Source organism: Runella sp. MFBS21 (assembly GCF_029433105.1).
Taxonomy (GTDB): Bacteria; Bacteroidota; Bacteroidia; order Cytophagales; family Spirosomataceae; genus Runella.
In genome coordinates this window covers 57,672-114,037 of record NZ_JARNTW010000022.1, presented here as the reverse complement: position 1 = coordinate 114,037, position 56,366 = coordinate 57,672, and the positions used below count along the sequence as shown (strand labels likewise).

The window sequence follows — 56,366 nt, the reverse complement described above, 5'->3', positions numbered from 1 at the left end:
CTAAAGCCTAAATCCCCCCTTTTACGGCTATGATTCTCCAAGAAGACCTTAACCAATGTTCGCCCCAACAACTCCGTGAGATGTTGGCCGAAGCAAAACGCGCTCAAAAGGTCTTTAAAGACAACCCCAATGTGCCTTTGAAGGTCGTCGCTAGTTACCAACTCGACGGTGACGAAATCATGTCCATTGAATCGGGTTTAACCCACGATTTTGTCGTGGCTGAACTACAAATTATCTCTCAACTCATTTTAGATGTACTTCAATCCCATGAATGATTTACAACAACGCTATTTGGGGGGTTTGCCCTTGCAAGAACCCGCCAAACCCACTTCCTCCCTGCTTAAAATCATCCTCACCGTCTTGGGTATCGTCATGGCTCTATTACTGTTCTTTTACCTAATCTTCATTCGACCTTTGACCAATAAGCCCAACAACACCACGGCCAATCAAGACACCGACGGTAAATCAACCAACAAAACCCAAGAACCTTCCCAGGAAACGGAAGGATCCGAACGGAGGGGGGCAGACAAGGATGAATCGCAGCAGGAAGAAGATGATGATGATGACAATGGAGGTTCGCCCCGACGCTCTACCGAGGAGGATGATTCCAACAGTGGTTCGCCTCGACGATAAATCTTTTCTATCCTTTTATCAGCCATGAAAAGATGTTTTTTCTACGAGTATGAGGAGGCGTCGGGATTGCAAAGGGGACAGCTCTGGCAAGCCCTCACCCCTGAGGAACAATCCCGTTTGAAACAAATGGGCTATTGTCCTAAGCGATTGCTCACCAGAGGGGCATTGGATTATCTCCTTGAGGTATTTCCCCTGCCTGACTACCAAACTCAACTCGTCAGCCTGACCGCCTATGAAAAACAATGCGGGTTGAGTCAGGGCGATTTGTTTCGGTTGTTGACTCCTGAGCAAGCTCACCAGTTGCACCAATTGGGCTACCGAAAGTTTCTTCGTTTGCCTTACCGTGCCATTCTTTACCTGCGTAGCCTTGGTATTTACTAATCCCTTTTCCATGAAATCCCCCGTTTGTGCCCTCAGCCCTTTGTTTATCATCATCTACCCTCATCACAACCAGATTAAGGGAATGGCCTTGCCCGTTTGTCCTACCCGCTTACCGACTTTGAGCTTGCCCCAAGGTTTCAAGCTAGGTACGCCCACGGGACAACGACAAACCGACGGCTTGGGTAAAGTTACGAGGGTGGAAATCCAACTCCCTACCCTTTCTTTTTGGTGTATTCTTCGCTATGGAAAGGGGTGGTGCCAAGATTGGATGGTGTTGGCGGGGTGGTTCAAAAATCGACGTCAACCCTTCAAGATTTGGGTCAAGCCTAACCAACTCAAAGCATGAAGTACGAGCAGGCATTTCCTATTTTGTTGGACATGGTCGAAAGGGGGTGGGTGATTTCCAAAGCTTTGAAGAAATTGGGGCTAAACAGGTCTATTTTTTACCAAAAATGCCCGCGAAAGCTGCTTTCTGAGCTGCAACACACCAAAGCGACGCATTTGGTCAAACCTGCCCATAAAGGCCCACGATTGAATGAATTTTTTGTCTTGTATTCCTTGTCAAATGAGGCCATTGTCCAGCCCTTTGGCGAAGTGGCTCATGAGGTTTAGGGGGCGTCTTTTTTTGTTTGCTATCAAAGTAAATCTATCTTTCGTTTGAGGGATAGGTTTCTCATTCTTAGGTTTTATTTTTTGGGTGGTACAAAACCTCTCTGCCGATGGCAGGGAGGTTTGTTAAAAAAATCCTCCAATGACCCTGATTGCCCGAAAGGGGTATTTTTATATGGTTCCACTTTTAAATTTCTTTCAACATGGCTGATACTGCCAATGGGTTATCACCCCCTCCTACGACCCAAGACGACGCGGTTAACCCCAACATCATTAGAAAAGAGGATGTTATCTCCAAACTATGGAACAGTAGCATCGGGGTGGGGGCTGTAAGTGCTGTTTTACTGATTGTTTCCATTTTTCTACGCCCCCTAAGGCGATATGCCAAAACATTGTTCGTCATACTACTGGTGGCAATAGTGATGGTCATAGTGATGGTCATAGGAATTCCGATAATGGTATTTAGCCGTATCGCGGCTGCTAAAAAGAAGTAAGCCCCCCAAAAGGCTGCCCCATTTCATTGGGTGCAGCCTTCTTTTTTTTGATAGCAAATTCATGCCCGGACTTGAAAAATTTTTGTCCCTGAGCAAGGATTTTGATAGCATTTTTTCCAAACTTTCAGCTGTAGCTACATTTTTGCAACCCCAAAATGATAGCAAAATGGGCGATTTTGGGCTAAAAATGCCATGTCTGTTTAGCTGTTGCTCATTTTGAAAAAAAAATTGCATAACATCCTATGAAATTATTAGGTACATTTTATTGAAAGTGGGTATATTTGGGGTATAGGCGTAATAGTTGCGTCTATATTATGTTGGGTGCAAGTGCAAAAAAGACACCCATTTGACAATTTTACACTTTTAGGCACTTATGACAAAAAACGATAATAGCAATATTTCTTGTAATAAAGGACACCGACATTTTCTATTTGATTTTCCAAAAGAGTGCCCACATTGTCATTCTAAAATACAACCAATACCTATTTTTTTATATCACGGACGAGTCGAATTTTCTTATGCTCTATTATCGTGTCCAGATGAGAAAAATTGCAATATGCCTTTTATAGCTTTTTATAAAAATGCTCAACACGACCATAATCAATTCATATTTCAAAATCAAACATCATTTGGAAGGTTTAAAAACAAGGACTTTTCGGAAATCATAAAAAACATATCCCCAAAATTTTGCCAAATTTATAACGAGGCTTACATTGCTGAACAACATGATTTATTAGAAATTTGTGGAGTTGGCTATCGAAAAGCACTTGAATTTTTGATAAAAGATTACCTTATTTTACAGTTCACAGACAAATCAGAACAAATAGCAAACGATCACAGGCTACAAAAAGTAATCAACGACTTTATAACAAATGACAACATAAAGAATAGTGCAACAAAAGCCTTTTGGCTTGGAAATGACGAAGCTCATTATGTTAGAAAATGGCAAAATAAGGATTTAAAAGATTTAAAACAGTTTATATATTTGTCTATTTCATGGATTGAACTTGAAGAACAAACGAAATCAATGAATGCCGAAATGAATTAAATTTTAGAAATTTGACAATCTGTTAAGTTTACAATAGTTGGTCAAATTGTTTTTATTTTAAGCATTTTTGTTATTCTACTAGACACATTAAAGACGCTAATGATAACATTTATACTCGCAATTTGCTTTGTTTCTAGGGGCATTTTATCTGCAGACAAAAAAGCAGATGCGGATAACACGGGTTTGTCGCAAGTGGGCTAACGTTCAGACTTTCGAGTTTCAAATTTCCCACCTGCTACAAGCCCAGAACCGTTGGTAGTAAGTGTATAAAGACAACTAAATGCCCAGTAAACGGGTAACAGAAAAAGTAAACCTTTTTGACAGTTGAATAAAGACATAGAAACGATATTTTAAACGAACAATAATTAAGCCGATATTCATTATTGAGCTTATATTTTTTATTTTTTTCTACCCGCATTTAAAAACAATTTTATACCAATTGCAAGTAACACATTTGCCCCTCCCTAACGAACAAAGACACCCTTCCGCAAAGCTAAAAGAATAACTCCCTCATAACACTTAACTAAATTTGAGTATGAATATTGAAGAATATAGAAAACATTTATTCCATCCAAAGTATGACAATTACTTGCTACTAAGACATTTAAAACAAGAAGATGATTTATTAAAAATTAAAAAGATTTATAAAAACATTTCTAATCACCCATTCATAAAGTCAATATTTAGAAGTAACCTAGTAGCAAAAAATTATTCTGACCTAAGAAAGCAGAAAACAGCCCCATTTTCAGGAAATTTTATTGGAGAATCAGCTTTTTATTTAATTAATCTTGGGGAAAATAAACTAACTATCAAATCTTTCATTAAATTAAAAAGCGATTTTGAGTCAGCTTTTTTATTAGAAAATTACGACTTGGCTGAAAGCATGCTACAAGAAATTGAAAAACTTACAGGGAAGTCTCATTGGTTAATTGAAAACAAATTACTATTAAAAGAACATAAGGAAGGAGTCCAATCAAACTGGAATGAAGTAAGTTCGCTTTCAGAAATCGTTAAAGACCCACTGGTATTACTATTTATTGAAAATTTAAGCAAGAAAGCAGAAACCAAAATCTCATATTTCAGGTATTTAAATATCTTTAGTAATCAAATTAGTGAACTCCAACACCATCATCCCTTACTATATGAATACTTATGCTTTCGTCTAAACTACTCTGCTTTTACTGGCTACGAAAACTTAGCATTTCTGCTTTTCGTAGAAAGCTCTTCGCCTTTAGTAGACAGATATTTAATTTTAAAGGACGTATTATCAGAATTACTAACATCACACTTCAGCGAATATTCAGGCATCTTATTACTTATCACAAAAGAACTTCATGAATTATTTCCTGAGGACACTCAGCTTTGTCAAATTTTAAGTATTAAAGATTATTCTTTTATAAATAAAATACCTACTAATTATGAAATAAGCCAATATATTAATGAATATTCTATAGGCAATTATAAGTACTGCATTTCGAATGCCCAAAAACTCATTCTTTTATACCCAAGTATAATTGAGGTTTATGAGATTTACATAAAATCTATTATTGAAAGTAACTTAGAAGCGAGTTTTAGCAATTTTCCTACGCATATAAAGAATATACTAACTACATTATTTAATATTTATACAAGTCAAGATAAAATTGAACAAACAATAGATTTAGGTTTAAAAATTTGCACTTCATTTTCTGCCACAAATTGGTCAAAACAATTCTTAAGTCTGATAAAATCATCGACATCGGTTAGCAATGGTAACAAATTATTTACAATACAATATATAATACATTCAGAAATACAAAATCCAAGAATTATTTACTATTCAGACAAACAAAATATTGACGATATCATTCGTGAATTATCTAAAAATAGAGAGTTAGAAATTTCAGTTAAAATTTTATCAAACATAATAAATGGAAACTATGAAGCGATAGCTATAAACTCAAACTTAACCATCTCAAAAAGAGAATTGCATTTTGGCAGGGCATTAATGAAAGCATTAAAATTTAAAGAAGCAATGATTCATTTTGAGTCATTACTCAAAATGAATCCTATCAATTCAATGTACGAAGAAGAATTAATTGTTAATCTGTTTAGGTGCTATATCAAGTTAAAGTTAAACAAAGAAGCCTGTTGCCTTTTTGTAAAACAATTTTTAAAGAAAAAAGAAACCACCAAAAGGCTAAATAAAATTAAACTTTTAGAAGCAATTGAAAATGGGGAAATAGAAAAATTAGCAGAGCTTATTGAGTTACCAATTTTTTACAAAGTAGCATCAATTGATTCATATCAGCAATATGTAGCATATGATACTTACTTAGAAAATCAGTTCATATCACGACCTACAGATTTATTTAATAAGATTGAAACACCTGACAAAAAAATGATTTTTTTTCTTAAGGAGGTTTGTACTATAGAAGTAATGCACCATTCATATCATTTTAATGGAACTGATGATATAGAAAATGAGAGGCTTAATATTCTCAATAAATTAATTGTGATAGACAATGAGAATGAAGATTCATATATTAAAGAAATAACTGAGTTAAACCAAAATGTTAATATAAGGAAAGCAATAAGAGAGGTAAATAAGGGCAGAATAACAGTAAATGTTCAACAGCTTAGAAATAATGAAACAAACAATGTAAAAGAAGCTTTTAACCGTTATAAAGAAATCGAAACATATAGTAAAAACAATGAACTCCGGGGTATTGATACTTCAGCCCAGCTTCTTAATGAATTATCAAATGCAAATTTAGATGAGCTATTAGGCACTAAGGTAGTATACACTAACGACCCAGCATTTATCTCATTTAAAGTAATATTTTTTGAAATAAGAGACAAGTTTCTTTTAAGCAAAGAATATGGTTTGGATGGATATTTAAGTACACGAATAAGGCACGGGACTTTACTTAATCATATTAGAAGTACTTTTGAATCTGAAAATATTATTTCACAAAGAGATAAAGACAATGTCTATTTGGAAATTGACGCTTGGAATAATGCAACCCCATCTGCTTTAATGGACAAAAGGACGAAAATACAAGAGTCAATAAAAAAATTTTCAAGATCCATAGACGAGTATACTGAGTTCCTAATTAAAGAATTAATTCAGGTTAAGACAGAAAAACATTTAAAGAAATCCAAAGCACTATTTGATTATAGCATATCAAATAATGAGTTAGCATTTCTGTTTGCCACAGCAAGAGAGAACATCAAGGACCATAACATTTTTTTGAGCTTTGTTTTTGAATACTTACAGAGAAACACTGAGAAGTTACTATCAAAAATAAGAGATATAATAAACAGTGAGGTAAAAGACAATTACAACAGGATTCTTCAAGATTTTAATACTGATGTAAAAGATATAATTGGCTCATTAAGTTTCCCTGAATTGACAAATGCAATTGGACTATGTGGTACTAAAATACAAAATGAACTAAAGAATATATCTGAATGGTTTTTTCTTTCAAATACAAGCAAAGATTTAATACTAGACTTGAAGGTTTTAATTCAAACGGCTATTCAAATCACAAATACAATTTACCCAAACAGCCGACTAAACCCGAAAATTATTGAAGAAAACTCAATACCAATGGTTGGGACTATTCACATAATTTATATATGTAGAATTTTACTAGACAATATTATAAACCACTCTAAAGTTCATCCAAGTGAATTAGATATTGAGATTTCATCTAAAGTAACAGATGATGAGTTTTTAGAAATCTCATTTAGAAATAATTTATCAGACAAAGTCAACAAAGATGATTTAAGAAACAAATTACAACAAGTTAAGAACAAATGGGATATTTCATCAGATGACTTTGAAAACATTGATATTGAAGGTGGCAGTGGCTTCAATAAGATAAGAAGGATAATAGCTTTCGATTTGGGCTGTGAGTCTTATCATTTTGACTTCAGCATACAAGACAATTTTCTCACAATTAAATTATCAATTGAATTTTTAAATATCCCAAAATATGATGAAGAAAACTAAAACTATACTCATCGAGGATGATTCAAAAAAAATAGAAGATATTAAAGAATTCATCACTAAAACACTGAGTTGCGAAATTTTTATTATCCGAGAATCATATCAAAGTGGAATTAGGGAAATACTTAAAAATGAATTTGATTTATTACTCCTTGATATGAGCATTCCCACTTATGACAAATCACCATTAGAGTCGGGTGGACCTTATGAGAAATTTGGAGGCTATAAGGTATTACGGGAAATTATAAGAAAAAAACGCCCTTTAAAAACAATATTAATAACAATGTTTGATGATTTTGGTGAAAGTGATTTGTCTATTACGTTATCTCAAATAGACAACTCACTTAAAGAAGAGTTTCCCGATTTATATATGGGTTCGGTTTTCTACCACGCAAGAGAAAACAACTGGCAAGATGAGTTAAGATTATTGATAAAAGCCCTTAATAATGATTGATATTTTAATCGTTGACGACAGCAATGACAAAGTTGCAAACATCCTTAAAGTAATTAGAAAATTGTCAAATGACATTTATGTAAATATTGCTATTGATTTCATTTCAGCTCAGACACAGTTAATTTCAAAACAATATGACTTACTAATTCTTGACATTAATCTCCCAATTAGAAATGGTGAAGAACCTAGCTTAGAAACAGGCAAAAATCTCTTATCAGAGATTAATCGTAAGCCCACTATTAAATCACCATTCTTTATTATTAGTTTAAGCCAATATTCAGAAGAATGCAAAGATTTAAGTAATATTTGGCAGATAGTAAATTATAAAGCTGAAAGCAATGAATGGAACAAACCTATTATAGAAATAATAAAACACATAATTAAGTGTAATTTTAAACAGGGTGCCACAATAGAAATAAAACCAACAATTTTTGTAGAGGGAAAAACGGATGAGAGAATATTAAAAGAATCTATTGGAATTTTCAAACCAGATTTACTAGACCTGATTACTATTCGATCAGAAACAAATGCAGGAGCAAGTTGGGTGGCAAGACAAATAATTGTTTGGGCTCATTCTCTCAGAAGAACAGACAACTACATTAAGGCTGTTGGATTGTTAGATGGTGATTTAGCAGGAAAAAAAGCAACGGATGAAGTCAAGAGAGTAATTAAAGATGAGTCGGCTGAGAGTAAAACATTTAAACTTATCAAGCTTAACCCTTCGTATGCAAGACATATAATTCCTATCAAAAATAAAGGATTAGACCTGCCTATAACTTTGGAGGAAATGTTTAGCATAAGTGTTTGGGAATATGCAAAAAATCAACTTTGGTTAGAGCCAAGAAGTAATGCTGATAGCATCCTCACCAATCCTGAGCAATGGAATAAATTTGAATTATCTTTAAAAGACTATTTACAAACATTAGGTTTGACTGAAGAAGAAAGTTTATTTTTAAACTGCGTTAAGAATGACTGCAAAGAGGCGTTTGTACAATACATTTTGAGTTTGAGTAAATCTGAAAAAAATATTGCATTGAATAGTTTCAAGAAATTAATTGATGATATTTCAGATTATATTTTAAAATAGAATGATTATTCAAGCACATTACCTAAGCCCTACGAGTCAAAGTACCGACCAAATCTTTGTCAAGAGCTTGCAATGACACCTCAATAAAAATTGTAAAAAAATACCGACCCTTTTAAAAAACAAAAAACGCCTTATACAACCCGACAGGCAGATAAGAAGTAAACTGACAATGACCCTAAAATTCAACACTAACAATGGTTTACAAAGACGAGCAGACAGAACACCAGCGGCCAACAGCCGTTTTGCAGGAGCGGCGGGCCCCTTCTTCTATGACAGTAAAGTACTAAATAAAATTTTATGTTTCTAATGAAGTTTAGTGCTGAAAATCCCCGCCTTCCTTTGGATGAAAAACAAAAAAATCTTTAAAAACTATGTTTTTGTCAATAGGGGTCTGGAGGTGTTGGTAACTCAGAATATTGTTTATAAATTAAAGATAGGGTAGGGTGAACTTTCCCACCTTCTTATATTTAAGGATGCATTGGCGTATTAGTCCCTTCCATATTTTCATATGTGCCAAATGGTAAAACGTTACTTTCTATTAAAAACAACTCACTCTAACCTACAACGAAACTATTTGATAGCAAGTTTTAAGGTCGACTTGCAAAGCTTGCATTCCTGAGTAATGATTTTGCTATCAAATTAAAGTGGCCATTGAGCTGATCATCACAGGAGCCGCAAAAGCACAACTTCAAAATGATAGCAAAATGAATGATGTTACCCTGCAAGAATATTAAACCTATGAAGAATAGACTACGACATAAGTCTGAACTTTTATCATTTCCCAAAAACCAAATCTCCTAAGTCATCATTTTCTTCACGGTAAGCAGAGTCAAAGTACTGTTCTGTAATTTGAATACTACTGTGCCCCAAAGCATCCGAAACAGCATGAATATTACCTCCTGAAGCTCGAATGGCGTTATTGGCAAAAGTATGCCTTGCGGTGTGCATACTGAAACGCGGAATACTTAGTTTTTCTGCTATATCATATAGGTGTCCATTGATTTGGGCATTGATGCTTTCAATATGATCACGAAGTTCTTTGAGTGTCACTTTTTGAGGATTGAGCTTTACAAAGGGAAGAATAAAGCCTTGGGCATTAGGAGGTAGTGACTGAAAATATTCAAAAATTTGAAGTGCCTGTTTGGGAATTTTTTTTGAGCTAAACTTCCTAGTTTTAGAAGCAAAATATTCACAACGCCCATTTTTAATATTATCCCAAGTCAACAAGAGAAGGTCAGTAACCCGAATACCTTGTAAATAAAACGACAACATAAAAGCATGTCGGCTATGATAGGCGACTGTTTCGAGCTTCAAAGGGAATTGCTCCACTCTTAAAAGTTCTTGTGGTGATAGTCTTCTTCTCACTGTTTTTTCGGTGACAAGCCTGATTCTATGCCAAGGGTTTTTGTCGGCATCATAAGCATTAGATATAATTGCCTCATTGAAAGCCGCTCGCAAATTCTTTAAATCTTTATGGATTGTGTTAATGGCATTGCCTCTCTTCTTCAGATACCTTTCATAACTTTTGATAAGCTGATAATCTAGCTCAGGAAATAGCAAATCTTCTCCTTTCAAAAATTCTTTAAACTTATTGAGTGTCCCTTGCTGATTTCCTTTGGTGGTAGGATTGGGAATATCGTCGATACGCTTTTGGGCAAACTTGATAAAACTCTCCCCCACAATCTCTTTCCTCAATCGTTTGGTCAGTTGTGAGGCCGTTAGCGGTTTATTCTGAACTTGGTTCTTCAGTATTTCTTGTTGGGCTTCAATTACCTTCGCTTTAATCGCGGCGTTAATAGCCGCATAAAGTGGATTAGACTTACGTACTTCTCTTTTTTCGGCGTTCCAATCTTTTACTTGTACCGCATATTCAAGGGTAATCCTTTTCAACTTTCTATTTTGGGTGATTCTGATTTGAATCGCATAAAGCCCGTCTTTATTAGGCCGGTTGTTAAGCTCAGGGACAACAGTCATTTTACTGAAACATTTTACTGAAACATTTTTAGATTTATGGTGATGCATGGCGATGCGAAAATAAACAAAAAACCCCTTAAACTGCTCATTTAAGGGGTTTTTTGTATCACCACGGGTTGCCATAAACTTAAAAAGTGACCTCGACGGGAATCGAACCCATATCAAGCGTTTAGGAAACGCTTATTCTATCCGTTGAACTACGAGGTCTAACCTTTGGGTTATTTGCCCGCAAATTTCAGAAAACTATTCCGCAAAATCAAAGTCTGTGAAGGGCATATTCAACCAATTTGGATAAATCATGAAATGTTTGCTCTTCACAAGCTCAAATACCTTGGTTCGTAGCTCATCCAAATTCTCTTTGTTTTGGGCCGATACAAACACTACATGGTCGGCTTTTCCGGTAAGATAGCTCTTTTTGAGCTTTTCCAAACTGAGGGCTTTGGTCTGTTGGATTACGACCTCTACCCCTTCGTTTTCTACTACTTCGTCAAAAGCCTCTTCTTTGGGATGGTAGGCATCTATTTTATTGAAAACCAAAACAGTAGGCTTATCAGCGGCTTTGATTTCGGTCAGCGTTTGATTCACAATCTCGATTTGCTCCTCAAAAGAAGCATGTGAAATATCTACCACATGAAGCAGTACATCGGCTTCGCGTACCTCGTCCAAGGTAGATTTGAACGACTCAATGAGCGTGGTAGGCAGTTTTCGGATAAACCCGACGGTATCGGTCAGCAAAAAAGGGATATTGTCGAGCACCACTTTTCTGACGGTCGAATCGACGGTAGCAAACAATTTGTTTTCGGCAAATACATCCGCTTTGGCCAAACGACGCATGAGCGTAGATTTGCCCACGTTGGTATAACCCACCAAAGCGACCCGCACCAATCGACTCCGTTCTTTACGACGCGTGATGCTTTGTTTGTCGATTTTTTCCAGTTTTTCTTTCAAAAACGCAATCCTGTCTTTCACAATCCGGCGGTCGGTCTCAAGCTCTTTCTCTCCCGGACCCCGCATCCCTACGCCCCCTTTTTGGCGGCTCAAGTGAGTCCACATTCGCGTCAAACGGGGATACATATACTGATACTGAGCCAATTCCACTTGGGTTTTTGCTTGAGCAGTTTGGGCGCGCATCGCAAAAATATCAAGTATCAACAAGCTCCGATCAAGCACTTTTATGTCTTTAAACTCTGCCTCAAGGTTTCGAACTTGTGAGGGGATAAGCTCATCATCAAAAATAATCATGTCCACGGGATTGTCGGTCACAAAGATTTTGATGTCCTCCAAACGTCCCTTTCCCACAAACGTCCGATTGTCGGGATATTCGAGTTTTTGGGTGAAGGTCTTGATGGTCTGAACCCCCAAAGTAGAAGCCAAAAAAGCCAACTCTTCCAAATATTCTTGGGTTTGCTCGGCGGTTTGGCGTTGGGTAGTTACAGCTACTAATACGGCTGTTTCTTGTTTTTTTGCAGTTGATATCATATTCTATAATCACTGAACACACGCCAAATACGCGAAAATGGGTTATGAAGAGCTATTTGTGCGTTTGTCAGGCCTTTTATAACTTATTTGTTTTCCAGAAAGTTTCATCAATTAAGTAATTACGCATAATTAGTTTAGACTTTCCAAGTTTATAAAACTACTGATTATCAAACTTATAAGCATAAAACTTGGAAAGTCTATTTTTGCATCAGTACTTACCACTAAGTTAAGGGCTTATACTGACTTTCAAAAGCCTATGCCCTATTTTGTTTTCCAAAAAAATCCTACATTTAGCTTTTTCAATACCACAGCAAAGCCACTTCATCCTGCTAATGACAAAGATTTTTCGGTTTGGTGCGATAGGCTATCTTCTCCTAACTGTACTGATATGGTGGCTACATCCGCTCGTTTTGTTTCGCCCCACTACGCTCCCACCCGATTATCGTTTTCAGTTTCCGCAGTCATTTCAAGAGTTGAATTTCGCCAATCGTGAGGCAAATCTGAATGCTCTTTGGTTTCCCAAGCCTTCCGTTCCTGATTCGCTTCGACGGGGAGCGGTTTTGTTTTTTCATGGCAATCGCGACAACTTAGCCCGCTGGGGAAAAGAATATGCCCCGCGTTTTTTAGCGCGAGGCTATGAAGTGCTCATGTACGATTATCGTGGCTATGGCAAAAGCACGGGCTTACGCTCCGAAGCAGCTTTACATCAAGATGCCCAACTGATGTATGATTACCTCAAAAAACACATTTCCGAAGATTCGATTATTGTGTACGGCTATTCGTTAGGAACGGGCATGGCCGCGCATCTTGCGGCCCACAATCACCCCCGAATGCTCATTTTGGAAGCACCTTATGCGAGTATTCCTACGTTGGGTCACACGCACCTTCCCCTTTTTCCGTATGAATGGCTCACCCGCTATAAGTTTCGAACCGATAGCTGCCTAGCTCAAGTCAGTTGCCCTATTTATATTTTTCACGGAACACGCGACCGCACCGTCCCTTATCAAAATAGTCAGATTTTACAGCGGCTTTATCCTTCCAAAATTCAGCTTACGACTTTACCCAACGGTCATCATCGTCATTTGGATACATTTGCTATTTATAAAGTCAAGCTTGATCACCTATTCCTACCCTAACTATCTCTAATGGAGAACAAAGTCGCTTGCTCATCATATTCATAATGCGTTTATTAAGTTCTTCTTCGAGCGGTTGATAGAGCTGGTATTGAGCAGGGGTAAGATGCCCGACAATCGTTCCTAACAAAACACCCCTAAACTGAAAATCTTTGCGGAGGGTGTTTTCGATGTACTTTACTTTGTCTTCTTGAGCATAACGCTCCCACTCTACTTTCTTTTTTCGCAGATAGTTTTCAAACAAAAGCAATAGTAGACTATTTTGAGATTTGAGAATAGGTCTCAGGATTTCGTTTTGGATTTGTTCTGAAATAGACATATTTGTTTTTTCGTTGTTCAATCATATACATTGTTATCAGAAGAGGCGCTTGATATGGACTATGGCATAAAAACCGTACCTTTGCCCGAGACAAACTCATTCTTTATGTCTGAAAATACGACAATTTCTCCTTATACTACGTTGGCTCAGGAGGCGATTCAGCTCCTAAAGCAATTGATTTCGACGCAATCTTTCAGCCGCGAAGAAGAAGGAACCGCCGCTTTGATTGAAGCATTTCTGACTCAAAAAGGTATTCCTTTTCATCGTAAAAAAAACAACATTTGGGCTTATAATCAGCACTTTGATGCTTCCAAGCCCTCGATTTTGCTCAATTCCCACCACGACACTGTCAAGCCCAATCCCTCTTGGACGCTCAATCCTTTGGAGCCTTTGGAAGAAGAGGGCAAGCTCTATGGCTTAGGTAGCAACGACGCCGGCGGATGTCTTACGTCGCTTATCGTTACGTTTTGTCATTTTTATAATAACCCTTCTCTGAGCCACAATGTTATTTTGGCAGCTACCGCCGAAGAAGAAATCTCAGGGCGCGAAGGCCTAGAGATGATTATCGACGACTTGCCCCCTATCGAATTTGCGATTGTGGGCGAGCCTACCGAGATGCACCTCGCCGTAGCCGAAAAAGGACTTTTGGTGTTGGATTGTGTGGCTCATGGCAAATCGGGCCACGCCGCACGCGAAGAAGGCGAAAACGCTATTTATAAAGCCATCCAAGATATTGAGTGGATTAGAAACTATCGATTTGAGAAGGTATCGCCTACGCTTGGGCCTATCAAGATGTCGGTCACTATCATCAATGCCGGTAGCCAACACAACGTAGTACCCGATACCTGTAAATTTACGGTAGATGTCCGTGTGACAGAGCAATATACTTTGGAAGAAATCATCGATACGATTCGTCGGCATATTCAGTCGGAAGTGCAACCTCGGTCGATTCGTTTGCGGCCTTCGAGTATTCCGCTAGCGCACCCTATCGTACAAGCAGGTATCAAGTTAGGGCGGCATACCTACGGCTCTCCGACCACCTCCGACCAAGCCCTGATTGATTGTCCGTCTTTGAAAATGGGACCTGGGCATTCGGGCCGCTCGCACACCGCCAATGAGTTTATTTACCTTCACGAAATCGAAGAAGGTATCGCTCAGTATATCAAGATGCTCGAAGATGTGATTGTTGAAAAGTAATTTTTTCCAAAACAAGTAAAAACTATGCCCGCCGAAACTCGTTCTTCTTTGGCAGAACTCCCCGCCGAACGCATCCAACAATTGCTCGCCTTTGACCGTCTGCTCAATATCATGGACGATCTTCGTGCCCAATGCCCGTGGGATAAAAAACAGACCATTCAGAGCTTGCGTCACCTGACGATAGAAGAAACCTATGAGCTTTCGGATGCGATTTTGGAAAATGATTTGCCCGAAATCAAAAAAGAACTAGGCGATATTATGCTCCACTTAGTGTTTTATGCCAAGATTGCTTCCGAAACCAACACTTTCGATATCTCGGATGTATTGCACGGAATTTGTGAAAAGTTGATTGTAAGGCATCCGCATATTTATGGCAATGTACAGGCCGATACGGAAGAGCAGGTAAAACAAAACTGGGAACAAATCAAACTCAAAGAAGGCAATAAGTCGGTGTTGGGTGGCGTACCCACTTCGTTGCCTGCTTTGGTAAAAGCCATGCGTATTCAAGAAAAAGCGCGCGGAGCGGGTTTTGATTGGGAACAAAAACAACAAGTATGGGAGAAAGTGGAAGAAGAAATGCAAGAATTTAAAGAGCATTTCAATGCCGAAGATGATTCTCTGATTGATAAAGAAAAAGCCGAAGGCGAATTCGGGGATTTACTTTTTTCATTGGTCAACTACGCTCGTTTTATTGATATTAATCCCGAAACCGCCCTCGAACGTACCAACAAGAAATTTATCAAGCGATTTACCTATCTCGAAACTCAATCTCGCGCCGATGGCAAAAATCTAGCTGAGATGACATTGGGAGAAATGGATGAATATTGGAACAAGGCTAAATCACTGTAAGTCTGAATTAAAAAGCCATACTCTACTCATCCATTAGTGGTGACTTCTTTGTGCTTTATGCGTCATAATCATTGCCTAAAGAAACTTTCTATGGCATTAGTTGGGCATAATATATTTTTCAAAGAAGTTGAAAATGATGGGGCTTTTAGGACGTATTTTGTTTTTTTCTTTGGTTGCATTGTCGGTGCAAGCTCAAGCCCCGTTTGCGGCTTCGTGGAATTTTGACGGAAACAATGGCGGCAGCACCAACAATGCTAACGTAAGTGCCTCTTCGGCTGGCTTGACTGGAATCAACCTAGCAGGCTATCCAAGCAATGCTATCAGTATTAGACTTTGGACAACGGGCGGCCTAAACACTGGCAAATACGTCGAATTTTCGGTCACTCCCCAAAACTATCGCTTTTCTATTACTTCCGTGTCTTTTGAGTGCAACCGCTCCGCTCAAGGGCCTACCCAAGTAGCTCTACGCTCCAATCAAGACGGATTTAGCAACAACATCGGTACGGCCTCGGTGAGCGAATCTACAAGCAATCCTGATTTTTCGGTAGCCTTCACCGAATTAGAAAATACCGTTACTTTCCGACTTTATGGCTATGCCGCTGGAGATGATTTAGGTACGCTGCGCATTGATAACCTCCGCCTCAATGGTACTGTTTTGTTGGTGCCTTTGCCTGTCGAACTTATCTCTTTTAAAGCCCAACGTTTGGCCCAAAATATCGAGATTCATTGGCAAACTGCTTGGGAGAAAAACTCCGATTTTTTTGATGTACAACGAAGTCACAACCTCCACGAATTTTCGACGCTCCATACCCAAAACGCCGCTGGAGACACGCGTGCATTGAGTCGTTATCATTATATTGATGAATCACCCCTGCTAGGAGTAAACTACTATCGCCTCCGCCAAGTAGACCGTGATGGCAAATTCGTTTATTCTAAAATTATCGCTGTTTATTTTGGAGAAGGTAGCCCTCACATTAGTTTTTATCAGAATCCCACCTCTTCTTCTAATATTCGTGTGCGTCTGCTCCGCTTCGTGCCTTCCGACCTCCGATTGGTGAGTCTAAACGGACAGTCTATGGCTTTTGAATGGCAACCCTTAGGAGGGGATGATTATATTTTCAAAACAATTGCCCCCGCTGGCTGGTATTGGATAGTAGGATATTATGAAGGCCAACGAGTCAGTCAAAAAATCTGGTTGAGTGGCCTCTAGTAAGTGGTCAGATTTTACATCATCAATCAGTGCTCAATCTCATGAAAAGGCTCTTCTTCGCTTTATTGATACTTTTGGTCAATGTTTTGTCTGTCTTTGCCCAACATACCCCCCAAGACTTATTTTCAAAACAGCAGCAACTCCAAAAAGTCAGTACTTGGACTTTGGCTGGGTGGTCGGTTGCCAATTTGGCGGTGAGTGGTATCGGCATCGGAAGTGCGCAGGGAAGCACGAAGTATTTTCACGAAATGAATCTCTATTGGAATGCTGTTAATGCAGGTATTGCAGGGCTGGGGTTAGTGCATCTTTACAAAAAAAGGGATGCTCCTACTCTGTCTTCGGTCATTCGGGAGCATTATGGCTTACAAAACAGCCTCCTTCTCAACTCTGGATTGGATGTAGCATATGTGACGAGTGGACTATGGCTCATGGACAAATCCAAGGCCGAATCTGACCCCAAGCGCCATGATAGATTTCGAGGTTTTGGGCAAGCTATCGTAGCGCAAGGGGGTTTTTTACTGCTTTTTGACGTAACAAATTTATTGATTCATCGCTCCTAAAATCCAAAGTTGCATCAGCTGCTAGATAAAGTCGCTTTCAACTCAACTGGCGTAATCATCAAGTTTTAAGCTATCTTTGTGGCTCAAAAAGTTTAGGTTAGGCCTATTTGAGAGACCTAAAAATCTCCTTCACTCGACTTATGACGCTACGCTTCTTCCTATATCTATGCCTATTGGGTTTGATTATTTGTAGTTCTGCGCTGGCTCAAAACGTGCCTGATTCGCTCCAAGTGCCTACCGACACCCTTCAAGTAGCTCCCCAAGATAGTGCTGCTATTGACGAAGATACCCCTGTAGTAGCTCAAGCCGAACAAGATAGCATTCAAAAATTTTTCTACCGCTTTTCGGCAGATGGGACTGCCTCTAGTGGCAACGCAGAGCGCTTACTGCTTCAGCTCACGAGCGCTTTTGATTGGAAACCTACTTCCCAATTTAAGTTATCAAGTAGCCCTTCTTTTATTTATGGTCAACAAAGCGGAAAGCTTGCCGAAAGAGAATTTGCGGCCGACATACGAGGTTCTTTTTGGCATCAGAAATCCATTTATGGGTTGGGGTTTATCTCTTGGGAGCGGAGCAATCTACGCAATATCCGTAGTCGTTGGATACAAGCGGCTGGTGTAGGTTTCAAATTGATTCAGAAAAAAAATGCTTATTTTTCAATTACCAATCTGATATTATACGAAAATACCGATTTCATTGAGCGTACTGACATTGATGTATGGCGCAACTCAACCCGTTTATTGGGCGAATTTGCCCCTGATAAAGCCGGAAAGTTTACGGTCACTTCGGTTGTATTTTTGCAACCGGCATTCTCAATGCGCAACAATTTCCGTTGGAATGGCAACTTAGTGCTGGCTTATAAGATGAGCAATGCGATTAGTTTTCGTACCAAGTTTGAAAATACCTATGAAAGTTTTGTAGTGCCAGGGCGCAAAACCAATGATTTTCGGTGGACTATCGGTTTAGCTATCCAAAAATAACCCCTAACCGTGAATACAGCGTTATCCTCCAATCCTAACTTGCTTTTTGTGTATGGCACCCTGATGCAGGGGTTTGACAATCCCTTTTCGCGCAAGCTACAAAAAAACGCTCGCTGGCATGGAAAAGCTTTACTGAAGGGCAAATTGTATGATTTGGGGCATTATCCAGGGGCTATTTATCTACCCGACAGCCCACTGTGCATACACGGCGAAATCTGGGAATTGGATGATTTTCAGAAAAATATAGCAGCCTTGGATCGCTACGAAGGTATTTATTCTCGAAATCCTGAGTATATTCGCCAACAAGTCCCCGTTATACTCCCTTCTGGTCAGCAAATTGAATGCTGGACATATTTATTTTGCCGTCCTGTTCAAGCTTTTACCCTTATCACAGAAGGTGATTATCGAAAATGGATTGTGAAGAAGTAGCAACATTTCACCATTTCATACGTTTTTGTCTGACATACCCCCTTCGCTAACCTGTGAATACCTTACCTAGATATATCTTTATTATTGTTTGTTTGTGGTCTTTGAGTACACATTCCCAAAACAAATACGTCATAGGGCACGTATTGGATGTAGACTCAAAAAAAGGGATTGAACTAGCAACTGTCACTAATTTGACCAATAAAAAAATGACTCGTACCAACAAAAACGGGGTGTTTTTTATTGATGCTTCAAAAGGCGATTCCATTGAAATCAGTACTCTGACTCACCACCGTGGGGCCTTTAGCTGGGACGGTAGCGACGCAGAAGTGGAGCTTTTTCTCAAAAAACTCGATAAAGCCATAGAATTACCAGAAGTGAAAGTAACTTCAAAACGAGAACAACAACTCAAAAAAGAAATAGAAAAAGTTCTAGCTGAGCCTGAAGCCCGCAAAAACCTTTCTTTTGGAGATGCCCTTTCTATGGCTCAATCTCCCATTTCTCTCCTATACGAATTGTTTAGCAAATCGGCCAAAGAAGACCGCAAAGTAGCCATGTTGATGCAAGAAAAAAGGCGGCGCGATTTGGCTCATTATCGATTTGGGGCTATTGCAGGCCAAGCTACGAGCCTAAGCGGTACGCAACTTGAACGGTTCCGCTATTTTTGTGATTTTTCGGAAGAGTTTTTATTACTTTCAACCGACTATGACCTCACTTATGAGGTTTTGCAGTGTTGGAATATATATAAAAAAATCAAAAAATAATCTAGAAAACTTGCAGAATTAATAGCTTTTTTCGATTATTCGATTCATTTTTTTTATTTAATCAATTTTTCACCTTAAAAAAAAACCCAATGAGCGCATTTACTGAAGTGATAGAAAAATCCATCGAACAATTAAGCAACGTGGGAATAGGTGCAGATGAAGCCCTTTTAACCGCCGTAGCAAAAGGCTTAGGCCCTTCTATTTACAATCAGGACTCATCGCTTGTGGCCTCTTCTGACCCAGAAGAACTTGCCCGCGTCAAAAACAATTTTTTGATTGGGAAATTAGGTTTAGAAGATGGTCCCGATTTGGACGCCGCTATTGCTGAAACTGTGGCGACTTTAAAAGGAATAAATCGTAAATTACGCGTTGTATTTTACTATTTGCTCGTCAAAAAGTTCGGAAAAGAAGCTATTTATTCATAAGATTATGGGCTATCAAATAAAAAGGACGAGCTTGTGGCTCGTCCTTTTTATTTGATAATTTTTACTTCTTTTGTTCTAATTCATTGAGAAGATTGTCCTCATGATCCGCTTCGGTTTCATCTTCTGTCAGGATATTAAAGCTAAAATCTAGTGGGTCAAAATGAGTGAATAGTTTTTGAAAGAAAGTACTATCATTCAAATAGAAATTCAGAAAATTATCACTTCTTTCTTGCAAAGCACCATTTGGAAATAGCTTTGCCTTCAATCCTAGCAATTGATTCACTTCTGTTTCATAGTTGCGCTCTTCGGCTTTCTGTAAACGTTTCTCCAAGTTATCTAAAGAATTCAGAATCTTCGTTTTTTCGGCGCTTACTGCTCCTTCTAAAGTTTTATCAATGACCAACGCTTTGGATAAAATTTCCACAAAGACCTTTTCAATAGCCTTTTTTTCATCGGTTAGTTCTAAAGAAGCAGTAGAGGTCTTTTCTACAAAAGTCTTGCGAAGCTTTACATCATCCCAAAACATCTGTTCAACGCTTACTCCTAGTTTTTCGGCCCGTTTGCGGTTAGCTGCATTGATGTAAAGGGCAAAATTGCGCGGCAATAACATCGGAAAAGGCACTTCAAAATGCTCAAAAATACCTTTAAGTTGTAACCAATAAGGCACTTCAGAAGGCCCTCCAATGTAGGCCAAATTAGGCAAGATAATCTCCTGATACAAGGGTCTTAGTACTACATTGGGACTAAAACGCTTAGGATGCTCTTCGGCGATTGCCAATATTTCTGCCTCCGAAAATACCAAATCGGTATTGAGTACTCGATACGCTTCGCCTTCTTTGACAATCCTCTCCCTCAGCCCCTCTTCCAGATAAAACAAATTAATCTCCCTCGGCGAAATTTGCGTATGATACCCCAAATCTTCGATTTGCTGAGTAGTGCGAGTAGCTAAAGTATAGGCATGAGAAGAGGTAAGCTCGTCTTTGATGACAGGTAAAAACAATCTTTTTAGGGCATCGTCATCGCCATCAATACACACTAGCCCTTCGGCTCCAAACAAATCATTCATGTAGCATCTTACAGCATCGGCGAGATTGTGGCACTGCAAGTAGGCTTTCTCAAATACAGGTACTCGCTCAGGCAAAATCTTAAGCGCTTCTCCTAGTTCACGCGGAATCATCCGACCTACAGCGCCCTTTTGCTGAGTTTGCCAAGTATATTTTTTACCAAAAAGACTAAAATAACTAATTTCCTCAAAATCATGGTCTTCGGTAGCCATCCAATACACCGGCACAAATCGATACTCGGGATAAGCCGCTTGAAGGGCTCGGGCTAGATTGATGGTAGTGATGATTTTATAAATCACATACAGAGGTCCCGTAAATATATTGAGTTGGTGCCCCGTGGTTACCACAAAAGTCTTAGAGTCATTCAATACCGAAAAGTCGGGTTTGGAGCTCAGCTGACTATACTGCCTTTCCAAAACTTCTACCAACACCTCTCTATGGCGTGCCTCAAAAGAACTTTTTAGGGCTATTTGTTTTTCAAAATTGGCAAGCGTAGGAAAATGACCATAAAATGGCTGAAGCTGAGCTTTTTGCGAAATATAATCTAAAAAAAGCGGTGGAAACGCGCCCGTTGATGCGAGTGGTAAAGCTTGACAGTGCATGTTTTTGAGAAAAGTTGGAGATAGGCTAGTTGATGTTAGAATACTAAAAAAGTAGGATATTTTCCATCAAACGTCCTGTGTCTAAATCCCTAAACCAAACACTTAGCGGTAAAGTTTCCCTATCTTTGCATTCTCCTAATTGAAAATTGTAAACAGGACTCAATTTGAATATTATCGTCATTATTCCGGCCTATAACGAAGAGTCGGCTATTGGACAAGTGATTGCTGAAATACCCAAAAATTGGGTCCGCGAAATTGTGGTGGTAGACAATCGTTCAACCGACAATACGGCTATCAATGCCACTAAAGCTGGAGCTACCGTAGTATATGAGCCTCTTCCTGCCTATGGGCGGGCTTGTCTTCGAGGTATGGCATATGTTGCGTCTTTGTCGGTACCACCCGATATTATTGTTTTTGTAGATGGTGATCATTCAGATTATCCCGAAGAACTTCCTCATCTTGTAAAACCTATTTTGGAACAAAATTACGATATGGTCATTGGGTCGAGGGCGTTGGGGAAGCGTGAACGCGGCTCTATGACCCCACAGCAAGTATTTGGCAACTGGCTGGCTACCTTACTTTTACGTATTTTGTACGGAGTTCGTTATACTGATTTGGGTCCTTTTCGGGCTATTAAATGGGATAAACTATTAGCCCTTGACATGGAAGACAAAACCTACGGCTGGACCGTCGAAATGCAACTTAAAGCGGCCAAACAGGGTCTTAAAAGCACAGAGGTACCAGTAAGGTATCGTAAACGAATTGGTTTTTCTAAAATATCAGGTACCATAAAGGGCGTTGTCTTAGCAGGTTATAAGATTATTACGACAATTTTCAAGTATTGGTAAATGGGATGAGATTGTACGGATTTATCGTGTAATTTTGCGGAAAATTTTAAAAAATGACAGAGCGTCTTATCATAGATATTCTTGGTTGGGTGGGTTCAGTATTGGTAGTAGGAGCCTATGCTCTCAATATCAGTGGTCGATTACATCCTAATTCACAGGGGTATTTGTGGGCTAATTTGTTGGGAAGTGCTTTTCTCATTGTGAATACTCTTACTTATGGCGCCATTCCTTCCGCCGTGGTCAATATCATCTGGGTAGGGATTGCTCTTTGGGGAATGCTCAAACGAGGAAAAGAAAAATCTGTTTCCTAAAGCCATGAAAAAGGTTTTTCTGATAGGAGGGTTAGGGGCTGATGAGCGAGTTTTCCAACATATAGCTCTCTCTTGTTTTGAACACGTTTTTGTGCAGTGGCTCTCACCTTTTCAAAACGAACATCTAGCAGCATATGCCAAGCGACTACTATCCCAATTTATAGTTGAAAATGAGCCAATTATTGTAGGGGTTTCATTTGGGGGAATGCTAGCCACCGAAATAGCAAAGTTGAAACCTAAAGCAAAAGTATTTATTGTCTCAAGTGCAAAAACCTTCAAAGAAATCCCTGTTTATTTTCGTATTCTTGGTTATTTGAATATTCTAAAACTTATCCCTATTCAATTTTTTAAGCATCATACAAAAATTACGGATTGGTTTTTTGGAGTTAAACACAAAGAAGAAAGCCTTCTTTTAGCATCTATATTAAAAAAGACAGACGGGCGATTTTTGAAATGGGCTTTAACTCAAATTGTGCACTGGAAAAATACGGTTGTTCCCTCAAATGTGGTTCACATTCACGGAGACAAAGACCGAATTCTTCCCATTAAATACCTCCATCCAACCCTATTAATAGCAGGTGGAGGGCACTTGATGATTTTAAACAAAGCATCAGAAATCAGTAATATCATAGAACATCAGATTTGATTCAATCACCACTCACCAATAATAATTCAGTAACAAAATGCAAGTTTGGAAATTTGGCGGTACGTCGGTAGGAAAACCCGAACGGATGCACTCAATCAGAAATCTAGTAACGGCAGATAGCGGCCGCAAAATCGTAGTATTATCGGCACTTTCGGGAACCACCAACGCTTTGATTTCGATGGGCGAGTCGGCCAAGGCAAACAATGAAGCCGAAGTACAACAGAAAGTAGATGCTCTCAAAGCACACTACGACGCGTTTATCAAAGAATTATATAGTACCGAAGAAGGACTCCAGAAAGGACAAGCCGTTGTTGACAATGAGTTTAACTTCATTCGTTCAGTACTGAAAAGCCGTCCTTTTGGCCTTAAACAAGACAAAGAATTAGTAGCTCAAGGCGAAATCATGAGTACGCAGATGTTCCAAGCGTATTTGGAAGAAGTAGGCGAAAGCTCAGTACTATTGCCTGCCTTGGATTTTATGCGTATTGACCACGATGGTGAGCCTGAATTGGAAAAAATTGAAGAGTTGTTGAGCGATATGCTGGGACATCACCCAGAGAAGCAAATCATCGTGACTCAAGGCTTTATATGCCGCAATCCTCGTGGCGAAGTAGACAACCTCAAACGCGGTGGCTCTGACTACACCGCCTCGTTGATTGGGGGCGCAATTCGTGCCGAAGAAATCCAAATCTGGACCGACATCGACGGAATGCACAACAACGACCCACGCATCGTAAAACGTACCTTCCCGATTCGAGAATTGACGTTTGAAGAAGCCGCAGAACTGGCTTATTTTGGAGCAAAAATCTTACACCCAAGTACCATCACTCCTGCCAAACTACGCGGAGTGCCCGTCCGTTTGAAAAATACCATGGAGCCCAAAGCCTTTGGCACATTGATTGCCACCACTACTACCGACCGCGAAATCAAGGCGATTGCGGCCAAAGACGGCCTTACCGCTATTTATATCCACTCGACTCGTATGCTGAATGCTTTCGGGTTTTTGAAAAAGGTATTTGATATTTTCGAAAAATACAAAACGCCCGTAGATATGATTACAACCTCAGAAGTTTCGGTGGCTGTAACAATCGACAATGATACGCATTTGAACGAAATCACGGCGGACTTGAGCGAAATCGCTGATTTGGAAGAACACGATCGCGATTTGTCGATTATCTGTATCGTAGGTGACTTCAAAGCCGATAAAGAAGGAATCGCTCTGAAAGTATTCGAAGCCATGAAAAACATTCCAATCCGAATGATTTCTTACGGGGCGTCAGAACACAATCTTTCGATTTTGGTATGGACAAAAGACAAAGCCGAAGCTCTTAATGTCCTCAACGAGCGTCTCTTCTATTATGAAGATGCAATGAAGACTATCTTCAATGCACAGTAGAGGCTAACAAAGTCAGGGCTAAAGCCCTTAGAAGTGGCAACATAGTTCATACCCCAGCCTAAAGGCATGGGGTTAGAGGAAAAAATAATTCTTTTAACCCCATGCTTTTAGGCTGGGGAAAGCGTAGGATTAAAGGAGAAATAACTCTTTTAACCCCACGACTTCAGGCTGGGGAAACGCAATAAGGCTTACAGAACAAGGGCTTTAGCCCTGATTAGACACCGTAGAAATGGCATTTGTAAAAATCTGGGTTCACGCAGTTTGGGGCACAAAAAACCGAGAAAGTATTCTCGAAAAAGGCAAAAGAGAGACTCTTTTTTCTCATATTCGTGCCAATGCCCATAAAAAAGGATTTTACATAGATTTTATCAACGGGGTCGAAGACCATATTCATTGTTTGATAACTTTGAATGCGGATTTAGCATTATCAAATACGATACAGCTTATCAAAGGAGAAGCTGCTTTTTGGAGTAATCAGCAGCAACTGTTTCGTAAGAAACTATACTGGGCTGATGAATATTATGCTGTTTCGGTGAGTGAATCGCAAGTGGAAGCTGTAAGGAATTACCTCAGAAATCAAGAGGAACATCACCGAAAAAAAACGTATTTGGAGGAATGTCAGGAATTTATGGCCAAATTTGGATTCCAAGTACGTGAGGGCTAAAGCCCTTTGAAGTAACGACACAGCCCTTACCCCCAGCCTAAAGGCGGTGCGCCGTTGCGACGTGGGGTTATAGGATAAAAACTCTTTTAACCCCATGCCTTCAGGCTGGGGCTCGTGATAGAAGTTCAACGAACTAGGGCTTTAGCCCTGACTAGACACCATAGCAATGGCTAGAGGATAAAATCAGGGCTAAAGCCCTTTTGGATAGTTATTTTCCCATTGCCCCCAGCCTAAAGGCGTGGGGTTACAGGATAAAAACTCTTTTAACCCCATGCCTTCAGGCTGGGGCTCGTGATAGAAGTTCAACGAACTAGGGCTTTAGCCCTGACTAGACACCATAGCAATGGCTAGAGGATAAAATAGCTCTTTTAACCCCACGACTTCAGGCAGTGGAAACGCGAAGTAAACAATAACACAAGGGCGTTAGCCCTGAAAACTTTATATCGAATTTGTAATGCTACAGATTAACTTCATCCGCGAAAACCGCGAGCTAACCATCGAAGGGTTGGAACGCAAGTATTTTAAAGGGGCTACCGAAGCCGTAGATACCATTTTGGGATTGGACAAACAACGTCGCGACACTCAAAGTGAATTGGACGCTACATTAGCCCAATCCAATGCCTTGGCCAAACAAATCGGGCAATTGATGAAAGAGGGTAAGAAAGAAGATGCCGAAGCGGCCAAAGCTCAAACCTCCACCCTCAAAGTTCGCGCAAAATCGCTGGAAGAAAGTCTGAAAGAAGTCGAAGAACAACTTCAAGCGACATTGGTGTTGCTCCCCAACCTTCCGCACGAAAGCGTTCCTCCAGGTCGTACGCCCGAAGAAAACGTAGAAGTGTATCTGTGGGGCGAAAAACCTACGCTTCCCGAAACGGCCAAGCCTCACTGGGACTTGATTGAGCAGTACGACATCATCGACTTCAAGTTGGGTACTAAAATCACGGGAGCAGGTTTCCCTGTTTACAAAGGAAAAGGAGCGCGTATTCAACGGGCTATGATTCAGTTTTTCTTGGACAAAGCCGTTGAAGCAGGTTACATGGAAGTGCAACCTCCTATTCTTATCAATGCCGAATCGGGCTTTGGTACGGGACAATTGCCCGACAAAGAAGGTCAAATGTACCACGCTACTGCTGATGATTTATATCTTATTCCAACGGCGGAGGTACCTATCACCAACCTTTACCGCGATGTGATTGTAAACGAAAATGAGCTACCCATCAAAAACGTAGGCTACACACCTTGTTTCCGTCGCGAAGCAGGAAGCTGGGGTGCGCATGTACGGGGCCTTAATCGCCTTCATCAATTTGACAAAGTGGAGATTGTACAAGTACGCAAACCCGAGGAATCGTACCAAGCCCTCGACGAAATGGCAGAGCATGTCAAAGGATTGCTTCAGGCATTGGAGTTGCCATTCCGCATCATTCGATTGTGTGGTGGCGATATGGGCTTTACTTCGGCGCTTACGTACGATTTTGAAGTATGGTCGGGAGCACAAGGCCGTTGGTTGGAATGTAGTTCGGTTTCTAATTTTGAAACCTACCAAGCCAATCGTCTCAAGTTGCGTTATAAAGTTGACGGTAAAACGCAATTATTACATACCCTCAATGGTTCGGCGTTGGCGTTGCCACGTATTTTGGCCGCACTCCTAGAAAACAATCAAACGCCCGAAGGAATCCGTATTCCAAAAGCATTGGTTCCTTACTGTGGATTTGAGCTGATTAAGTAGAGATTTGTGTGAGGAGGTTGCTTACAAACTCCTCTTTTTGTAGGCAGACCTGCCAAGTTTCAAAAACTTGGCAGGTCTTTTTCAGTTTTTTTTCCTATTTCTGTAAAGCTTCCAGCAGCGTCATCGGCACTTTGAAGGCTGTTCCGTGGCGAATACCTTCAGGAAACGTTACCTGCTCCGACACGTCTTCCCATGTTTTCAGGTCTTTTGAACGTACTGCTCCGTACTTGTGTTGGGTATATTTATCAAAATACACGTACACATACTCTCCCACCTCAATCGCGGTAGGTCCTTCGGCCCAGTATTTCCCCGTGATAGGTTCAGACACTTTTGTAGGAAATGGCCCCAGCGCGCTTTTCGCTTCTGTGATACGGATGTTTTTTTCGGGCGGATTGGGGTTCTCGTTTTTCAGAAACATCACGTAGTTTTTGCCCCGCTTCAAAATCGTTGCATCAATCACACTGAAATCGGGATTAAAAAATAGCTTTGTTTCGCTGAATGTCTTAAAGTCTTTGGTCGTAACGTAGTACATACGGTGGTTCAACCCTTTTTCTTTTTCTGAGTCGGCCACATCTGTATGTCTTCCAGGAATGGTAGTTGCCCAAAAAATCAGAAATTGTTTCGTTTTATCATCGTACGCAATTTCGGGAGCCCAACTATTTTTGGCGGTTGGCTCGTGTTCCATTACAGGAATAGTCCGCTGCTCTGACCAATTGACCAAATCGTTGGAAGAAGCATAACCGATGATTTTGTCCCACCATCCACTCGTCCAAACCATGTGATAAGTCCCGTTTTTGTCTTGGTAAATACATGGGTCACGCATCAGTTTATCCTTTCCTACGGTGGGTTTCAAAAAGGAGTTTCCGCCCTTCAACGCTTTCCAGTGAAGCCCGTCGGTACTGTAGGCAAAATGAAGGCCATCTTCTCCATTTTTTATAAAATATGAAAACAAATAGGCGTTTTGTTGAGCCACCGACATAAAGGGGAGCAATAAACAAAGACTTAAAATTTTCAATTTCATGAGATAGTTTTTACAATAAATCAATTTTTAAGAACTAAATATACCCCTCCTACAATCAAACCCACGCCTACTATACGCCAAGTATTGATAGCATGCACAGGAAAGCCCATCAAGCCATAATGATCTATCAATACGCCTGCTACAAGCTGCCCTGCGATAATTAAGCAGAGCATATTTGCGGGGCCAATGTCGCGCACTGTGATAATCACGGTAACGATATAAAAAGCTCCAAGTAAGCCCCCCATCCATTTCCACCAAGAAATATTTTTGAAATTTTCCAAAGAAGGGATTGGCTCTTTATTAAAAAAAAGATAGCATACGACAAGTGCCAGAAAGCCCGTACCAAAAGAAATAACAGAAGACAAAAGAGCGTTTTTGGTATCGATTCTAAGTTGCGAGTTAACTCCCGACTGAATAGAGTTGGCAACTCCAATCAAAAAAGCAAGAAATAAATAGAAGTAATTCATGGGAAGTAGTTGGCAGATGCTAGCTACAAACTTCCCAAAATTTTGGCGGAATAAAAAAACATTTATTTAGAGCGAATAGCCTCCACAGGATCCATGCGAGCAGCACCAAAAGCCGGGATAATCCCCGCAAGAACGCCAATAATACTTGATACACTCAAACCTAGCATGATATTTTTGGGAGAAAGCACAATCTCTAAGCTCCCCAAGGGAATAAAGGATAAAAAATAAACCAGCAAAATTCCTACAAGTCCTCCAATCAAACTTAGAAACATTGCTTCAAACAAAAACTGGAACAAAATGACGTAATTTTTAGCACCTAAAGATTTTTGAATTCCAATCAGGTTTGTACGTTCTTTTACTGATACAAACATAATATTGGCGATTCCAAAACCTCCTACTAAAATAGAAAAACTACCAATTACCCACCCTGCCATCGTAATTACTCCAAACAACCCTGACACGGCTTTGGTGGCGGCTTCGGGACGATTGATTGAAAAATTGGTTTCTTGGGTAGGCTTAAGCCCACGTTTAGAACGAAGGATTCCGATTACCTCTGACTCCAACTCAATCAGGCCTTCATCTTCAGGACGTCCCTTCACCACTATATCGACACTGTTGCCGATACGACTTTGGAAAGATTTGGCAAAGGTCAAATACGGTAGCAGCACTTTTTCATCTGGATTGCCCGCAATATCAAAAAGAGATTTCCCTTTTTTCTTCTGTATCCCGATGATAACGTAGTTGAGGCCTTTTATTTTAAATGATTTTCCTACAGGATCGGGATTGTTTGGAAACAATGCCTCGGCTATGTCGGCGCCAATCACTGCTACACTTCGACCAGCATCTATTTCTTGAGGAGTGAAATAACGACCTTTTTCAACTTCAACTTCCGATATCTTGTTATAATCATACGATATACCTTGCAGGAGTGCGTCCATGCTGTTGTTGCCGTTTTTGACACTCAACCCACCCATAAAATCCATCACTACCACGGCCTCGGCGCCTTCTATCCGCTCCGCCAAAAATTTATAATCACTGTAGGTAGTTTCAGGCCATTGAAAATATTTCCACCATTGATACTCTCCACCAAACCCCCAGGGCCATTTTTGTACATACAATACGTCGGTTCCGATTTCGGCCAAACTATTCCTAATGCTCCGCTCTAGTGAGTCTACAATGGTAAAAACTCCAATAATAGCAAAAATTCCTACGGTCACTCCTAGCAACGAGAGCGTAGTTCTTAGGATATTAGACCGTAAAGCTTGCCAAGCAAAGCGCAGACTCTCGTAAGTTTGACGAAAAAACATCATGACTGTAGGAAGATTAACAGTAAACACTACTTAATGAAGTGTAGACAAAATTCTGTTTCTCAAATTTGATTTGATAGATATTTTACATGAATGGCAATCAGGCAGTTTGATTGGCTTTCTGAGGCTTCCCCCAATTCATCTATTTGCCGTGTTTTTTTTCTTTAAGCTGAACCAAGGACATAAAACACCTAAGAAATTACAAAATCAAAGCTATTTTACTACCATTTCAGAAATTTAGATTTTCTTTGCATGAAACTCATTAATAGCGGGTAAGAGTCGTTTGTTTATTCAGAACTTTGTTTTTAAGCGCTTTATTCTACCAATAAACTTTGTATGAAAATTAGTACCAATTCGCGCGCAGACCTTTTTGTTCATATTAGTCTCGTTGTTGCCTTAGTTGTGGCATTATTTTTGGGGTTCTTCTTTCTGTATTTACCATTCACTACAAATCATGGGCAAAGTATCACTGTCCCAGACCTGAGTGGTATGAGTGTAGAGCAGCTTGAAGACTATTTGGATGAGCGCAATTTACGCTACGAAGTAGCAGATTGTACTTTTGTGGTAGGAGCCAAGCCACTGAGTGTCATCAGACAACACCCTAAATCAGGCATGCGGGTAAAAGAAGGTCGTAAAATATATATTTATATTACTTCACTCAATGCCCCAGATGTCAAAATGCCTCAGTTGGAAGACCGCACTTTGAGCAGTGCCGAAGGCGAATTAGCTAGATTAGGTTTGCAACGTGGTAAAATCATCTACGTACCCGATTTGGCACACAACTCGGTAAGACGCCAATTGTATAATGGTAACCCGATACAGCCCGGAACATTGGTTCCACAAGGCTCAAAAATAGATTTGGAAGTAGGAAACGGAATCGGAAATACTGAATTTGACGTTCCAAACGTTGTAGGTAGTACATTAGAAGATGCTCTTTTTGTCATCAAAGGCTCTAATCTTGCCAAACCTTTAATTCAGTATGTAGATGATGCTAGTCAGCCACCCGGAACTGTTGTGAGACAAAATCCTGAAGCAGGGGCTGGTAACAAAATTCGAGTAGGTGAAACCATAGACTTGTGGGTAGTGGGGACAAATGACCCTCAACCAGAACAACAACAAAATGAATAATTTTAGAGAAGTGAGAAAATACAATTTACTTTACTGGATTAGTGACGTAGCGAGTAGCAAAATTTTAGCATTTTCTCACTTCATTTGTATTTTTGTTTGTATTTCTTTTTTGGGATTTCCTCTTAAAGCCCAATTAGTCGGCTTTCCGACGGGGCCAGTGCAGTCCAAACCCCTCCCTAGCCAGGCGCGCGTTCAGGCGGTGGAGCTTCCTTTTTTTGATGATTTTTCGTTGGTTACCAATGGCAATCTCGACCCCTCTCTTTGGACATCCGGAGGGACTTATGTTAGTAATACAGCTACCATCAATCACCCCAGCCTAAATGTAGTTACTTTTGACGGAGCAGATGCCAACGGAAAACCCTACAATTTCACAAACCAGAATGCCTCAGGGCCAGGTGACACCCTTACTTCCACCGCGATTGATTTATCAAATTTAAGCCCAAAGGACTCTATTTTTTTAAGTTTTTATTGGCAATTAAAAGGGCTTAATGAACTACCCGATGCCAATGATTCACTAATCGTGCAATTTTTAGACAATACATTGCAATGGCGTACTGTATGGACAAAAACAGGTGGTACACCTGACAATAATTTTAATTTCACCAATTTAGCTATTAAGAACACTGTCTTTTTTCACGCTAAATTTCAGTTTCGGTTTCAGGCTTTTGCCCGCCTCTCTGGGCAATTTGACGCATGGCATATTGATTATATATATCTCAACAAAAATCGCCATAGTTCAGATAGATTCATAGCAGATGTAGCATGTAGACTCCCTGTAAGTTCTTTTTTGAAAAGATACACTTCTATACCTATAAAGCAGTATATGGCCAACCCTGCCGCCGAAACGGCTGATTCTATTAGTACTGATATCACTAATTTATTTAATTTCCCTAATTCGATTTCTTTTTCTTATACATTGAAAGAAGAAAATAGTGGTCAGATTTTTCAAAATTTTCAAGAAACTTCTCCTAATCCACTTCCAGGGGCAAGTTCTCAACTCAAACGCCTTAAACTTACTCCGCTCTCTATTTTTGCAACTAAACCATTAACGCTAGTAAGTAAGTTTTTGATGGCTACCTCTGATACTTTAATTGGAAGCATTAATCTGAAACGAAACGATACTATCTCTGGCAAGACTATTCTAAATAATTACTATGCTTATGATGATGGTACTGCCGAATCAGCAGTATATATGAATCAACCCCTCCAACGGGCTGCTGTAAGGTATTTCCTAAATACGCCAGACACACTGTCGGCTGTAAGAATGAATATCGTACCTACCTTAAAAGATTTGACGGGTCAGCCTATTACGATTCAAGTTTGGGACAATAGAAACGGTGCCCCACAGAGACTTTTATATCAGCAAAGCTTTAAGGTCGAATATTCTGCTTTACGTAATGGCTTTATAGAGTTTAATTTTGATTTTGGGGTAGCAGTAAAAGATACTTTTTATGTAGGCTGGTTGCAAATTGGACAAGATGGGATTCCAATTGGGCTGGATCGCAATCATAACCATGAGGATCAGATATTTGTAAATCTGAGTCGTGAATGGGTGCCTTATACCTCTTTTGCAAACGACCCCAATTTAGCCTATTTTAGAGGTAGTTTGATGATTAGACCTGTGATGGGCAACAAACCCCTACCACCGCCCATTACCTCAGTTCCTGAACCAACTCCTTTGGACTGGGACGTATACCCCAATCCTACCTCTGGTTTGATTCGTTGGAAAACCAATGAAATCCAGAATATTAGTGTTTATAATATTAGTGGCACGTTGCTCAAACAGCAATCTTTTCAAGCCTCCGAACAGTCGATGGATTTATCGAATTTGCCTACGGGTATTTATTTGCTACAATTATCAAATCAGCATAAAACTGTTGTGAAGAAAATTTTGTTGCAACGATAAATTGCCACAAATAAGTAGTAAGCTTGTGGTAATTTTACACCTTTGACGTTCTAGATTATCTCATTTTAATTAAACTCAAGACAATGGATATTACAGTAGAAGAATTAAAACAGCGTATCGAAAGTGGTGATCCTATCAACCTTATCGATGTACGCGAAGACTACGAATACGAAGCCGACAATATCGGCGGCTATTTGATTCCTTTGGGGGATTTGCCTCATCGCCTCAACGAAATCGAGCATCTAAAAAATGAAGAAATACTAGTTCATTGCCGCTCAGGAAAACGCAGTGAAACGGCTCAGAAATACATGGAAAGTCAAGGTTTCACGAATGTTCGGAACGTTATTGGCGGTATTTTGGCCTATAATGAACTTGACTAAGGTAATATTAAAAGTATTGAGTATTAAATTCAACAGACTAATACTCAATACTTTTTAAGGTTTATTATACCGACATGATGTCTTGTTCTTTCACAAGATATACTTGGTCTACTTTGGTAATAAAGCTATCGGTAAGTTTTTGTACTCGCTCCTCCCCTTTTTTTACATCATCTTCTGAAGCACCTTCTTTGGTCAATTTACGAATATCTCCGTTGGTACTTTGACGAATGTTGCGAATGTTGACCTTTGCCGTTTCTATCTCTTGTTTTACTCTTTTCAATAAATCACGACGACGTTCTTCGGTAAGCATTGGAATGTTGAGGCGGATATTCTCTCCGTCGTTGTTAGGTGAAAGACCTACATTGCTATTACGAATCGCCTTTTCGATTTCGCCTATAATCTTTTTTTCAAAAGGCTTAATAGCAATCGTACGAGCATCGGGAGTAGTAATCGACGCCACATTATTTAATGGCGACATGACGCCATAATATTCTATTTGGATTCCATCTAACATTTGCGGAGAAGCTTTTCCCGCACGAATTTTCGAAAGTTCAATAGAGAGGTGCTTCATGGCACGCTCCATTGTTTCTTTAGCATCTTCTAGATAAAACTCAATTTCTTCCATTGTTAATGTGTTAATTGTTATTCGTAGATTTCGTTCGGATAAGCCTTGTTTTTTATCCGTCCCTATTGTCAAAAAACAAATTTTTAGAATTTACAAATTAGTTACTAAAGTACCTACCGACTCCCCCATGATTAGTTTAAGCAAATTGCCTTCTTTGTTCATATCAAATACCACGATAGGCAAGCTATTTTCTTTGCAAAGCGCGAAAGCTGTCAAATCCATGATTTTGAGATTTTTTGCGAGTGCTTCATCAAAAGACAATTTCTCATAACGAGTCGCGGTCGGGTCTTTTTCAGGGTCGGCTGTGTATACGCCATCTACGCGTGTACCTTTCAAGACCGCATCAGCGTTGATTTCAATAGCGCGTAGCGCACCCGCCGAGTCGGTAGTAAAATAGGGGTTTCCAGTACCTGCTCCAAAAATCACAACACGGCCCTTTTCGAGATGCCGTACTGCTCTACGCCGAATCATCGGCTCTGCCACTTGCTCCATCTTAATAGCCGATAGCAAGCGTGTATACATTCCTTGTTTTTCGAGAGAACTCTGAATCGCCATGCTATTGATGACTGTTGCAAGCATTCCCATATAATCACCTTGTACCCGATCGATTCCTGATTTTTCGACCGAAGCACCTCGGAAGATATTGCCTCCGCCAATTACGACAGCCACTTGTACTCCCACATCTACGACACTTTTTACTTCTTTGGCAAATTGCTCAAGAATATCAAAATCTATTACTTGTTTCTTGTCAGAGCCGCTTAGTGCTTCACCACTAAGTTTAAGAAGAATACGTTTATATTTGGGTTGAGACATAGTTTTTATATTTTGTTCCATTAATAATTCAGTGGCTTTTTGTGCAGGCAAACCTAAACGGTTTTAGTCGAATTCTATTAAAATTTGATTTTTCTCAACGCTATCTCCTTTGGCTACTTTGATACTTTTTACGGTACCTTCTCCTTGAGATTTGAGCGCATTTTCCATTTTCATGGCCACCAATACTAGTACCACATCTCCCGCCTTGACAGTATCTCCTACTTGAACTTTGATATCCCAAATTAGGCCAGGCATCGGAGCTTTGATGTTATTCACTTTATTTTTGGCAGCACTCGACATTCCCATTTGTTCCAATAGCAAATCAAAACGGTCTTTGGCAGCTACGTTGTATATATTTTGGTTGATCTTCACCTTAAAGCTCTTCTCCGTATAGTCAGCTTCCAACACTTCTACATTATACGAATGATTGTTTTGTATAATATGAAAATGACCCTTGTTGAGAGCTACCAAATCCCACTCAAAAGGCTTTCCATTGAGCAGGGTTTGCTTTGGCTGGGTTTCTACCTCAAATGTTTGTTGTTCGTTGATGGTTACCTTGAGCATGATACTTTGTTGATAAGATGAAAAAAGTACTAATTGCGGGCTACATTTGAGCGAGAAGCTTCACGGCGATTGACCAAGTAAATCCCCATTAAGATAATTCCCATTCCTAGATATTGTTGAAAACTAATCCGCTCTCCGTCTGCAAGGCCCCAGCCTATTGCTACAATTGGAATCAAATAAGTCACTGATATAGCAAACAAACCCGAGGCAATCTGAACGATACGATTGAAAAGTACCGCTGCTACCCCCGAACTCAACATTCCTAAACTTGCCAGACAAAAACTTGATTGGGCGTGGTTAGAATCCACAATCTTTGGGAAAAAATCGGTAGACAACAGCACTATAAGGGCCAAAGGGCCAATAAACATAAATGTAACGGCGGTCATTGCCAACGAGGGTAGCTTGCTCAAATGTCGCGCAATGGTGTTGACGTTGATTCCGTATACAAGGGTAGCCATTAGCACCAAAAACGCGTAAGGATTGGCGATATTGAGTGAACCTGTGCTTTTGCTAAAAATCAAAAAAGAAGAACCCAATAATCCCAATAATACGCCAGCGATTTTTAGTAAGTACCGCGGCTGCGCAAAAAAAACAATGCCTATCACAAGGGTAAATAGGGGGCTGAGGGAATTGAGCATTCCAGCCAAAGAACTATTAAGCTTAGTGCCAGCTTTGGCCAACAAAAACGCAGGGAGTATATAACCCGTCACGGCAGAAAGCAGTATATAGCGGTACTTAGCCGAGGGGATTTTTTGCCAAGAACGATACATGAACGGCAGGAAAAACAAGGACGCTAAAAATAACCGGCCTGCTGCTACTTCTATCACACTAAAGGTATTTAAGCTTTTCTTTATTAAAATGAACGAAGTCCCCCAAGTAAGTGCTACTAGAAGCAATAGTACCCATGCCTGAATAGGACTTTTTTCAGAATCGTTCACGACAGACGCAGCTTTTTTAGTGATTTACTTTGCAAAAATAGTGGGTTTATTTGATTTTAAAGTGCTTATCGGCAAAGTTCATGTATTGTTCCCAGTCATATATAAGAATATCATGTTTTCCCTCCCGAATATGATACCCTATGGTTTGGCCTATGGAAGTATTAGGAAGAGGCATTTTTTCGGTTCCTAAACCCGTTTTTTTGTACAAACTATACACATTTTGGGCTTCCAATGCACTCATAAACTCACCTTTGGGGTCGGCCCAAGTATCTTCGGTAGCACTTGCTACATAAAGCGGACGCGGAGCCATCAATCCCAATAAGGCGTGTTGATCAACAGGTAGGTCGCTTACGGCTTTATTATACTTTTTGTAGTTGGCACAAAACCAGTGGGGAAATTGAGTATTGAGATGCTCGACGGTTTCGCCAATCCACCTTCTGGCCAAAGCCGCCCCACCTTCGCCTGAGTCGTTAGAGACCACAATCGCAAAGCGCGGGTCTTCTGCCCCTGCCCACAAGGTAGCCTTTCCAATACGCGAATGCCCTACGCCAATAATTTTGTTTTTATCAATTTGGGTTTCGTTTTGAATCAAATAATCTACCATGCGGCTCATACTCCATGCCCATACCCCCAATGCCCCCCATTTGTCGCGCTGCTCTGGCGTCAGTACCGAACGCAGGCCTGTTTTCCAGCCTTCGGCATGGTCGGGTTCGAGGTCACCATAATAGGCAGTAGCCACGGCATAACCTCTCGCCACTATGGCTTCCATAGGCCATCGGCGCTCGGCTATCCCGCGCGACGCTTCGGTAGCGCGATTATTTGTGTAAGATTTATCAAAGCCAGCATTTACCCAATTTTCGGTCACAAAGATGTCTTGTTCTTTGGTAGTGGTATGATTGCCCGTAAAATTGAGACTAACAAAAGCCGGCACTTTCTGCGCGTTTTTGGGTAAATACAGCAATACGTGAAGGGCCAAATTGGGAGAAATTTCGGGAAAACGTAGCGTAACTTGTTTGGAAATGGCCTTTCCTCCAAGGGCATTTTCGTTAATGCCCCTTACCTCAGTGGCTATTTTTATGGAAGGCGGAAAGGGATTGATACCATATACCTCTTCTGCAAACATTTTCAAAACTGCCGGACGTCCTTCCTTTTCCCAAGCCGTTTTGGTCGAAATGCGTTTTCCTTTTACCAACAAAGGGTCGGGTAAGGTATAGGCGGGTATTTTTGTTTCGTCATAATTGACTGGAATTTTTTGAGCATTAGCAGTTAAAGTAACTGCCACTGCTAGAAATACACCAACGAAGACTCTCATTGTGGATAAGTTGTGCATAAGTATATTATTTTTTCCCTTTTACGTGACTAAACATCCATGGTAAAAATTCAGATTCGGCAAAAGCATTATCCCAACTGTTGTGATTCACGCCAGGATATTCGGTGTATTTCACATTAGCTGCATTGGATCGCAATGCAGCATAAATATCTCGTGAGTTTTGAACTTTTACTACGCCATCTTCGGCACCGTGAAAAATCCAAAGTGGCACTTTGTTCGCATATTTTTTAGTCATTTCTAGATTTCCACCTCCACAGATAGGTGCCGCAGCAGCAAAAAGCTTGGGATAACGCGCCAAGGCTTCGAAAGTTCCCATGCCTCCCATCGAAAGCCCCGTGATATAGATTCGTTTTTTATCTACTGCTTCTTTTTTCGAAAGCTTTTTTACAAGCTCTACTGCTGCTTTCAAAGGCCAATTGGGAGCTTTAGGGTAATCAAAGCTGAGTTCAATAGGCTGTTTACTACGATCTATTTTTCCTGACATCCAATAACTATCCACGGGACATTGTGGAAAAATTACAATCGCTGGAAATTGGCGGCGGTTATTGTCCGATAAGAATAATTTTGAGCCATGAACCAATTGTTTTTGATTGTCGGCACCTCGTTCACCTGCGCCATGTAGTACCAATACAAGGGGGTATTTATGGTGACGATTGTAGTTTTCTGGATACAAAATCTGATATGGTAATTTTTGTCCTTTTTTTGTTTCGTAAATACGAGCCTGAAAACCATCTTGGGCCAACGCTAGAAGGCTGTGTAGTAGCAGCAAGTTAAATATTGTTATTTTTTTCATCAACTAGTATTTCTTTTTCAAGTCTAAAAGGCGGTGCTTGTAGGTTTCTATTGTTTTTAGATAACTTTGGGAGAGTTTCGCACTTCATTTATTCATGCTAAATCCCAATCATCATTGTGAAAATTACTCTTAAAATTCTTGGCGCTGTCCTTTTGACAGTTACTTCTTTTGCCCAATCATCCCCCAAATGGCTTCGATATCCAAGTATCTCACCTGATGGTAAAACCATTGTATTCACTTACAAAGGGGACCTTTGGAAAGTGCCTACCACGGGAGGCAGCGCTATTCCGCTGACTTTTCACGAAGCGCACGATTTTATGCCCGTGTGGTCGCGAGATAGCAAAACTATTGCATTTGCCTCCGACCGTTTTGGCAATTTTGATGTCTTTACGATTCCCGCTGAAGGAGGCGAAGCCAAACGCCTCACCTTCCACTCGGCCAACGAATACCCTTACGATTTTTCTCCTGACAATCAGCGCGTTGTTTTTGGAGGCGTACGAATGGATTTAGCTACTAATCGTCAATATCCTACTGGTTCGCAACCTGAGCTTTATAGCGTTGCGCTCAAAGGCGGCCGTGTACAGCAAGTATGGAGTACGCCTGCCGAGGATGTGAAATTCAGCAAAGACGGCAGTAAAATGGTATACCATGACAAAAAAGGCGGTGAAAACCCTTGGCGTAAGCATCATACATCCTCTATTGCACGAGATATTTGGACATATGATACCAAAACCCAAAAACATACAAAACTCACCACTTTTGCAGGCGAAGACCGAAATCCTATTTTTGCGGAAGAAGACAAAAGCATTTATTATCTGAGCGAAAGCAATGGTTCTTTCAACGTTCACAAGCTTTCGTTGGCTTCACCTAATCAGCCACAAGCGCTCACTTCTTTCAAAAAACATCCCGTTCGGTTTTTGAGCATGGCAACTGACGGTACACTCTGCTTTAGTTTCGACGGCGAAATTTATACTTTAAAATCAGGTACTCAGCCCCAAAAAGTAACTATTAACATCGCCGCCGACACTCGTGTCAACAACGAGCGCGTTGTGAATGTCAGTGGTAGCGTACGCGATATGGCTGTTTCGCCCAATGGCAAAGAAATCGCTTATGTTTTCAGAGGAGAAGTATTTGTAAGCTCGGTAGAAGGAAATTTCACCAAACGTATCACCAATACTCCCGAACAGGAGCGTAGCGTAAGTTTTTCGCCGGATGGCAAAGCTTTGTTGTATTCATCAGAACGAGGCAATACTTGGAAAATTTTTGAGACACGAATCAGCCGAAAAGAAGAGCCCTACTTTTATGCTTCTACGGTTTTGAAAGAAACGCCGCTGATTGTGAATGACAACGAAAACTATCAACCCTCTTATGCTCCCGATGGCAAAGAAATAGCCTTTATCGAAAACCGTGCTACCCTCAAAATTTTTAATCTTTCTACCAAACAAACGCGCACTATCCTAACCGACCAAGAATTGTTTTCTTGGGGCGACAACGACCAATACTTTCAATGGAGTCCCGACGGCAAGTGGTTTTTGTTTGATTACAATCTTCCCAATGTCAGGGAAGGCGAAATCGGGCTTATCTCAACCGATGGTAAAGGCAAAGTTACGAATCTTACTCAAAGTGGCTTTGAAGACCACCGCGCTAAATGGGTACTGAGCGGTAAGGCAATGCTGTGGTTTAGCAATCGTGAAGGACTCAAAAGCTTGTCTCAAAGTGGCAACAGCCAATCCGATGTATATGCTTTGTTTTTTACGCAAGCGGCTTACGACAAATTCAAACTCACCAAAGATGAAGCAGCCTTAGCCAAAGAACTTGACGAAAAAACAAGCAAAGCCGATACCACCAATAAAAAAGATACAACTGTGGTGATTGAAATGGATGGGTTAGAATTGCGCAAGGCCAAATTGACCATTCACTCTTCCAACCTTTCGGATGCTCTTATCAATAAAGACGGTGATATGCTATATTATCTGACGCGCTTTGAAAAAGGCTATAACCTCTGGAGTACCAACCTACGCACCAAAGAAACCAAACAACTCACCACCCTAAATGCCAATGGTGGCGGTAGTATGGTATGGGACAAAGACCAGAAAAACATCTTTTTGAATGCTGACGGCAAAATTTCTAAAATAGATGCTGCAACAGGAAAACAAGAAAGCATTAGCACAAGCGGCGACATGAATCTCGACATAGCCGCCGAGCGTGCCTTTATGTTTGAACATGTATGGCGTCGCACAAAAAAAACATTTTACACCGCTACTTTTCACGGGGTAAATTGGGATAGTTATAAACCTGATTATCTACAACAGTTGCCTCATATTAGCAACAATTATGAGTTTGCTGAGATGCTAAGTGAGCTACTCGGTGAACTGAATGTATCGCATAGTGGCGCGTCGTACAGCCCGCCTTCTACCAATGCCGATGTCACAGCTTCGCTCGGAATATTTTTTGACTGGAATTTTGCAGGCCCTGGAATTCGGATAGAGGAAGTAATCAAAGACGGCCCCGCCGACAAAGCAGGCTTGAATCTCAAGTCAGGCACGATCATCGAAGCTATCGATGGCGAAACTATCTCCAACGACCGTGATTTGGCTCAATACCTCAATCGTAAGGCAGGCAAAAATGTGCTTCTTTCGCTTCTGGAAGGTACTAATCGGCGAGAGGTAGTGCTCAAGCCTATCAGTATCGGAGAAGAAAATCAATTACTTTACAAGCGTTGGGTTCGTCGTAATCAAGACGAAGTAGAAAAACTCAGCAAGGGAGCCTTGGGTTATATTCATATTCCGGGTATGGCTGATGGCCCTTTCCGAGTAACTTACGACGAAGTGATGGGAAAATTTGCCACCAAAAAAGGAATCGTAGTAGATACGCGTTTCAACAGCGGAGGCGATTTGGTATCCGACCTAGCAACCTTCTTTTCGGGTAAAACTTACATGTACAATGCCACCGACAAACGAGTCATTTACTCTGAGCCTAGCTACCGCTGGAGCAGACCGAGTATCTCGCTCGCCAATGAGGCCAATTACTCTGATGGCCATTGCTATGCACACATGACGCAGGCTGTCAGTCTTAACAAGCTCGTGGGGCAGCCAGTGCCAGGGACTTGTACTTTTGCGGGATGGGAAATGCTCCAAGACCCTAGTATTCGTTGGGGAGTGCCTCCAGTAGGCGTAAAAACAATGGCAGGCACCTATCTTGAAAATGCCCAAACAGAACCTAACATCAAAGTATGGAATGATTATGAAGTAGTGATTAAAGGCAAAGACCAGCAACTCGAACGCGCAGTAGAGGAACTGATGAAGGAAATAAAATAATACACAACTCTGCCAAGGTTTAGCAAGATTTTGGCAGGGTTGTTCTCAATAGAATTGGTAACTTTACGCTCCCCTTTTGCGTTACCAATTCATGGACAATCATAAACCTACTCTAACAGACATCGATCTCACTGGCCATGACCAAATAGAAGTCATGGGAGCACGTGAACACAACCTTAAAAATATTGACGTCACTATCCCCCGCAATAAGCTCGTAGTAGTGACTGGTATCAGCGGCAGTGGTAAATCTTCCCTTGCTTTTGATACCATTTATGCCGAGGGCCAACGCCGATACATGGAAAGCTTTTCGGCTTATGCACGCGGTTTTTTGGGCAATATGGAGCGCCCCGATGTGGACAAAATCGAGGGCTTGAGTCCTGTGATTAGTATTGAACAAAAAACTACCTCTCGTAACCCTCGCTCTACTGTGGGCACCGTTACCGAGATTTATGATTTTTTACGACTGTTGTATGCTAGGGCAGGCGATGCTTTTAGCTATGCTACGGGCCGCCCGATGGTAAAACAATCACAAGATCAAATCATTGACCAAATTCTAGCCCAATTTGAAAATCAAAAAGCTACTCTCCTTGCCCCGGTTGTCAAAGGTCGGAAAGGGCACTATCGTGATTTGTTTGTCCAAATTTCAAAATTAGGTTATACTAAAGTGCGGGTTGACGGCGAAGTTCAAGACATAACGCCCAAAATGCAGCTTGACCGCTATAAAATCCACGACATTGAGATTGTAATAGACCGCCTTATTCCTAAAAAAGATGACCGCTTTCGCCTGAGTCAATCAGTGGGGACTACTCTTAAACAAGGGAAAGGCGTAATGATGATGCTCGACTCCAAAAACGAGGTACATTATTTTTCACAAAACTTAATGGATCCCGAATCGGGTATCAGCTATGACGACCCTGCTCCCAATAGTTTTTCTTTCAACTCGCCTTACGGTTGGTGTCCTACTTGTCAGGGCCTAGGAGTGGTAGAAGAAATTACGGAAGAAAGCGTCATTCCTGATAAAAGCCTGAGTCTGAGCCGAGGAGCCATTGCTCCTATTGGCGAATACCGCGACTTATGGATTTTCAAACAACTTGAAATTCTACTTAAACCTTTCAAAGTCACTCTCAGCACTCCTATTGAGAAATTTCCCGCAGAAGCCATCGACATCATGCTTAATGGTACCGACGAGCCTGTACCCGTCCCCTCCAAAAAATACGAAGGTACCGAGTGGAATACCAAGTATGAAGGAATCATTACTTTTTTGAGACGCCAACAAGAAAATGGTTCGGAAAAAATTCAGGATTGGCTCAAAGATTTTATGACTATCAATACTTGCCCCGATTGCCAAGGAGCAAGGCTCAAAAAAGAAGCACTTTGGTTTAAAATCGACGGTCGCAACATCGCCGAATTGGCCGAAATGGACATCAGAGAATTGTCAAATTGGTTGAACGGCCTAGAAGACCGGGCCACAGAGCGCCAACAATTGATTGGGAAAGAAGTATTGAAGGAAATCCGAAAGCGTGTTGGTTTTTTGCTAGATGTTGGCTTGGATTACTTGACCCTAAATCGCCCTTTAAAAACTCTTTCTGGGGGTGAAGCTCAGCGTATCCGTTTGGCTACCCAAATCGGAACTCAGCTCACGGGTGTGCTTTATATTATGGATGAACCAAGTATTGGTTTACATCAGCGCGACAATGTTCGCCTGATTGATTCCCTAAAAAAACTACGAGACTTAGGAAATACCGTTTTGGTAGTGGAGCATGACAAAGATATGATGCTTGAATCTGACTATATCCTCGACATCGGCCCTGGTGCGGGGCGGCATGGTGGGCAGGTTGTAGGCAAAGGTACTCCTGATGAATTTTTAAAAAATGGCTCACTTACAGCGGATTTTTTAAGTGGAAGAAAAGCCATTGAGGTTCCTAAAAAACGTCGCGAAGGAAACGGAAAGAGTATCACATTGAAGGGAACGACGGGGCATAATCTCAAGAATGTAACGTTAAGCCTGCCCTTAGGCAAAATGGTGTGCGTTACGGGCGTAAGTGGCAGCGGAAAATCTTCCTTGATTCACGAAACGCTATTTCCGATTCTGAATCGCCATTTTTATAACTCCAAAAGAGAACCTCTTGCTTATAAAAGTGTAGAAGGGCTAGAACATATTGACAAAGTAATCGAAGTAGACCAGTCGCCTATTGGTCGTACTCCGCGCTCCAACCCCGCTACTTATACCAATCTTTTTTCAGAAATCCGTACCCTTTTTGCCGAACTGCCCGAAGCTAAAATTAGGGGTTATAAGCCTGGACGTTTCTCGTTTAATGTCAAAGGAGGACGGTGTGAAGATTGCGAAGGAGCAGGAATGAAGAAAATCGAAATGGAGTTTTTGCCTGATGTGTATGTAGACTGCGATACTTGTAAAGGCAAACGCTTCAACCGCGAAACCCTCGAAGTCCGCTACAAAGGCAAGTCTATCGCCGATGTGTTGGATATGACGGTAGAACAAGCTCTTGATTTTTTTGAGAGCATCCCAAAAATATACCGAAAGGTATCTACTCTCAATGACGTGGGTCTGGGCTATATTACTTTGGGTCAGCATGCCACTACACTTTCGGGAGGAGAAGCCCAACGTGTAAAACTCGCCGAAGAACTTTCAAAAAAAGACACAGGCCAAACGCTTTACATTTTAGATGAACCCACGACTGGACTTCATTTTCAGGATATTCAGCATTTGCTTGATGTACTCAACAAACTCGCCGACAAAGGCAATACAGTTTTAATCATTGAGCACAATCTTGATGTCATCAAAGTATCAGATTATGTAATAGACTTAGGACCAGAAGGAGGCAATGCTGGCGGACGTATCGTGGCAGAAGGCTCGCCCGAAAAAGTCGCCAAAGCAAAGGATAGTTTTACTGGTAAATTTTTGAAATTGGAATTATCATCGTAGGGGCAGGGCTTGCCCCTGCCCCATTTATCGTTTACCCCTGCCCCATTTATCGTTTACCCCTGCCCCATTTATCGGTTACCCCCTGCCCCATTTGCCGGTTACCCCTGCCCCATTTGCCGGTTACCCCTGCCCCATTTATCTCCAACCCAAAAGTTTTTTGTACAATACATATCGGGTCCATCATTCATTCGCGCAATAGTGGGTAGACGCAAGAACTAGCACTCATTCATGCAATAGTGGGTAGACGCAATGACCATCACTCATTCGTGTAATGGGGGTAGACGTAAGAACTAGCACTCATTCATGCAATGGGGTAGACGCAAGAACTAGCACTCATTCGCGCAATGGGGGTAGACGCAAGGCCTACCCCTACGGATACACATTTTTTCTTTTTCGCACGATACAGGATTGGCCTGTTTTCTACTGTATTCTCCTACTATGTGACATTTATGTGCTACTTCAGTCCAATCTCTAAAAATCCTTTTTGAGATTAACGAAACCCATATGAAGTTCAATCCGAAGTTGCACCATCGCCAGTCTATTCGCTTGAAAGGTTACGATTATAGTCAATCAGGCTCTTATTTTATCACAATCTGCGCTAGAGAAAAAGAGTGTATTTTTGGAGAGATTAAAGAAGGTAAAACTATTTTGAGTCATTTGGGGCAATTGGTTGAACAGGAATGGCTAGCGCTATCTCACCGCTTTCCACAAATACACCTAGATGAGTATGTGGTTATGCCTAATCATTTTCACGGCATTATTCATATTGCAGTAGGGGCAGGCCTTGCGTCTGCCCAACTTGCCTCCGCCCAACTTGAAACGATCCAATTTAAAACTGAACAACTTAACCCTGCCCCTCCCATTTCTACGTTAGGAAATATCGTATGTGCCTTTAAATCATTGGTATTCAAAAGACATTATGATTTTATAAGAAACAATCATTTAGATGAAGTTGCCAAATGTTGGCAGAGAAATTACTGGGAGAGGGTTATCAGGAATCATCAAGAATACAATAATATTCAAAATTACATTATCACCAATCCCGAAAGGTGGTCACAAGATTCCGACAATTTAGAACGGTTATTATCCCGCATGACCGAAAAACAATCCCCGTAAGGGCGGAGGCAAGCCCCGCCCCTACTTGCCTCCGCCTTACCTCCGTCCCTATTATCTTGCCTCCACCCCCTCATTTTGCCTCCGCCCCCATTATCTTGCCTCATCCTATTATTTATCAACTCTTACTGACAGCCTGACTCAGTATCTATATTTCTCCGCCACTCGCTCCATATGGGAAAAACCCAACGGCTGAGACCCAACAGTATTAAAACACAAAGGGCCGAAAAATTCGGCCCTTTGTTGCTAATCACCATCCTCTATTCCGTCCATAACGACCATAATCGTCGTAGGCTGAACGTTCTCTATCTCTTTTTTCTTTCGTAATCTCACGATTCAAAGCGTATAAGTCATCCATCAATTCACGACGCTCACGAGGGTCAAGCACGCGGTCACGCCAAAAAATCTGCTCCTTACGCTCAATTCGCTCCGCATCTCTCATCAAACCTTTTGCCTCTCTTGAAGTTAGTGACCCTTGTGCAATGCCATCTGCAATACGGCGACGTGCTTCACGTTGAAAATCATCAATTCTATCTCCTAAGTTTCCTCTACCATAACGAGGGTCATAATTGCCTCGGTTATCATAACGGTCGTCATACCTACGGTCGCGGTTGTTGTTACCCCATTGGGCATTGGCACTGCTGAATGAGACAAGAATCATGGCTGCGGCAAAAACTAAATTTTTCATGGCTATTTATTTGTTTTGGTTTAAAACTTATTTCCTGATTTTTACTCTTAGAACGCTAAAAACTGGAAAGGTTTATAATGGCTTGGTTAATGATTGTTAACAACATTTTAAAAGATTTTATTAAATTGCTACACCAACCTAAACTATCCTTCAAAACTTGTTTCTGAGCCCATATTCAGGCTTTTTATTCATTTATATCGGTACAAAACCATAATCATCAACCAACACCTCAATGAAAATTTCTTTATTTACAGTAGGCCTTTTAGGGCTCGTCATGGGTGCGCAAGCCCAGCAAAACCTCAGTGGATTTGCACCTTCCAATCAGGCCAAGCAGCAAAAAACAGAACAAGAATATCGCACTAAACAATCAGCAGAGCGTTATAAGCTTCATCTTCATAAACTCACTAGTGAACCTCATTTGGCCGGAACGCCCGAAAACGAGAAAGTGAGAGACTATATCGCCGATGTGATGCGCAAGGCTGGCCTACAAGTAGAGATATTTCCCCATGATATTTATATGTCCAAATCTCCCGGAGAAAGTATAGTGGAGTTGGTAGAACCCATCAGAATGCCACTCAACAATCGAGAGTTTATCTTACCTGAAGATAAATACTCAAGCGACCCACGCCTCACACCTGGCTGGAATGCTTACTCAGGTTCGGGAGATGTAACCGCAGAGGTGGTCTATGCCAACTATGGTCGTAAAGAAGACTTCGAACAGTTAAAAGCCTTAGGTATTTCGGTAAAAGGAAAAATCGTTTTGGCTCGTTATGGGGGCAACTTTAGAGGATACAAAGCCAAACACGCCGAAGCGGCGGGCGCGGCGGGCGTAATCATCTACACCGACCCTTCGGATAGTGGATATATGAAAGGAATTACTTTTCCTGAAGGTACCCAGCCCAGCGACAATACCATTCAGCGAGGATCATTGCTCACAGTCGATTTCACGGGCGACCCTCTTACTCCCTTTGAGCCGGCATTGCCCCTCGACGGCCCCAAAAAAATTAAACGAATTGACCCTAAAGATGCTGCATTCCACAAAATTCCAGTAACGCCTCTACCATGGGGGTCTGCCGTAGAAATATTCAAAAAAATGACTGGTACCAAAGCCGTTCCGGCAGGTTGGCAGGGTGGTTTACCTTTGGCTTATCGATTGGAAGGAGGGTCTACTCTCAAAGTCCGTTTGAAAGTAAAACAAGATAAAGAGTTTGTAAGAGTATATCAGGTAGTGGGTACGCTGACAGGCAGTGAGCTTCCTGATGAGTGGATACTAGCAGGCTGTCATTATGACGCTTGGGGGTACGGCTCAACCGACCCAAATAGTGGCACTGCAATGCTATTGACTTTGGCCGAATCTTTGGGAAAATTACCCCAAAAACCCAAACGTACCATTAAAATTTGTCATTGGGATGCAGAAGAGCATGGCGTATTAGGCTCTACAGAATGGGTAGAACAAATGCGCGATGAGCTATCTACCAAAGCCATTGCCTACATGAATTTTGACGCGGCTGTATCAGGAAAGATGTTTGGAGGTAGTGCATCGCCTTCTCTCAAAAAATTAATCATTGAAGCCGCCCAATCTGTAGAATACCCAGATTCTAACAAAACTGTTTATGAACATTGGCTAGCACAAAAAGGAGCCAAAAAATCTAGCACTGTCGGAGTTGGTGGCTCGGCACCTGTTGCCAACGAAAATGAACCTACCATTGGCAATCTCGGCGGCGGCTCTGACCATATTGCCTTCTATATGCACGTGGGTATTCCCTCTCTAAGTGCTGGTGTAGGTGGCCCTACGCTCTATCATTCTCTTTATGATGATTTGTTTTTCTATCATAAGTTTGTGGATTCGACCTACAAAATGGGTCCAATGGTAGAACAAGTAGTAGGCACGATGTCACTGCGGCTCGCCAATGCAGATATCTTGCCCTATGATGTAAGCCGCTATGCCACCGACCTCACTACACACCTCAAAACAGCCGAAAAAGCGATTAAAGCATATTCACCTTCGTATTCTATTGGAAAACTGCTTGCTCAAGTCGAAACGCTAAAACAAAACGCCGAACAATTTGAAGCCAAAGCAAAAGCCCTTCTGAGTGAAGATAAATTGGATAAAAACAAACTAAGAGCTATCAACCAAGAATTACGAAACCTAGAAAAAGCCTTCATTGATCCTAAAGGCATGGCGTATGGCTCCTGGTATCGGTCTCTATATGCCTCATCTGATCCTTACAGCGGCTATGCTTCTTGGATGCTGCCCGCGTTTCAGTATGAAGCTTCACTTAAATCCACGGCAAATTTGGCCGATATTGAAGCTCGTCATGCCAAGGCAATCGAAAATCTAAATAATAAAATCGTAAGCTTAAACCAACAGCTTGGCGGGACTGCGTCGTCGCTCGGAGGGGGCAAAAACTAACTCTTTCTCACAAAAAAAACCTTGACAAGGCTCTACATCCTTGTCAAGGTTGAGATAAAGACAAGCTTTTGGTATAATTACTAATCTTCAAACAAATTACCTAAGCCTCCTAGTACTGAGCCACTTTCTTTGCGAGCTTGTGGGCTATGTACCGAAAGTCTATCTACGAGTTTGGAGATGGGCATAGATTGTATCCAGCATCTACCTGTCCCCTGAAGGGTAGCTAAGAAAATACCTTCTCCCCCAAAAATCATTGATTTAAGACTTCCAGAGCGTTGGACACTGAAATTAATGCTAGGTTCAAACGCTACCACGCAACCCGTATCTACTCGAAGCGTTTCATTGTTTAATTGGCGCTCAATCACTACTCCACCGGCATGAACAAAAGCCAAACCATCTCCTTGAAGTTTTTGTAAAATAAAACCTTCTCCCCCAAACAAACCACTGCCAAGACGTTGGTTGAAGTGTATATTAAGCTTAGTACCCATAGCAGCACACAAAAAACCGTCTTTTTGGACAATCAACGAATTGCCGTAGATATTGGCCAAATTGATAGGCATTACCGTACCGGGATAAGGCGCCGCAAATGCCACCTTACGCTTACCATAACCACGATTGGTAAAATGAGTCATAAACAAAGACTCTCCAGTAAGCAAGCGGCTACCAGCTTGAAAAATCTTACCCATGATACTCTGATTGGCAGTGGAGCCGTCACCCATTTTGGTTTCAAACTGTATGCCCTCTTCCATAAAAAGCATAGAACCCGCTTCGGCGATTACGGTTTCGTTGGGGTCAAGTTCGATTTCGACGATTTGAATATCTTCGCCGATGATTTTGTAGTCAATTTCGTGAGAGTTCATAACTTGATTATTCTTCAGGATTTTCGTTAAGATCATCACGTGAGCGCAATTTCTTGTCGTCAACGTGTTTGTTCAAAAATTGATTGATTTTATCGATATCGATAGTGGAAGTGATTTCACCAAATGAATTGATACGAATATCAAAACCGTCCAAGTCTTTATGAACGCGCGGCTTTTCGGCGCTCTCCGGAGGGGTTGTTTTTTTCTTTGTCATATCGTTCAAATTTTTTTACGAAAATATACAGCTCTAGCTCCATTCGCAACCCCGTTTCATCAAATGGTGACTTTCTTTTATTTTCTGGTCAAAAAAAGGGGCAAATGGCACTACAAATTTTGTTAACTTTTGAAAATTACGATAAAACGCACTTGGTGGGGACAGCTTGCTGTCATAGGGCTTATTGTAACAGCGGTCTGGATTTCGTTGGTGTCTGACTCTATTTTCAATACCTCTCCTACTCCTTTTATTTTACTTCTGCCTTTTGTGTGGGGATGTTTCAAGGGCAACTTCCATATTTTAGATAGCGACCCAGCCCTCATTACACCCAAAAATATCATGCTTTTGATATGGTTTCATAAATTTATTGTTATTCCGATTGAGCTATTGTTGGTGGGTAATAAGATATTGCCCACCTATTATGATAATCAAACTATTTTGACCGAAGTTAGTATTTATATCGTTTCTTTTGTGAGTTTTCTTTGGGGCTGGGAATTTAAGAGCAAAGGCATCAAAATCCCTACATTTCATTCTCCAAACTTAACTAATACCCTCATTTTCATTTATTTGACAATTTCAATAACCTCACTTATTATTCTCTATGGCTCTCTTCAAAAATACATAGAAGGGTCTTTTTTTTCGTACGTTACGCAAGAAATTTTAGAACACCATTCAGGTTCTCCACTGGGTTTAATTGCCAATCTTGGCCAAAAATTCTGGCCTTTCGGAATTATGCTTTTATGGTATAAAACTACCCCTACCTCCCGCCCCCAACCCTCTCTTTTCACTTTTGTCTTTTGGCTACCGCTATGTATGATGGGTATTCTAAGCAGCAATCGCTCCAATATGCTTTACCCTTTATTAGCTTTTATGAGTATTCTGGGGGCACAGTGGAAGGTTCGTTATAAATGGAAAATCTTGTTAGTGATTGAATTAGGAATTTTAATATTGTTTTTCTTTGGATATATACGGGTACAGCCTTTCTTAGATTTCCAATCTATAGAAACGCTTTTCAAGCATTATGTTGAAGATACTGATTATGTATGGTTTGCCCATCAACTTTATTTGGGCAGTCCTTATCAAATCACCCCACTATTACATATCCCCCCCCCTTCTTCTACTTTATTAGCTTCTTTACTGGATCCCGTTCCGGTCATGGGCAAAGACTTCAGAGAACAAAGTGGTCCTTACATTTACAATTTATCTTTCCATAATTACACCTATGTTTCTCAGGATAAGGTAATTCCAGTGGCAGGAGAGCTTTTCTTCAATGGAGGCTATCTATTGGTCTTTGTGGGCCATTTTATATTTGGTAGAGGGTGTAGGTGGCTCAACCACGCCTTCCAGCAAACGCTCTCTATCAATCCCATCGTCTCTGCTTGTTTTTTTTATTTGATGTTACTTTTTAGTGCCACTTTACTACTTAGTTTATCGGTATTGGTACAATTTTTCTTGTACAACGCTTTACCCGCTTTATTGATTATTGCTGTAAATTGGTTGCAAATACGTAAGGCTTCCTAAACATAGTTGGTTATATTTGCATCCTTAATTTAGTCTTCACTATCCCAATTTTATGTCGTTAACATGGAAAAAATCAAAGTTGCAAACCCCGTAGTCGAACTAGACGGCGACGAAATGACGCGTATCATCTGGCGTTTTATCAAAGATAAACTCATCCTTCCTTACTTAGACGTTGATATTAAATATTATGACCTTGGTATTGAGTATCGTGACGAAACCAACGACCAAGTAACCATAGATGCTGCCAACGCCATCAAAGAATACGGTGTAGGTATCAAATGTGCAACTATCACGCCTGACGAAGACCGCGTGAAAGAGTTTAATCTCAAACAAATGTGGAAATCTCCCAACGGAACGATTCGTAACATTTTGGACGGTACGGTTTTTCGCGAGCCTATCGTGTGCCAAAATGTACCTCGTCTTGTGACCAACTGGGATTCTCCTATCATCGTTGGCCGTCATGCGTTTGGAGACCAATACCGCGCTACGGATTTCGTAACCAAGGGCAAAGGAAAACTTACCATTAAGTTTGAAGGTGAAGATGGCACCGTAACCGAGTATGAAGTATATAACTTCAAAGGTGATGGTGTAGCATTGGCCATGTACAACACCGATGAATCAATCCGTGGATTTGCACGTTCTTGCTTCCAAGTAGGTTTGCAAAAAGGATGGCCTGTTTATCTTTCCACAAAAAATACCATCTTGAAAAAATACGACGGCCGTTTCAAAGATATTTTCCAAGAAATTTACGAAGCCGAATTTAAGTCGCAAGGCGTTCATTATGAGCACCGCCTCATCGACGACATGGTGGCATCGGCCTTGAAATGGAACGGAAACTTCGTATGGGCTTGTAAAAACTATGACGGCGACGTACAATCTGATACTGTAGCCCAAGGATTTGGCTCATTAGGGTTGATGACATCCGTACTTCTTACTCCTAGCGGACAAGTAATGGAAGCAGAAGCCGCCCACGGAACCGTGACTCGCCACTACCGTGAGCATCAAAAAGGCAGACCTACTTCTACAAACCCTATCGCTTCTATCTTTGCTTGGACACGCGGCCTCGCTTTCCGTGGCAAACTAGACGGCAATCAGCCTTTGGTTGATTTTTGCGAAGCTTTGGAACAAGTCTGTGTCGAAACAGTAGAAAGTGGCAAAATGACCAAAGACTTGGCCGTATGTATCCACGGCAACAAAGTAAACCACGGTGAGCATTACCTCTACACCGAAGAGTTTTTGGATGTACTTGACGCTAATTTGCAAGCAAAATTGGCTAAATAAATCTCCTCACCCCCTTCTCTCTTTTAGGAAAAGAAGGGGGTTATTTTTTTTCAATGTGCGGCGCTTACTTTCTTTTTTACTTTTTACTTTTTTTTGCTGCTTTTTAGAAGCTGCTGCCCAACAGCCTCAAGGTCGCTTTTTGACCGATAGCATTGAGGTAGGTAAGCCTTTTCAATACGCCCTAAGTTTTCGTCATTCTTCACAAGTCGATGTGTTTTTCCCTGATACAAGTGCTGATTTTCGGCCATTTCAGGTTATTAAATTAGAGTATTTCCCTACCGAAACTACTTCTAGGGGCAGTTTGGATAGTGCGGTCTATACGTTGGTGACTTTTGAACTCAATAAGATTCAAACTTTAGAAGTTCCTGTATGGACATTGACAGGGAGAGATTGTACGGCCGTTTATTCCCAAATGGACTCTATCAGGCTTCGCGAATTGATTAGCCCTGATGCCATAGATACCCTTCGTCTTCAAACAGATACCCAGATTGTGCCGTTGCGTCGTCAGCCCAATTTTCCTTTTATGTTGCTAGTGTCGCTGTTGATTTTGATGATTGGGACAGGCGTGTATTTGCTTTTTGGAGAATCTATTACCAAGCAATGGGAACTGTTTTTGATGTTTCGCCGCAATCAAGAATTTGTGAAGAATTTTACCCGTTTTACGCGAGATGTCAATGGGGTTAAGGGAATTGACAATGTCGAAAAAGCCGTAATTCTTTGGAAAAAGTATTTACAAAGATTGGAACGAAAACCCTATGCTACCTATACTACAAAAGAAATCACCGACAATCTATCTAACGCCCAATTGGCCGAAGCCCTAAAATCCATTGATAGTTTAATATATGGAGGACTAGCCTCTTTCAATACTGCCGATTCGCTCAATATTTTAAGAGAAGTTGCCCTTCAAAGTTATCGCCACCGCCGTATCGAAATTGCCCAAGCTACTCCCGCTTCTTCTCGTACTTATCAAAAATCAAGTCAAAACGATCGTTAAGAATATCTTCAATGTGTTTATGATATTCTGCAAAATCGGGGAGGTTGTTGTGGCCTCCTCCATAAATTGGAATCAAACGTGCTGACTGCGGTACCAAATTGGCCAGCCTCACACTTGACCTAAAAGGAATCAATAAGTCTTTGGTTCCATGAATGATATAAATTGGACATTTGACATACTTAATCCATACGTCTGTCCGAATCGAAAACTTGAGGATATATGATACGGGTAAAAAAGGCAAAAACCTTGTAGTAAGACGGGTAAAGCTATAATAGGGTGCGTCTAAAATCAACATTTTGGGGTGATTGACCGAGGCTAGCTTAGTCGCAAAACCCGAGCCTAAAGACCGCCCATACACTACCATTTTATCTTCTTGATAACCATATTTAGACCGCATTTTGTTGTAAATGTACTGCGCGTCATTTTTGATTCCTTCTTCCGTCTGTTTCCCTACGCTTTTGCCAAAACCCCGATAATCAATCATCAACACGTCGTAGCCATATTGGGTAAAATCTTTAGCATATTTGGACCATCCCTTGATACTACGGGTATTTCCGTGAAAATAAATCACCAGCCCCCGCGAATCCTCTTCTTGATAAAAACGCAAAGCATTGATACGGACATTAGGCTCTGGCTCAAAAAACAACTCCTCAAACAAGTCATCATATCTATATTCAAAATCTTGTGGTAATTTCTCTGGTTTAAAAATAAACTTCCCCTGAATCAAATAAGCAACTATACACAGTAGTATATAAATACCACCTATCCAGATAAGCCGTTCTGTTGTAAAAAACTCCAACATTTGTTTAAAACTATTTTTTCTACGAAAATAACAAGAATGATAGAAGATAGAAATCAGATGCTCATTTTAAATCCGTCTTAAGCCCGCTTAAGAGAGCTATAAAGATGATTGTCTTTATTTAAAATAAAATATCTTATTTTTACCCTTATTTTGAAGTACATTAACCACCAATCTCAACTCCACCTGTGAAATATCTGTTAGGCTATGACGTAGGCAGCTCGTCCATCAAAGTTGCTTTATTAGACATCGAAACTGGCAAGGCACTCGCAACTGCCACCTCTCCCGACCAAGAAATGGGGATGATTGCTCACGAAGCTGGCTGGGCCGAGCAGCACCCTGATAGCTGGTGGCAAGAGGCGATCACCGCCACTCATAAATTACGTACAAAGTATTCTTTTGATGCCTCTCTTGTAGCAGGCATTGGGATTTCCTACCAAATGCACGGACTTGTGGTGGTTGACAAAAATCTGCAACCTCTCCGTCCGTCGATTATTTGGTGCGATAGCCGTGCCGTCGAAATCGGCAACAAAGCATTTGCTGAGCTTGGGGCAGATTACAGCTTACAACATTTGCTCAATTCGCCCGGTAATTTCACCGCCTCCAAACTCAAATGGGTCAAAGACAACGAGCCGCAGATATTTGAACAAATTAAGTATTTTATGCTCCCTGGCGACTACCTTGCTTTACGTATGACAGGCACTCCTCAAACCACCGTTTCGGGTTTGTCTGAGGGAATATTTTGGGATTTTGCCGAACAGAAAATTTCGCAAAAACTCCTAAATCTTTACGGGCTCGATTCCTCAATGATTCCACAAGTGGTGGATACATTTTCTCCACAAAGCCAGCTTTCTGCTTCGGCAGCCGCCGATTTAGGCCTTAAAGCGGGTACACCCATAGCCTACCGCGCTGGAGACCAACCCAACAACGCCTTCTCACTCAATGTACTTAACCCTGGCGAAGTAGCTACTACTGCGGGTACTTCGGGGGTGGTATATGGTATCAATGCACAAGCCACCTCCGACCCTCTTTCGAGAGTCAATACTTTTGCTCATGTCAACAGTACCACTGAAGCCCCGCGCAATGGGGTATTACTTTGTATCAATGGGACGGGTATTCTTAATAGCTGGGTACGAAAACTGGCTGGCGGCATCAGTTACGACGAAATGAATCAGCTCGCTGCCCAAACTCCTATTGGAGCCGACGGACTTATCTTTTTGCCATTTGGAAATGGAGCAGAACGCGTATTAGAAAATCAATTGGTAGGTGGCCAACTTCAAGGACTCAATTTCAATATCCACTCAGCTTCGCATGTATTCAGAGCGGCACAAGAAGGGATTGTATTTGCCCTCCAATATGGCTTACAAGTAATGCAAGAAATGGGCGTTCAGACCCAAACTGTAAGAGCAGGACATGCCAATTTGTTTTTAAGTCCACTTTTCCGCGAAGCATTTGCCAATACCACTGGTGCTACCATTGAGCTATACGATACCGATGGCGCACAAGGAGCCGCCCGCGCGGCAGGAGTAGGCGTAGGAGTCTATGATTTTAAGTCGGCATTTGAAGGTCTTTCCCAAATCGCCACATTTGAGCCTGATGCTAGCCTGCAACCACAATATGCCGAAAACTATGCCAAGTGGGAAGCAAACTTGAAAAAATCAATGCCTAAGCCCTTTG

53 protein-coding genes and 1 tRNA gene (1 of these 54 only partly in view) are annotated in these 56,366 nt (G+C 41.0%); 36 read left to right on the top strand and 18 right to left on the bottom strand.

Annotated features, from left to right (window positions below; translation table 11 throughout):
- The first annotated feature begins 29 nt into the window (after positions 1–29).
- The 10 genes from P1X15_RS27455 to P1X15_RS27410 all read left to right on the top strand — a co-directional run bounded on the left by P1X15_RS27455 (position 30) and on the right by P1X15_RS27410 (position 8,700).
- Positions 30–275 carry a hypothetical protein gene (locus P1X15_RS27455; protein ID WP_277341337.1) on the top strand — a complete coding sequence of 82 codons (246 nt, stop codon included), beginning with the start codon at positions 30–32 and terminating at the stop codon, positions 273–275.
- Positions 268–633 (top strand): hypothetical protein, encoded by a 366-nt coding sequence (locus P1X15_RS27450; protein ID WP_277341336.1) that lies wholly within the window; start codon positions 268–270, stop codon positions 631–633. Before P1X15_RS27455 ends, P1X15_RS27450 begins: the two co-directional genes overlap by 8 nt.
- A gap of 24 nt (positions 634–657) precedes the next feature.
- Positions 658–1,014, top strand: a complete 357-nt coding sequence (locus tag P1X15_RS27445; protein WP_028668840.1) for a hypothetical protein — start codon at positions 658–660, stop codon at positions 1,012–1,014.
- A 10-nt stretch (positions 1,015–1,024) separates the two neighbouring features.
- Positions 1,025–1,360 carry a hypothetical protein gene (locus P1X15_RS27440; RefSeq protein WP_277341335.1) on the top strand — a complete coding sequence of 112 codons (336 nt, stop codon included), beginning with the start codon at positions 1,025–1,027 and terminating at the stop codon, positions 1,358–1,360.
- Entirely contained in the window at positions 1,357–1,626 is a 270-nt protein-coding gene (locus P1X15_RS27435; protein WP_277341334.1) for a hypothetical protein, read from the top strand. Before P1X15_RS27440 ends, P1X15_RS27435 begins: the two co-directional genes overlap by 4 nt.
- Before the next feature lie 200 nt (positions 1,627–1,826).
- Positions 1,827–2,117, top strand: a complete 291-nt coding sequence (locus tag P1X15_RS27430; protein WP_277341333.1) for a hypothetical protein — start codon at positions 1,827–1,829, stop codon at positions 2,115–2,117.
- A gap of 373 nt (positions 2,118–2,490) precedes the next feature.
- The gene (locus P1X15_RS27425; protein WP_277341332.1) at positions 2,491–3,165 is read left to right on the top strand and encodes a DUF4145 domain-containing protein; all 675 of its coding nucleotides are present in this window, start codon (positions 2,491–2,493) and stop codon (positions 3,163–3,165) included.
- A 535-nt stretch (positions 3,166–3,700) separates the two neighbouring features.
- The gene (locus tag P1X15_RS27420; RefSeq protein WP_277341331.1) at positions 3,701–7,162 is read left to right on the top strand and encodes a hypothetical protein; all 3,462 of its coding nucleotides are present in this window, start codon (positions 3,701–3,703) and stop codon (positions 7,160–7,162) included.
- Entirely contained in the window at positions 7,146–7,613 is a 468-nt protein-coding gene (locus P1X15_RS27415; protein WP_277341330.1) for a hypothetical protein, read from the top strand. Before P1X15_RS27420 ends, P1X15_RS27415 begins: the two co-directional genes overlap by 17 nt.
- Positions 7,606–8,700, top strand: a complete 1,095-nt coding sequence (locus tag P1X15_RS27410; protein WP_277341329.1) for a hypothetical protein — start codon at positions 7,606–7,608, stop codon at positions 8,698–8,700. Before P1X15_RS27415 ends, P1X15_RS27410 begins: the two co-directional genes overlap by 8 nt.
- Before the next feature lie 774 nt (positions 8,701–9,474).
- On the opposite strand, the gene P1X15_RS27405 is transcribed toward P1X15_RS27410, so the two are convergent.
- The 3 genes from P1X15_RS27405 to hflX form a co-directional block, all read right to left on the bottom strand.
- Complete coding sequence (locus P1X15_RS27405) at positions 9,475–10,674, bottom strand: site-specific integrase (RefSeq protein WP_277341328.1); 1,200 nt, start codon at positions 10,672–10,674, stop codon at positions 9,475–9,477.
- A 135-nt stretch (positions 10,675–10,809) separates the two neighbouring features.
- A tRNA-Arg gene (locus P1X15_RS27400) sits at positions 10,810–10,881 on the bottom strand.
- A 36-nt stretch (positions 10,882–10,917) separates the two neighbouring features.
- Positions 10,918–12,153 carry a GTPase HflX gene (gene hflX / locus P1X15_RS27395; protein ID WP_277341327.1) on the bottom strand — a complete coding sequence of 412 codons (1,236 nt, stop codon included), beginning with the start codon at positions 12,151–12,153 and terminating at the stop codon, positions 10,918–10,920.
- Positions 12,154–12,485: 332 nt separating this feature from the next.
- On the opposite strand from hflX, the gene P1X15_RS27390 reads away from it, so the two are divergent.
- The gene (locus tag P1X15_RS27390) at positions 12,486–13,289 is read left to right on the top strand and encodes an alpha/beta hydrolase (RefSeq protein ID WP_277341326.1); all 804 of its coding nucleotides are present in this window, start codon (positions 12,486–12,488) and stop codon (positions 13,287–13,289) included.
- Here P1X15_RS27390 and P1X15_RS27385 read toward each other — a convergent pair.
- On the bottom strand, positions 13,261–13,605 hold the full coding sequence (locus P1X15_RS27385; protein ID WP_277341325.1) for a glyoxalase: 345 nt from the start codon (positions 13,603–13,605) through the stop codon (positions 13,261–13,263). The genes P1X15_RS27390 and P1X15_RS27385 overlap by 29 nt on opposite strands.
- 105 nt (positions 13,606–13,710) lie before the next feature.
- Between P1X15_RS27385 and P1X15_RS27380 the strand changes: the two genes are divergently transcribed.
- From P1X15_RS27380 to P1X15_RS27345, 8 genes are all read left to right on the top strand, one after another.
- Positions 13,711–14,802 (top strand): M20 family metallo-hydrolase, encoded by a 1,092-nt coding sequence (locus P1X15_RS27380; protein ID WP_277341324.1) that lies wholly within the window; start codon positions 13,711–13,713, stop codon positions 14,800–14,802.
- 24 nt (positions 14,803–14,826) lie between these two features.
- Entirely contained in the window at positions 14,827–15,651 is an 825-nt protein-coding gene (gene mazG / locus P1X15_RS27375; protein WP_277341323.1) for a nucleoside triphosphate pyrophosphohydrolase, read from the top strand.
- A gap of 133 nt (positions 15,652–15,784) precedes the next feature.
- Positions 15,785–16,861, top strand: a complete 1,077-nt coding sequence (locus P1X15_RS27370) for a hypothetical protein (RefSeq protein ID WP_277341322.1) — start codon at positions 15,785–15,787, stop codon at positions 16,859–16,861.
- A 41-nt stretch (positions 16,862–16,902) separates the two neighbouring features.
- Complete coding sequence (locus tag P1X15_RS27365; protein WP_277341321.1) at positions 16,903–17,421, top strand: DUF6992 family protein; 519 nt, start codon at positions 16,903–16,905, stop codon at positions 17,419–17,421.
- Positions 17,422–17,633: 212 nt separating this feature from the next.
- Positions 17,634–18,401: a DUF481 domain-containing protein gene (locus P1X15_RS27360; RefSeq protein WP_277341320.1), complete on the top strand. Its 768-nt coding sequence runs from the start codon at positions 17,634–17,636 to the stop codon at positions 18,399–18,401.
- 9 nt (positions 18,402–18,410) lie between these two features.
- Positions 18,411–18,830, top strand: a complete 420-nt coding sequence (locus P1X15_RS27355) for a gamma-glutamylcyclotransferase (RefSeq protein ID WP_277341319.1) — start codon at positions 18,411–18,413, stop codon at positions 18,828–18,830.
- Positions 18,831–18,883: 53 nt separating this feature from the next.
- Entirely contained in the window at positions 18,884–19,591 is a 708-nt protein-coding gene (locus P1X15_RS27350; RefSeq protein ID WP_277341318.1) for a hypothetical protein, read from the top strand.
- Between the two features lie 89 nt (positions 19,592–19,680).
- Complete coding sequence (locus P1X15_RS27345) at positions 19,681–20,016, top strand: DUF2853 family protein (RefSeq protein WP_277341317.1); 336 nt, start codon at positions 19,681–19,683, stop codon at positions 20,014–20,016.
- 61 nt (positions 20,017–20,077) lie between these two features.
- On the opposite strand, the gene bshC is transcribed toward P1X15_RS27345, so the two are convergent.
- A complete protein-coding gene (gene bshC / locus P1X15_RS27340) occupies positions 20,078–21,682 on the bottom strand; it encodes a bacillithiol biosynthesis cysteine-adding enzyme BshC (RefSeq protein ID WP_277341316.1) in 1,605 nt (534 codons plus the stop codon).
- 164 nt (positions 21,683–21,846) lie between these two features.
- On the opposite strand from bshC, the gene P1X15_RS27335 reads away from it, so the two are divergent.
- The 6 genes from P1X15_RS27335 to serS all read left to right on the top strand — a co-directional run bounded on the left by P1X15_RS27335 (position 21,847) and on the right by serS (position 27,273).
- Positions 21,847–22,530 (top strand): glycosyltransferase family 2 protein, encoded by a 684-nt coding sequence (locus P1X15_RS27335; RefSeq protein ID WP_277341315.1) that lies wholly within the window; start codon positions 21,847–21,849, stop codon positions 22,528–22,530.
- Between the two features lie 53 nt (positions 22,531–22,583).
- Positions 22,584–22,841 (top strand): CBU_0592 family membrane protein, encoded by a 258-nt coding sequence (locus P1X15_RS27330; protein ID WP_277341314.1) that lies wholly within the window; start codon positions 22,584–22,586, stop codon positions 22,839–22,841.
- A gap of 4 nt (positions 22,842–22,845) precedes the next feature.
- Positions 22,846–23,487 (top strand): alpha/beta hydrolase, encoded by a 642-nt coding sequence (locus tag P1X15_RS27325; RefSeq protein ID WP_277341313.1) that lies wholly within the window; start codon positions 22,846–22,848, stop codon positions 23,485–23,487.
- A gap of 37 nt (positions 23,488–23,524) precedes the next feature.
- Positions 23,525–24,883 (top strand): aspartate kinase, encoded by a 1,359-nt coding sequence (locus P1X15_RS27320; protein ID WP_277341312.1) that lies wholly within the window; start codon positions 23,525–23,527, stop codon positions 24,881–24,883.
- A gap of 229 nt (positions 24,884–25,112) precedes the next feature.
- The gene (gene tnpA, locus P1X15_RS27315; RefSeq protein WP_277341311.1) at positions 25,113–25,547 is read left to right on the top strand and encodes an IS200/IS605 family transposase; all 435 of its coding nucleotides are present in this window, start codon (positions 25,113–25,115) and stop codon (positions 25,545–25,547) included.
- Positions 25,548–26,001: 454 nt separating this feature from the next.
- Entirely contained in the window at positions 26,002–27,273 is a 1,272-nt protein-coding gene (serS, locus tag P1X15_RS27310) for a serine--tRNA ligase (RefSeq protein ID WP_277341310.1), read from the top strand.
- A gap of 94 nt (positions 27,274–27,367) precedes the next feature.
- Here the strand turns inward: serS and P1X15_RS27305 are convergent, their stop codons facing one another.
- The 3 genes from P1X15_RS27305 to P1X15_RS27295 form a co-directional block, all read right to left on the bottom strand.
- Positions 27,368–28,294 carry a glycoside hydrolase family 43 protein gene (locus P1X15_RS27305; protein ID WP_277341309.1) on the bottom strand — a complete coding sequence of 309 codons (927 nt, stop codon included), beginning with the start codon at positions 28,292–28,294 and terminating at the stop codon, positions 27,368–27,370.
- A 20-nt stretch (positions 28,295–28,314) separates the two neighbouring features.
- Positions 28,315–28,761 carry a DMT family transporter gene (locus P1X15_RS27300; RefSeq protein ID WP_277341308.1) on the bottom strand — a complete coding sequence of 149 codons (447 nt, stop codon included), beginning with the start codon at positions 28,759–28,761 and terminating at the stop codon, positions 28,315–28,317.
- Positions 28,762–28,823: 62 nt separating this feature from the next.
- Positions 28,824–30,071 (bottom strand): ABC transporter permease, encoded by a 1,248-nt coding sequence (locus tag P1X15_RS27295; protein WP_277341307.1) that lies wholly within the window; start codon positions 30,069–30,071, stop codon positions 28,824–28,826.
- 333 nt (positions 30,072–30,404) lie between these two features.
- Here P1X15_RS27295 and P1X15_RS27290 point away from each other — a divergent pair, with 333 nt between their 5' ends.
- The 3 genes from P1X15_RS27290 to P1X15_RS27280 all read left to right on the top strand — a co-directional run bounded on the left by P1X15_RS27290 (position 30,405) and on the right by P1X15_RS27280 (position 33,482).
- On the top strand, positions 30,405–31,196 hold the full coding sequence (locus P1X15_RS27290; RefSeq protein ID WP_277341306.1) for a PASTA domain-containing protein: 792 nt from the start codon (positions 30,405–30,407) through the stop codon (positions 31,194–31,196).
- Positions 31,189–33,102, top strand: a complete 1,914-nt coding sequence (locus tag P1X15_RS27285; protein WP_277341305.1) for a T9SS type A sorting domain-containing protein — start codon at positions 31,189–31,191, stop codon at positions 33,100–33,102. The genes P1X15_RS27290 and P1X15_RS27285 overlap by 8 nt, the downstream gene beginning before the upstream one ends.
- 83 nt (positions 33,103–33,185) lie before the next feature.
- Positions 33,186–33,482 (top strand): rhodanese-like domain-containing protein, encoded by a 297-nt coding sequence (locus P1X15_RS27280; RefSeq protein ID WP_028664048.1) that lies wholly within the window; start codon positions 33,186–33,188, stop codon positions 33,480–33,482.
- Positions 33,483–33,546: 64 nt separating this feature from the next.
- Here the strand turns inward: P1X15_RS27280 and frr are convergent, their stop codons facing one another.
- From frr to P1X15_RS27250, 6 genes are all read right to left on the bottom strand, one after another.
- Positions 33,547–34,107 carry a ribosome recycling factor gene (frr, locus tag P1X15_RS27275; RefSeq protein WP_277341304.1) on the bottom strand — a complete coding sequence of 187 codons (561 nt, stop codon included), beginning with the start codon at positions 34,105–34,107 and terminating at the stop codon, positions 33,547–33,549.
- Between the two features lie 90 nt (positions 34,108–34,197).
- Positions 34,198–34,920 carry a UMP kinase gene (gene pyrH, locus P1X15_RS27270; RefSeq protein WP_277341303.1) on the bottom strand — a complete coding sequence of 241 codons (723 nt, stop codon included), beginning with the start codon at positions 34,918–34,920 and terminating at the stop codon, positions 34,198–34,200.
- A gap of 63 nt (positions 34,921–34,983) precedes the next feature.
- A complete protein-coding gene (locus tag P1X15_RS27265; RefSeq protein ID WP_277341302.1) occupies positions 34,984–35,484 on the bottom strand; it encodes a biotin/lipoyl-containing protein in 501 nt (166 codons plus the stop codon).
- Between the two features lie 29 nt (positions 35,485–35,513).
- Complete coding sequence (locus P1X15_RS27260; protein WP_277341301.1) at positions 35,514–36,422, bottom strand: DMT family transporter; 909 nt, start codon at positions 36,420–36,422, stop codon at positions 35,514–35,516.
- A gap of 46 nt (positions 36,423–36,468) precedes the next feature.
- On the bottom strand, positions 36,469–37,734 hold the full coding sequence (locus P1X15_RS27255) for an acetylxylan esterase (protein WP_277341300.1): 1,266 nt from the start codon (positions 37,732–37,734) through the stop codon (positions 36,469–36,471).
- A 25-nt stretch (positions 37,735–37,759) separates the two neighbouring features.
- A complete protein-coding gene (locus P1X15_RS27250) occupies positions 37,760–38,545 on the bottom strand; it encodes a prolyl oligopeptidase family serine peptidase (protein WP_277341299.1) in 786 nt (261 codons plus the stop codon).
- Between the two features lie 116 nt (positions 38,546–38,661).
- Here P1X15_RS27250 and P1X15_RS27245 point away from each other — a divergent pair, with 116 nt between their 5' ends.
- From P1X15_RS27245 to P1X15_RS27235, 3 genes are all read left to right on the top strand, one after another.
- A complete protein-coding gene (locus tag P1X15_RS27245; RefSeq protein ID WP_277341298.1) occupies positions 38,662–41,862 on the top strand; it encodes a S41 family peptidase in 3,201 nt (1,066 codons plus the stop codon).
- Positions 41,863–41,953: 91 nt separating this feature from the next.
- Complete coding sequence (gene uvrA, locus P1X15_RS27240) at positions 41,954–44,806, top strand: excinuclease ABC subunit UvrA (RefSeq protein WP_277341297.1); 2,853 nt, start codon at positions 41,954–41,956, stop codon at positions 44,804–44,806.
- Positions 44,807–45,310: 504 nt separating this feature from the next.
- Positions 45,311–45,922 (top strand): transposase, encoded by a 612-nt coding sequence (locus P1X15_RS27235; protein WP_277341296.1) that lies wholly within the window; start codon positions 45,311–45,313, stop codon positions 45,920–45,922.
- A 247-nt stretch (positions 45,923–46,169) separates the two neighbouring features.
- On the opposite strand, the gene P1X15_RS27230 is transcribed toward P1X15_RS27235, so the two are convergent.
- Positions 46,170–46,607: a hypothetical protein gene (locus tag P1X15_RS27230; RefSeq protein WP_277341295.1), complete on the bottom strand. Its 438-nt coding sequence runs from the start codon at positions 46,605–46,607 to the stop codon at positions 46,170–46,172.
- Between the two features lie 232 nt (positions 46,608–46,839).
- Between P1X15_RS27230 and P1X15_RS27225 the strand changes: the two genes are divergently transcribed.
- Positions 46,840–49,020 (top strand): M28 family peptidase, encoded by a 2,181-nt coding sequence (locus P1X15_RS27225; protein WP_277341294.1) that lies wholly within the window; start codon positions 46,840–46,842, stop codon positions 49,018–49,020.
- A gap of 80 nt (positions 49,021–49,100) precedes the next feature.
- Here P1X15_RS27225 and P1X15_RS27220 read toward each other — a convergent pair whose 3' ends face one another.
- Both P1X15_RS27220 and P1X15_RS27215 read right to left on the bottom strand, forming a co-directional pair.
- Positions 49,101–49,880, bottom strand: a complete 780-nt coding sequence (locus tag P1X15_RS27220) for a TIGR00266 family protein (protein ID WP_277341293.1) — start codon at positions 49,878–49,880, stop codon at positions 49,101–49,103.
- Positions 49,881–49,887: 7 nt separating this feature from the next.
- Complete coding sequence (locus tag P1X15_RS27215) at positions 49,888–50,094, bottom strand: hypothetical protein (protein ID WP_037325831.1); 207 nt, start codon at positions 50,092–50,094, stop codon at positions 49,888–49,890.
- A gap of 129 nt (positions 50,095–50,223) precedes the next feature.
- Here P1X15_RS27215 and P1X15_RS27210 point away from each other — a divergent pair, with 129 nt between their 5' ends.
- The 3 genes from P1X15_RS27210 to P1X15_RS27200 all read left to right on the top strand — a co-directional run bounded on the left by P1X15_RS27210 (position 50,224) and on the right by P1X15_RS27200 (position 53,890).
- On the top strand, positions 50,224–51,615 hold the full coding sequence (locus P1X15_RS27210) for a hypothetical protein (protein ID WP_277341292.1): 1,392 nt from the start codon (positions 50,224–50,226) through the stop codon (positions 51,613–51,615).
- A gap of 63 nt (positions 51,616–51,678) precedes the next feature.
- Positions 51,679–52,896, top strand: coding sequence for an NADP-dependent isocitrate dehydrogenase (locus P1X15_RS27205; protein ID WP_277341291.1), 1,218 nt, complete (start codon positions 51,679–51,681; stop codon positions 52,894–52,896).
- Positions 52,897–52,951: 55 nt separating this feature from the next.
- Positions 52,952–53,890: a hypothetical protein gene (locus P1X15_RS27200; RefSeq protein ID WP_277341290.1), complete on the top strand. Its 939-nt coding sequence runs from the start codon at positions 52,952–52,954 to the stop codon at positions 53,888–53,890.
- Here the strand turns inward: P1X15_RS27200 and P1X15_RS27195 are convergent.
- Positions 53,838–54,692 (bottom strand): alpha/beta hydrolase, encoded by an 855-nt coding sequence (locus P1X15_RS27195; RefSeq protein ID WP_277341289.1) that lies wholly within the window; start codon positions 54,690–54,692, stop codon positions 53,838–53,840. The two genes, P1X15_RS27200 and P1X15_RS27195, sit on opposite strands and share 53 nt — an antisense overlap.
- A gap of 185 nt (positions 54,693–54,877) precedes the next feature.
- Here P1X15_RS27195 and P1X15_RS27190 point away from each other — a divergent pair, with 185 nt between their 5' ends.
- Positions 54,878–56,366: the 5' portion of a xylulokinase gene (locus tag P1X15_RS27190; RefSeq protein WP_277341288.1), read on the top strand. Its footprint extends 11 nt past the window's final position; the window shows 1,489 of its 1,500 coding nt (coding positions 1–1,489); its start codon is at positions 54,878–54,880; its stop codon lies off the right edge, out of view.

Bases quoted from the DNA above. Each gene is read 5' to 3' on its own strand.
- P1X15_RS27455 (WP_277341337.1), top strand. From the start codon at position 30: ATGATTCTCCAAGAAGACCTTAACCAATGTTCGCCCCAACAACTCCGT.
- P1X15_RS27450 (WP_277341336.1), top strand. From the start codon at position 268: ATGAATGATTTACAACAACGCTATTTGGGGGGTTTGCCCTTGCAAGAA.
- P1X15_RS27445 (WP_028668840.1), top strand. From the start codon at position 658: ATGAAAAGATGTTTTTTCTACGAGTATGAGGAGGCGTCGGGATTGCAA.
- P1X15_RS27440 (WP_277341335.1), top strand. From the start codon at position 1,025: ATGAAATCCCCCGTTTGTGCCCTCAGCCCTTTGTTTATCATCATCTAC.
- P1X15_RS27435 (WP_277341334.1), top strand. From the start codon at position 1,357: ATGAAGTACGAGCAGGCATTTCCTATTTTGTTGGACATGGTCGAAAGG.
- P1X15_RS27430 (WP_277341333.1), top strand. From the start codon at position 1,827: ATGGCTGATACTGCCAATGGGTTATCACCCCCTCCTACGACCCAAGAC.
- P1X15_RS27425 (WP_277341332.1), top strand. From the start codon at position 2,491: ATGACAAAAAACGATAATAGCAATATTTCTTGTAATAAAGGACACCGA.
- P1X15_RS27420 (WP_277341331.1), top strand. From the start codon at position 3,701: ATGAATATTGAAGAATATAGAAAACATTTATTCCATCCAAAGTATGAC.
- P1X15_RS27415 (WP_277341330.1), top strand. From the start codon at position 7,146: ATGATGAAGAAAACTAAAACTATACTCATCGAGGATGATTCAAAAAAA.
- P1X15_RS27410 (WP_277341329.1), top strand. From the start codon at position 7,606: ATGATTGATATTTTAATCGTTGACGACAGCAATGACAAAGTTGCAAAC.
- P1X15_RS27405 (WP_277341328.1), bottom strand. From the start codon at position 10,674: ATGACTGTTGTCCCTGAGCTTAACAACCGGCCTAATAAAGACGGGCTT.
- hflX (WP_277341327.1), bottom strand. From the start codon at position 12,153: ATGATATCAACTGCAAAAAAACAAGAAACAGCCGTATTAGTAGCTGTA.
- P1X15_RS27390 (WP_277341326.1), top strand. From the start codon at position 12,486: ATGACAAAGATTTTTCGGTTTGGTGCGATAGGCTATCTTCTCCTAACT.
- P1X15_RS27385 (WP_277341325.1), bottom strand. From the start codon at position 13,605: ATGTCTATTTCAGAACAAATCCAAAACGAAATCCTGAGACCTATTCTC.
- P1X15_RS27380 (WP_277341324.1), top strand. From the start codon at position 13,711: ATGTCTGAAAATACGACAATTTCTCCTTATACTACGTTGGCTCAGGAG.
- mazG (WP_277341323.1), top strand. From the start codon at position 14,827: ATGCCCGCCGAAACTCGTTCTTCTTTGGCAGAACTCCCCGCCGAACGC.
- P1X15_RS27370 (WP_277341322.1), top strand. From the start codon at position 15,785: ATGATGGGGCTTTTAGGACGTATTTTGTTTTTTTCTTTGGTTGCATTG.
- P1X15_RS27365 (WP_277341321.1), top strand. From the start codon at position 16,903: ATGAAAAGGCTCTTCTTCGCTTTATTGATACTTTTGGTCAATGTTTTG.
- P1X15_RS27345 (WP_277341317.1), top strand. From the start codon at position 19,681: ATGAGCGCATTTACTGAAGTGATAGAAAAATCCATCGAACAATTAAGC.
- bshC (WP_277341316.1), bottom strand. From the start codon at position 21,682: ATGCACTGTCAAGCTTTACCACTCGCATCAACGGGCGCGTTTCCACCG.
- P1X15_RS27330 (WP_277341314.1), top strand. From the start codon at position 22,584: ATGACAGAGCGTCTTATCATAGATATTCTTGGTTGGGTGGGTTCAGTA.
- P1X15_RS27325 (WP_277341313.1), top strand. From the start codon at position 22,846: ATGAAAAAGGTTTTTCTGATAGGAGGGTTAGGGGCTGATGAGCGAGTT.
- P1X15_RS27320 (WP_277341312.1), top strand. From the start codon at position 23,525: ATGCAAGTTTGGAAATTTGGCGGTACGTCGGTAGGAAAACCCGAACGG.
- tnpA (WP_277341311.1), top strand. From the start codon at position 25,113: ATGGCATTTGTAAAAATCTGGGTTCACGCAGTTTGGGGCACAAAAAAC.
- serS (WP_277341310.1), top strand. From the start codon at position 26,002: ATGCTACAGATTAACTTCATCCGCGAAAACCGCGAGCTAACCATCGAA.
- P1X15_RS27305 (WP_277341309.1), bottom strand. From the start codon at position 28,294: ATGAAATTGAAAATTTTAAGTCTTTGTTTATTGCTCCCCTTTATGTCG.
- P1X15_RS27300 (WP_277341308.1), bottom strand. From the start codon at position 28,761: ATGAATTACTTCTATTTATTTCTTGCTTTTTTGATTGGAGTTGCCAAC.
- P1X15_RS27295 (WP_277341307.1), bottom strand. From the start codon at position 30,071: ATGATGTTTTTTCGTCAAACTTACGAGAGTCTGCGCTTTGCTTGGCAA.
- P1X15_RS27290 (WP_277341306.1), top strand. From the start codon at position 30,405: ATGAAAATTAGTACCAATTCGCGCGCAGACCTTTTTGTTCATATTAGT.
- P1X15_RS27285 (WP_277341305.1), top strand. From the start codon at position 31,189: ATGAATAATTTTAGAGAAGTGAGAAAATACAATTTACTTTACTGGATT.
- P1X15_RS27280 (WP_028664048.1), top strand. From the start codon at position 33,186: ATGGATATTACAGTAGAAGAATTAAAACAGCGTATCGAAAGTGGTGAT.
- frr (WP_277341304.1), bottom strand. From the start codon at position 34,107: ATGGAAGAAATTGAGTTTTATCTAGAAGATGCTAAAGAAACAATGGAG.
- pyrH (WP_277341303.1), bottom strand. From the start codon at position 34,920: ATGTCTCAACCCAAATATAAACGTATTCTTCTTAAACTTAGTGGTGAA.
- P1X15_RS27265 (WP_277341302.1), bottom strand. From the start codon at position 35,484: ATGCTCAAGGTAACCATCAACGAACAACAAACATTTGAGGTAGAAACC.
- P1X15_RS27255 (WP_277341300.1), bottom strand. From the start codon at position 37,734: ATGAGAGTCTTCGTTGGTGTATTTCTAGCAGTGGCAGTTACTTTAACT.
- P1X15_RS27250 (WP_277341299.1), bottom strand. From the start codon at position 38,545: ATGAAAAAAATAACAATATTTAACTTGCTGCTACTACACAGCCTTCTA.
- uvrA (WP_277341297.1), top strand. From the start codon at position 41,954: ATGGACAATCATAAACCTACTCTAACAGACATCGATCTCACTGGCCAT.
- P1X15_RS27235 (WP_277341296.1), top strand. From the start codon at position 45,311: ATGAAGTTCAATCCGAAGTTGCACCATCGCCAGTCTATTCGCTTGAAA.
- P1X15_RS27230 (WP_277341295.1), bottom strand. From the start codon at position 46,607: ATGAAAAATTTAGTTTTTGCCGCAGCCATGATTCTTGTCTCATTCAGC.
- P1X15_RS27225 (WP_277341294.1), top strand. From the start codon at position 46,840: ATGAAAATTTCTTTATTTACAGTAGGCCTTTTAGGGCTCGTCATGGGT.
- P1X15_RS27220 (WP_277341293.1), bottom strand. From the start codon at position 49,880: ATGAACTCTCACGAAATTGACTACAAAATCATCGGCGAAGATATTCAA.
- P1X15_RS27215 (WP_037325831.1), bottom strand. From the start codon at position 50,094: ATGACAAAGAAAAAAACAACCCCTCCGGAGAGCGCCGAAAAGCCGCGC.
- P1X15_RS27205 (WP_277341291.1), top strand. From the start codon at position 51,679: ATGGAAAAAATCAAAGTTGCAAACCCCGTAGTCGAACTAGACGGCGAC.
- P1X15_RS27195 (WP_277341289.1), bottom strand. From the start codon at position 54,692: ATGTTGGAGTTTTTTACAACAGAACGGCTTATCTGGATAGGTGGTATT.